Below are 57671 nucleotides of genomic sequence, written 5' to 3' on the forward strand. Positions count from 1 at the left end.
ACTCACAGAACTCACAGAAACCCGCCCGTTCCTGAAAGGAAGAACTGTTGCTGCCAACGAGGAGATGCCGGAAGAGGGTGACAATGAATTCAAAACAGCACTCGACGATCTGCGCAGTACAACTGTTGATTACATAAAACAGAACGAGGAAATACCGGACGAGTCACAGTTCGCACTCAACAACATACAGAACGACATAATAACCGTAGACTTCATCTGCGCAAACTTGCCGTTCACCATTCCCGACAAGTTCGCGATGCTTGCCACAAACTCCATTAAGGAGCGTGTGCTGCTCACACTGAAAACACTTCACAAGGAGCTGCAACTTCTTGAACTGAAGCAGAATATCCGCACCAAGACACGTGAGGATATCGACGAACAGCAGCGCGAGTACTTCCTGCAACAGCAGATAAAGAATATCAAGGAAGAACTCGGCAACGGCGACGGTTCACCTGAATATCATGAGTTGGAAAAAGCCGCAAAAACAAAAAAATGGCCGGAAGAAGTAGCAAAGGTATTCTATAAAGAACTGGACAAGCTCGAGATGTTCAATCCGCAGAGTCCGGAGTTCAGCGTACAGCTCAACTATCTGCAGACAATGATAAATCTGCCGTGGAACGAATATACAAAAGACAACCTTGACCTCAAAAGAGCGCAGAAAGTGCTCGACCACGACCATTACGGCATGGAGAAGGTGAAGGAACGCATACTCGAATACATGGCCGTTCTGAAACTCCGTGGCGACCTGAAATCGCCCATCATCTGCCTCTACGGTCCTCCAGGAGTCGGAAAGACAAGTCTTGGCAAGAGCATTGCGGCTGCCATGAAGCGCAAATATGTAAGAATGTCGCTCGGCGGACTCCACGACGAGTCTGAAATACGCGGCCACCGCCGCACATACGTCGGAGCCATGCCCGGACGCATCATCAAAAGCATACAGAAGGCAGGTTCGTCAAATCCGGTGTTCATTCTCGATGAGATAGACAAAGTTACGCAGAACACAGTCAACGGCGACCCGGCATCAGCTCTGCTCGAGGTACTCGACCCGGAACAGAACAACGCATTCCACGACAACTATCTTGACGTTGACTTCGATCTTTCGAAGGTGCTGTTCATCGCCACAGCCAACGATCTGAACACCATTCCGCGTCCATTGCTCGACCGAATGGAACTTATCGAGGTAAGCGGTTACATCACAGAAGAAAAGATTGAGATAGCCAAACGCCATCTCATTCCAACAGAGATAGACAACACTGGTCTGAACGAGGACGACCATAAGCCACAATTCAACAAGGCCGCAATAGAAAAAATCATTGAGCAGTACACACGTGAAAGTGGTGTGCGTCAGCTCGAGAAACAGATAAACAAAGCACTGCGCAAACTCGCACTCATAAAGGCACGCGACGGCGAACTGCCTTACGAGAAGATAACCCCAAGCCAGACAGAAGATCTGTTGGGCAAACCACCGTTCTATCGCGACATATATCAGGGCAATGAATACGCAGGCGTCGTCACAGGATTGGCATGGACAAGCGTAGGTGGAGAGATTCTCTTCATTGAGACTTCACTAAGCAAAGGCAAGGCAGGTAAACTGACGCTTACCGGAAACCTTGGTGACGTAATGAAAGAGTCGGCGGTCATCGCACTTGAATATGTCAAGGCACACATCGACAGCCTTGGCATTGACTACCGCATATTCGAACAGTGGAACATCCACATACACGTACCGGAGGGAGCCACACCTAAGGATGGTCCGTCGGCAGGTATAACCATCGCCACATCAATAGCTTCCGCACTCACACAGCGCAAGGTGCGCAAGAACACAGCGATGACCGGTGAGATAACTCTCCGCGGCAAAGTACTCCCCGTAGGCGGTATCAAAGAAAAGATTCTCGCAGCCAAGCGTGCAGGCATCACCGATATAATAATGTGTAAGGACAACAAAAAGGACATAGACGAAATTCCAGCCATCTATCTCAAAGGCGTGGAATTCCACTATGTTGAGAATGTCCAGGACGTGTGGGATTTTGCCCTCACCGACGAGATTGTGAGCCATCCGGTTGACTTCACCATAGAGGAGGAGAAGCACCTGAAAGACTGAACATTACAGAAAAAGAGGAAAAACGACAAAGAATGACATTCGAACTGCAACACACAGACAACGCGTCTGACGCACGCTGCGGCATCATAACAACCGATCACGGACAAATAATGACGCCCATCTTCATGCCGGTGGGAACATGCGGTACAGTGAAGGGTGTACACTTCTCCGAACTGCGCGAACAGGTGAAAGCACAGATAATTCTGGGCAACACCTACCATCTATATCTCCGTCCTGGACTTGAGACACTGCGCGCAGCCGGCGGACTACATAAGTTCAACACCTGGGACCGCCCCATACTTACCGATTCCGGCGGTTTTCAGGTATTCTCGCTCACAGGCATCAGAAAGCTGCGCGAGGAAGGTTGTGAGTTCCGCTCACACATCGACGGTTCCAAACACATATTCACTCCTGAGAATGTGATGGACACCGAGCGCATCATCGGCGCCGACATTATGATGGCATTCGACGAATGTCCGCCGGGCGAGAGCGACTACCAGTATGCAAAGAAAAGTCTCGCACTGACACAGCGCTGGCTCGACCGCTGTATCAAACGTTTCAATGAGACAGAACCGCTATACGGCCACAATCAGAGCCTCTTCCCCATCGTACAAGGCTGCAAATACAAGGATCTGCGCCGTGACGCCGCAAAATACGTGGCCGACAAGAATGCCGACGGCAACGCCATAGGCGGACTGGCTGTAGGCGAACCAACCGAAGTGATGTACGAGATGATAGAAGTGGTTAATGAGATACTGCCAAAGGACAAGCCGCGCTATCTCATGGGCGTAGGTACACCGCAGAACATACTCGAAGCCATCGAACGCGGCGTCGATATGTTCGACTGTGTCATGCCGACACGCAACGGCCGAAACGCAATGCTCTTCACCTACAACGGTACGATGAACATGCGCAACAAAAAGTGGGAGAACGACTTCTCACCCATCGATCCGGACGGATGCGACATAGACCGTATACACTCCAAAGCCTATCTGCACCATCTTTTCAAGGCACAGGAACTGCTTGCCATGCAGATAGCAAGCATCCATAATCTGGCTTTCTTCCTACGTCTCGTGACCGACGCACGCCAGCACATCATGCAGGGCGACTTCGTGGCATGGAAGCGCAGTGTCATCGATAACCTCGGCCGAAGAATCTAACACGACAGTATGGCAACAGGAATGAAAAGACAACACCGCAGGCTTCTGGTAAGGGCAAGACATACGGCAAGACATCTTGCGTGGCTTGCCGATGCAATGCGGCGTTTAAAACACTGGCTGAGATTTCTTGCCGTAATCAGTCCGTCGCGCTACATCAAACGCCTCGACTGGTACATTATCAAGAAATTCATCGGCACATACATCTATTCAATAGTTCTCATCATATCGATCTCTATCATTTTCGACATAAATGAGAACCTTGCCAAGTTCACGCAGTATCACGCTCCGCTCAAGGCAATAGTGTTCGACTACTACGCAAACTTCGTGCCCTATTTCGCCAACCTGTTCAGTCCGCTGTTCGTATTCATTGCCGTCATCTTCTTCACCACCAAGCTGGCCGGCAACTCCGAAATCATATCTATACTTGCATCGGGCGTGTCGTTCAAGCGACTCATGCGTCCCTACATGATTTCGTGCGTTCTCATATCCTCGCTATCCTTTTATCTCAGCGCCGAAGTCATACCCCACGGCACTGTGATACGCCAGAACTTCGAGACGATATACAAGAACAAGAAGAAGAACACATCGGCCGAAAACGTGATGCTGCAAGTGGGCAAAGGAGTCATTGTTTACATACAGCATTACGACAACAACATGAAGAAAGGCTACGGATTCTCTCTCGACAAATTTGAGAACAAGAAGCTCGTGAGCCATATGACGGCCATGGAAGTGCAGTACGACACAATCTCCGACTCCAAATACCACTGGACGGCCACCAACTGGAAGATAAGAGAGCTGCGCGGACTACGCGAGCACATCACCCAGGGCGCGAAAAAAGACACGCTGATACAGATGGAGCCGACCGACCTCGTATATTCAAAAGGCCAGCAGGAGACGTTCACCAGCTCTGAGCTGAAAGACTACATCTCCAAACAGATCGACCGCGGAAGCGGCAATGTGGTGCAGTATCAGGTGGAATACCACAAACGAATAGCATCGTCATTTGCGTCGTTCATCCTCACCACCATCGGCGTGTCATTGTCGTCGCGCAAACGAAAAGGCGGAATGGGACTTTATCTTGGCTTCGGACTGGCGCTTAGTTTCACTTACATCATGCTCCAGACCGTTTCGTCGACGTTCGCCATCAACGCCAACACTCCGCCCATACTGGCGGCGTGGATTCCTAACATCATCTTTGCCGTAGTGGCTTATTTCTGCTACCGCAAAGCTCCAAACTAAAACAACAGACATGTATTTCGACGAATTAGACTTAAACGACAACGTACTCGATGCGCTATATGACATGCACTTCGAGACGTGCACCCCGGTACAGGAACAGTGTATACCGGAGATACTCAAGGGCAACGACGTGCTTGGAGTGGCACAGACCGGCACGGGAAAGACTGCCGCATATCTGCTGCCAATACTCAGCAAGCTCGACGACGGAGGCTATCCCAAGGATACCATAAACTGTGTCATCATGAGCCCGACACGCGAGTTGGCACAGCAGATAGACCAGGCCATGCAGGGATTCGGCTACTATCTCAACGGCATCAGCAGCCTCGCCATATACGGCGGCAACGACGGCAACCGCTACGAACAGGAACTGAGAAGCCTCAGCATGGGCGCCGACGTCATCATAGCCACACCGGGACGCCTCCTCAGCCACCTCACCATGGGCAACGCCGACTTCAGCAAGGTGTCGTTCTTCGTGCTCGACGAGGCCGACAGAATGCTCGACATGGGTTTCTCGGAGGACATAAAGAAGATAGCCAAGCACCTGCCGCCAACATGCCAGACCATAATGTTCTCGGCCACAATGCCCGAAAAGATAGAGGAACTTGCAAAAACACTGCTCAAGAATCCTGTAGAGATAAAAATTGCAGTGAGTAAACCGGCCGAGAAGATAAAGCAAAGCGCATACGTATGCTATGAGGACCAGAAGATGGGTATTATCAAAGACATCTTCAAACAAGGCGACCTAAAGCGCGTCATAATATTCTCCGGCAAGAAACAGAAAGTGAAACTCATCAACCGCGCACTGCAAAAGATGAACATCAACTGCGGCGAGATGCACTCCGACCTGGAACAGGCACAGCGCGACGAAATAATGTATAAGTTCAAGAGCGGACAGACTGATGTTCTCGTAGCCACCGACATCGTGGCACGCGGCATAGACATCGACGACATAACAATGGTTATAAACTTCGACGTACCGCGCGACGCCGAGGACTATGTCCACCGCATAGGACGTACGGCGCGTGCCGACCGCGACGGTGTTGCCATCACCTTTATCAACGAAGCCGACATAGCCTACTTCAAACAGATAGAAAAACTGCTTGAAAAGGAAATTGAGAAAGTTGAGCTTCCGGCCGAACTCGGCAAGGGACCAGAATACAAACTGCCAGAAAAACGCAACGGCAGAGGACGAGGCAACCGTGACGGCAGACGCGACAACCGCGGCGGTGAAGGCAGAAAGAAACAGTCCGAAGGCGACAGCCAGGAGAAGAAGGAGAACCGCAACGGACGCGGCAACCGCAACAGACGTAACAACCGCAACGAGAACAACGAAGGAGCCAAACCGGAAACAAGTGCCGAAAATGCTGCAGAAAAGACACAATCGCGCAGCAGACGCAGAAAGCCAAGACGCACAAATGCCGACAAACAGAACGCCGGACAGCCCGCCGCACCACAGGAGACAACAGCCACAGTCTCTGCACCAACCGACAGCAGCGCCTCAACCGGCAACAAAGAGCAGCGCAGACGTCAGAAGCGTCGTCCGCAGAAGCCTCAGGCACGCCACACGCAGACCACCCGTCAGCAGAACGAAGGCAAGCGTCAGAACGCAGCTCCTGCACCCAAAAAGACAGAAAGCAAGCTGAAATCCATAATCAGCAAGCCGCTGAAATGGCTTGGACTGAAGAAATAAAAGCCTGACATACGACAAATAAATGCAATTCAAAACCCGCCACACACTCAAAGCCGCAAGCCGGCAGGCAGGTTCTGAATTGCATTTTTGTTTTCTCGCACACCTTATCCCTCAACCGTTATGCCACGCCACCGGCATAACCGAGACGCCACATCGCACAGACAGCACGAGTCCAAAACATACGTGCCAAATCTATTTCTGTTAACATTATTTACACTTTCGTATTCCCGATTTTAACACGTGATTTACTGACATTCTGTGAAAGCACACATCTCAAAAAGCACTTTATCAAAACGACGAAAACCGGGCTGCAATCATGCTTTTTCATAACCGTTCCACAATAATCACCGTTTCGGCACGTGAAATAGTCTATATCGCACTCCCAAACAGTCTGTTTCATCACCTGAAACAGACCGTTTTACAATACAATGAAGCCCATATTGCAGAGCAAAAAAACACCTTCCGTGCATCCAAAAACGTAAACCACTGATTGTCAGAAAGATACATAACCCTTCATTTTTCGCGTATTTGCAACCAAGAACACGTCCGCACGGCTACAGACGAATTATGACGCGTCTGCCGCTCGCTTTTTTAACAATTGAAATCTGTTCATGCACATATTCTTCCAAATACCGAATGACCGCAAACAACCATGCTCGATGACACATTGAAAGCATCGGCCACACATTCAACATCAATTATAACGTCCTTCGTTTGAATATCCGACATAAAAGCATTAACTTTGCATGCGCCCGCAGGAACGGGCAATCGAACGAAGCATAAATCATTTTACTAACTAAAAAATAACACACAAAAAGATGAAACGCATTGTCTTTCTGGATTATGTACGCGTGTTCGCATGTTTCCTTGTCATGCTCGTACACGCAAGTGAGAACTTTTATGGTGCTGTCGGATCCACCGACATGGTAGGTCCGCAGTCGTTCCTGGCCAATGAGGCCGACCGCCTTTGGGTGAGCGTCTACGACGGATTCTCACGCATGTCGGTGCCTCTGTTCATGATAGTATCAGCCTTCCTGCTCGCTCCGATGAAGGAAGGACAGACCACATGGCAGTTCTACCGCAAGCGCAGTCTGCGCATCCTGCCGCCGTTCTTCGTCTTCATGATTCTCTACAGCACGCTTCCGCTGCTCTGGGGACAGATTGACGAAGCCACATCCATCAAGGACCTGTCGCGCATACTGCTCAATTTCCCGACACTTGCAGGCCATCTGTGGTTCATGTATCCGCTTTTCAGCCTCTATCTGTTCATTCCGTTCATATCGCCGTGGCTCAGCAAAGCCACAGCCAAGGAAGAGCGTTTCTTCATCGTGCTTTTCCTCATCTCCACATGCATTCCGTTCCTCAACCGCTGGTGCGGCGAGGTATGGGGACAGTGTTTCTGGAACCAGTACCACATGCTCTGGTACTTCTCAGGCTATCTGGGCTATCTTGTTCTTGCACACTACATACGCGTCCACCTCACATGGAGCCGTAAGACACGCTTCGGCAGCGGCCTGGTGCTCATGATTATAGGTGCCGCCATAACCATATGGTCGTTCTACGTGCAGGCTGTTCCGGGCATCACCCACTCCACTCCTGTGCTTGAGATAGGTTGGGCATTCTGCACACTCAACTGCGTTATGCTCACCGCCGGTGCCTTCCTCATGTTCACATGCATCGAGACAAAGAAAGCACCGAAGATGATAACCGACCTTTCAAAACTGAGCTACGGCATGTATCTCATGCACATCTTCTGGCTGGGCATGTGGGCCGGAATATTCAAATCCACTCTCGCACTGCCCACAGTAGCCGCCATACCATGCATCGCCGTATGCACATTCATCAGCTGCTACATCACCACAAAACTCATATCGCTCATCCCGGGCAGCAAGTGGTTTATTGGATAGACACAAGTCAGACAAACTGGTATTAAGTTATCTTTTTGCCATTTTTTCTATAAAAAAGTGTCTTTTTGTTTGTTTTTCAAAATAAAACATGTATCTTTGCAACCGAAAAATTTGAAAGGAAGATAAAAGGAGCCCCTTTCATGGGGCTCCTCACACATCCGCCTTGGATGACAGGGCTATGGTTTTTCAGGTAACATAATAAATTTATAACTAACAGTAAAGAAATGAGAGCCACAGAAGTTGTAGAAAATCTGAAGAGAAGATTTCCGAATGAGCCTGAATACATACAGGCTGTAAGCCAGGTGTTAGGCACAATCGAAGAAGAGTATAACAAACATCCTGAGTTTGAGAAAGCAAACCTCATCGAACGTCTGTGCATCCCCGACCGACTTGTTGAATTCCGTGTGACATGGGTTGACGACAAAGGCAACGTACAGACAAACATGGGATACCGCGTTCAGCACAACAACGTCATCGGCCCGTACAAGGGAGGTCTGCGCTTCCACGCATCTGTCAACCTGAGCATTCTGAAATTCCTCGCATTCGAGCAGACATTCAAGAACTCGCTCACAACCCTGCCTATGGGTGGTGCAAAGGGTGGTTCTGACTTCTCGCCGCGCGGTAAGAGCAACGCTGAAGTAATGCGCTTCTGCCAGGCTTTCATGAACGAGCTTTACCGTCACATCGGTCCTGACGAGGACGTTCCGGCCGGCGACATCGGCGTGGGCGGCCGCGAAGTGGGCTACATGTTCGGACAATACAAGAAACTGACACATCAGTTCTGCGGCATTCTCACAGGAAAGGGCCTGGAGTTCGGCGGTTCGCTCATACGTCCTGAAGCTACCGGATACGGCAACGTATATTTCCTTGAGAACATGCTCAAGACCCGCAACATCGACCTCAAAGGCAAAACCGTGCTCGTGAGTGGTGCGGGAAATGTGGCACAATATACAGTTGAGAAACTCATACAGCTCGGAGCAAAACCTGTTACACTGTCCGACTCAGACGGTTACATCTACGATCCGGACGGCATCGACGAGGAGAAGCTGGCTTACGTGAAGGAGCTGAAGAACATAGAACGCGGACGTATAAGCGAGTATGCAGAGAAATACGGCGTGAAGTATGTGGCCGGCGCTAAGCCGTGGTTTGAGAAAGCCGACATCGCACTGCCTTCCGCAACACAGAACGAAATCAACGAAGAGGCTGCCAAGGCACTCGTGGCAAACGGTGTATTCGCCGTGAGCGAGGGTGCAAACATGCCATCCACTCCGGAAGCTATCAAGGTATTCCAGGACGCAAAGATACTCTACTCACCGGGAAAGGCTGCAAACGCCGGCGGTGTGGCTGTATCAGGACTGGAAATGACACAGAACTCCGAGCGTCTGCGCTGGAGCAGCGAAGAGGTGGACAAGAAACTGCACGAGATAATGAACGACATCCACGCAAACTGCGTGAAGTACGGCACAGAGCCCGACGGATACATCAACTATGTGAAGGGTGCCAACGTTGCAGGATTCCTGAAGGTAGCCAAAGCCATGATGGCACAGGGAATAGTCTGATTTTTGCATTAATTCATAAATTCGAAACAAGGAAATATAGTACAATCCGGCATGCCGGTTGTACTATATTTTTTTGTAATACAACGGATTGCCGGTATTCGCATCTTCCGTATTCACCGGCACGTATGTCGTACGTGTCTTTCTCATCTTCACCTGTTTTTATTGAAATATCGCAGTTATAAACCATTTGTTAGTTAACTAAAGTTAAAGACGGTTTATAATCGGAGGTCTTGCGCGTCTAATTTTTAGATGAGAATGTTATTAAATAAACAGAACTTCCACATTAATTAATTATAAACGCACACCTATGAACGATCATAACAACACCCTGCCGGTATTAATAATTATAGCATTGCTTTCCGTATGCATTACGGCAAACGGACGCAACGTGACAGTAAAAACTCCCGGCACGTTGAATACAACAATAAAAAGCAGTGAAAAATACAATATAAGCGAACTGAAAATAATTGGTACGATTAACTCCGAAGACATAATACTGCTGCGCGACATGGCAGGATGCGATGTTAATGAAAACCGGACAAAGGGCAGGCTGAGAAGCATCGATATGAGCGAAGTGACGTTTATAAAAGACAACACACGATTTATTGAAGGCAATAAAAACAGCACTATAACCGACACTTATACCCTGCCGGCATACATGTTCAGCAACTGCAACATCGAGGAAATAGTGCTACCGCAAAGCATCAGAGCCATCGGCTCCGGGGCATTCCGCAACACTGCTCTTAAATCAATCACACTGCCAGAAAACATTATCATACATAACTATGCCTTCCAGGGAAGCAAACAGCTGTCGGAAGTCCGCTTCCCGGTATTCACTAAGGAGATGTGGTCGGAATGTTTTGAAGGATGTACCAGCATGAAATCCATCACCATAAACAACATCGGACTGCTGGGTTCACGAGCATTCAAGAACATGGAAAACCTCACCGACATAACCATAAAAGGAGTTATAGGCCACGTTGACGGATGGATGTGCCGCGATCTGCCAAGTCTTAAGTCCATACGATTCGAAGGCTTCATCCTCAACACAGGCAGTTCCATCATTGCGGAGAACTGTCCACAGCTGAGTGAGATAGTATTCTCAGGCACATGCATGCCAATGGGATACGGAAGCGTAAAGGAATGTCCACTCATGAAGAAATGCACAGTGACAGGATATGTCATCAAATCCGGTGATAAGAACTTCATAGAATATGAAGAACCTGTGACTTTCAGCAAACAGATGGAAGATGCATGTCGCACATTTGAGGAACTCATAGCCAAAAAGGAATACTCTAACATCTTCGGTGTGAAGAACACAATATACGACATGGTTATCATTCTGACAGACATCGGAGAGAACCAGAAAGCCACACAATATGCCGAACTTGCTGCGAATTATAATTATAAAGAACCAGAAAAGGAACAGAAACAGCCCAGACTTGCCGGCAAGATTCTAGAAAGTGACATGGATTTTATAAAAATACTGAAAGACTCGAAACCTTACGATGCTCATGACACAAGCAACACAGAACGCTTCACTTATGCTTCCACTGCCGATCCGAAGGTAAAGGAAATAAAGGATTTCTTCAATCTTGAACACATTGCAGGCAACGGTGATGAGATTTCGAAGATGAAAAACATCATGAAATGGCTGCACGATCAGATAAGACATGACGGTTCCGGAGGTTTCCCACCTAACGCCAGCCGCAACGCCATAGACCTCTACAAAGCATGTAAAGCAAGGAAATGCGGACTCAACTCGCGCGGCCTTTCAATTGTTCTGACCGAACTCTATCTTGCCATGGGCTGGCCGGCACGCTTCATCACCTGTCAGTCGGTGGGCACCAACGACAACGAATGTCATGTTGTTGTAGTTGTGTGGAGTCGCGCACTTGGTAAATGGATTATGATGGATCCGACATACGACGCGTATGTATGCGATGAGAACGGTCTGATGCTGCATCCCGGAGAGATAAGACAACATATGATAGAAGGCAAAAAGCTCGTCCTTAGCGATAACGCCAACTGGAATCACAAACTCATATTCACAGAGAAGAACTATCTTTATGAATACATGGCAAAGAATCTTTACCTTCTGAGCGCCTACATCGACAGCTATCCGAACGTTGAATCGGAAGGCAAAAGCACATACTACACGCTGCAGCCGGAAGGCTTCAACGCAAAAATAGGCACTGCAACATGCGATGAAGAATGGTTCTGGCAGGAACCTTGAATCAGAGAATGCGTACAAACAATGAACAAAACATACGATAAATATAAATTGATAAGAACAATATCACATAAAAGCAACGCCATATATGAGTGATGAAAGTGATTATACAGTTTGCCCAACAGCTGAAAACATCATATCAGAATTGTATTCTGGATATATGGTGACAATAAAAATACGGTCTTACATTATGTGATATGCACAGAAATATTATACCGAAAACCTAAAAGAAAATGAAATACATATCTACAACAGCGTTATTCATGGCTTGCACGATGGCATTGTTGTCGCACACGGCAGCATCTTCTGACAAGCCGTTATTTACACCTATGGACGAAGAATGCATAACTGTTGTTTATGGAAACAATAAAACAGGAATTCCTGATGACGGATTATGCGAAAAGACCTCGTATGTCCAAACAACAGGTTTGCGCAATACAAAGCATGAGAACAACAACTCTTACATTGAAAAGAGAAAAACAGAATGTGCCGTAACTGCTGATAACAGTACAGATGCTCACCCCTATTACGACGGAGAAAAGGCAAATAATAACAACAACTTTAAAATAGGACAGATACTACCACACTTAAAATCGTATGAATCCAAGCTGACTCCCCAGAAAGGATTGTTCTTTAAAAACAAAAATCTTCCTATAGAAAAAATCTCTGTGTACGATTTAAGAGCAGATAACAGTTACGGAAAAATAACGGCATGCGTCGCACAGGGAATCCTCAATCAGAAGAAAGCCGGAGTCTATCTTGTATTTGAAGATCATCATCAGACACAGTTTGAGGACGTCTATGGACAGGAAGGAAAGAGCTGGCATCTATTAAAGGATGAATTCAGCAAGTCTGAATATTCCGGCTTAGGAACCTTAATAAAAGACAACAAGGACAAGTTCACGAAATTCGTATTATGGGATCCGCAGAAAGAATGGACCTGGTGTCTCGCCCAGATGATATGCGCCCAACAAAGAGCTCTACCGGTAACCGCAGAAATAAAGGATTTTCTGAACAACGAATTACATTTAAATCTGGCCTGCGAAGACATAACCGACAAATGGGAAAACAAACTGGAGGCATATCAATGGGCTATAACAATCTGGCAGAAGGTTGCCATAAGTATCTGAGTTTTTCGGCAGGATTGAGAAGCGATTACCTATCCGGTCCATGGAAAATATACGATTATGCGGCAGCTTCAAAGGGTTTTGTATTTTTCCTGAACAGTTCAATACCGGAAGAATCTGACATGATAAAAAGAATATGTGAGAAAATGGATTATCGGCCGGGCTCTTCTACAATGGGATATGGAACGGATAACGACGGAGACGGACTGAATAATGCTACCAATCCTTATAATGTAGGATTCATGGTAAGCGACTATTATGCCAACGGAAGCTTATGGTGCTCATTCCCGAACAAGTCATTCCAGCAGCGCAAAGGCAAGGCGATAGAAGCCCATCCCGGCAAAATTTATGTAAGTCTGATATGGAGTGACGGTGACAACATTCAATTTGAAGCAAACCAGATGTATAACATGTTTAAACATGCCAAGGGCCGGGGAATGGTTCCGGTAGGCTATACAATGGCATCATCCTTACAGGAACTGAACCCAAAACTGTTGGAATTCTTCTACAAGAATCTTACACCGAACGATGAATTGCTGGCCGGTCCCTCCGGTTTTCAGTTCATATATGGTGATAAATATAATGAAAACAACTTTAAGAAATGGCTTGAATTAAACAACAATTGGCTTACTACTGCCGGATTTCACACAGTCTGTCTATGGAATACAACCAATAAAGAGAGATTCGGAGAGTATATGAAAACCTGTGGACTGCAAGGTGTTTTCGACGGATTCAACAATAATAAGGAACGATACGAAAGAGGAAACAATGGAGAAGGCATTGTATGTGTATTACAGGGAGCACACTGTTGGAATGAAGGAGACGTCTTTAATGACCTGATAAAAATATCTCCTGACAACGAAAGACCCGTATTCCACAATGTCTATCTTATAGCAGCAAGCTATGGAGGCACCGAAGGTTACGAACGGCTTATCAGAGAACTGCAAAGACTGGAAAGCCATAAACCGGATACCTTTGAGTTTCTGCTTCCCATGGATTTATGTGCGACATTGAAAGACTACATAGAAAAACATAATCATAAATAACAAACTTAAATGCTTATGAACAGCAACCACAAAAGCATTCTTCTGCTTGTCATACTGTTGTTACAGGTTTCCGGCATTGCAGCAAGCAGAAAAGATGTAATAGTAAAGACACCGGGAACATTGAAAACACAGATATCAGACAGTGAGAAATACGAAATAACCGACCTGAAAATTGGTGGCAACCTGAACGCGGAAGACCTGATTATGCTGCGCGATATGGCGGGATGCGACAAGAATGAGAACTACACCAAAGGCCAACTGAAACATATCGACATGACTGATGTGACTATTGTGGCCGACAAGAAAACATACACAGAGAACGGGGATAGTTCTTATATATATGAAACAACATTTCCTGAATACATGTTCAGCAAATGCCGCATCGAGAAAATAAAACTCCCTAAAGGCATAAAAAGCATCGGGAAAATGGCTTTCATGCAATCCGCCCTAAAGGAAATAACCCTACCGGAGGACATCATACTGGAAGATGGGGCGTTTCAGTCTTGTCGCAATCTGTCGAAAATCACGTTTCCGTCCTACACAAAAGAAATAAATTATAAATGTTTTGTCGGTTGCAGCAAACTGAAGAAGATTGTAATAAACAACATCGGATATATTGCCTCACGTGCGTTCACGCAGATAGATAATGTCAAGGAGATAACCATACGCGGCGTTCTCGGCCACGCCGACGGATGGATGTGCTACGACATGCCGTCGTTGGAGACATTGAAGTTTGAAGACTTCATAATAAGCACGGGCGGACCAGACATTGCCGAGAACTGTCCGAACCTGAAAGAAATTGTCTTCTCGGGCGATTGTGTGTCAATGGGATTCGGTAAGGTGACCGGTTGTCCGCTGATAACGAAGTGCACAGTCAAGGGAAATATATTCAATTCTGACAACAAAGACTTCATTGAATATAAGGAACCGTTAAGCCATATTCCCGAATTAATGAAGACATGCGCCAAGCTCGACAGACTGACCAGCCTGCCGCAATATTCTGATATGTTCGGAACAAAATTTGCATTGTATAACCTCACGTGCATGTATTCACGTATAGGAGAGAAGGAGAAAGCCGTAAAGGCCCTTGAGAAAGCCATAAACAGCGGCTACAGCGACTATAAATGGATATTGCAGGACAATGACCTCGACAACATAAGAAACGAAGAAGGATTCAAGAAACTGATCGAGGAACTGCGCAAGACCAAAGATTATCTGTACGTATTGAAGCACTGCGGGCCATACGCAGCGCCCGATACGACAAACACGCAGAAGTTCACTTATGCCTCGCCCGATGATGAGGAGATGAAGAAAATAAGGAATTTCTTCAATCTTGATAAGATAGCCGGCAACGGAGACGAGATTTCACAGATAAAGAACATCATGTACTGGCTACACGACCAGATAGTGCACGACGGCTCGGGAGGATTTCCACAGAAAACCAAACGCAACGCCATCGACCTTTACAACGCCTGCAAGGCGCAGAACCGTGGACTGAACTGCCGCGGACTTGCCATTGTCCTGTCTGAGATGTATATGGCTATGGGATGGCCGGCACGCTTCCTCACCTGTGAGTCAAAGGACTACAGACACGACAACGACTGCCATGTGATAGTGATGGTATGGAGCCGAACACTCGGAAAATGGATATGGATGGATCCGACGTTTGCCGCATACGTCTGCGACGAGAACGGACTCCTGCTGCATCCCGGAGAGGTAAGACAGCGTCTGATAGAAGGAAAGACGCTCGTGCTGAACAAAGATGCGAACTGGAATCATAAAATCATGCAGACCAAAGAAGATTATCTCGACGAATACATGGCGAAAAACCTGTACTACTTGAGCACATATCTGAACAACGGTTATAACGTGGAAAACGGCAACAGCAGCAATTATTTTACGCTGAAACCCGTGGGCTCAGACGCACAGATTGGCAACGAAACTTACGACGAATCGTGGTTCTGGCAGAAGCCGTGAGCCGATGAACATACACAAAAGAAGCCGTTCTGCATACTGTTATGTCTTACATAGCTACATGCAGACGGCTTTTTCTTTTGTGACAACATCACTTTTATTCACATGAAACCGCTGCAAACATGTCATATATTTCATTTCTCCGCAGCATGAACTACAAATACCATATAATTCTGCAAGCACAAGGAGAGTGTGTAAAAAGCCGGTTTTGTGGCTCGATAGAAATTCCATTGGGATAAGTTTTATGCATAAAGTAATGTGGGATACCGCAAAACTTCCAGACAAAGAAGATGGTATAAACCGCGGCAGCGCATTTCATAACGTGATGATAAGTCCGTGTTGCCACAGCCTACGTGTCATAATCTCAAGACCAGCGCATACTTACCGTGTTCTTCTTCACGTCTCGTGTCGGTGTTTTTATAGAAAACTCAGACGACGGATCAGCGGATTTTCTTGACTTTTTTTTGACAAAAGAAAATCGCAAAAGAGATGTAAAATAATATTAAAATCAGCATTAGAAAGGCTTATTCCGACCGTACTGCCATTTGATATATCTTATCTGAGAGTACCGGATGGTGCACCTTACGTTCTGATCATGCCCGTTTCAGCCTCTGGTATCGCCCATTTTACCATGTGATATGGTGCATTTCAGCCCCTGAAATGGGCTATATCGCATGATAAAACAGCGCTTATTGCATGACGAAAAATTCGCTCTTAAACGTAAGTCTTTGATGTCCAGTACCTTGCGCATAGTCCTTATTTTTCGCGTATTTGCGCCCGAGGGAGAGTCCGCCTGCAAATACTCGCTTATTTTTTGGGGTAGATCAGAAAACTCAGACAAAAAAAACGTCGGATTTAAAGACAGTGGAATGGCTCGGATGATTTTACTTCCAACAGGATGAAACAACGCTGAATCGGAATTGGGACCGTATTTTTTATTATTGGAGCCAATTCCCACAGAATTTCTGCTTAGCCGGCTTAATGGCTATAACACCAAAAAGACATTATGTTATTATATAACAGTATAAGGCTCACACATATTTACGGGAATGCAGATATAAAAAGAAACTCCGAAAGCCTGAATGACTTTCGGAGTTTTCTATGTTTTACTTATTTGTTCAAGCGGTGCGTACGGGACTCGAACCCGTGACCCCATGCGTGACAGGCATGTATTCTAACCAACTGAACTAACGCACCAATAAGTAAGTGCTTTCAAATGATGCTGCGGTGCGTACGGGACTCGAACCCGTGACCCCATGCGTGACAGGCATGTATTCTAACCAACTGAACTAACGCACCAAGGCTGTCATTTGTTTTTTGCGAGTGCAAAATTACATATAAAATTTCAATTCACCAAATAATAATGAAACTTTTTACAAAAAACTTTGCATTACCAATGAATTTTTATAGTTTTTGCCGTCAAACAACCAGTCAGACAACTCGCATTGCACAGAAAATCCCATCTTTGTAAATAGCGCCACTGATGCAGCATTTTCTTTGTCCACCACCACATATATCTGGTGCAGATGCAGTATTTCAAGTGCATATTTCCTAATCTGCATTACAGTCGCCATGGCATATCCGCACCGGCGTTTTTCTTTTTTCACCACAATGCTAAGCTCTGCCCTTCTGTGCTGAGGATTGAAATTGACAAGATCCACCATACCGACAGTTTCGCCGTTTTCGTCGTCTATCATCAGTCTCACCTGCTTGTCAGTATATATGTCTCCTGAAACATTTGCCACATAATCATGCAGCACATATCTCGAATAAGGCACATTGGTGGTACCTACATTCCATATCTCCGCATCGTTTTCCATCAGATACAGAGTGTCGAGGTCCTCAGGCTCAATGGCTCTCAGCCTGACAGACGGCATTCCGCCATTCACGATGTTCATTTGAATATTTCTTCAGGAGTTATTATTATGCGGGTCCGGCTGTTGTATGTTCCTATATACACATTGTCGGCCACACCCTTTGCAAATATGTTCAGAATGTCATCATACGAATAAGCCTCAACGTCATATACTACATATACGATGTTGTTCTTCGGCAATTCCAGTCCGAGATGTCCCTCCGGATTGTCTTCCGCATTGCGCTCATAGAACACTGCCTCAAGACCTTTCCTGCGTGCGATATTTCGGCATTGTGCAATAGCCTTGCGCGAACCGACAAACACATACGACGGATCCTTCCTGTTGCTGACAACGAAAAAGCCGAGACTTTTCCTAAGACGGCGAATCTGCATGCGTCCAAGCTCCACCAGAGCCTTCGCGTATATGGCGAACTTCACCGGCAGACTCAGCAACAATCCCATATTGCCGTAATGCTTGCTCAGGAATATCAGCATCGCTCCATAGAACACATGTACATAACGGAAGGATGACTTCTGTGTGCTCTCTCCCTTGTAATGCAGTATGCGCGAAGGAACATACCAGTTTTCGAATCCTCCTTTTATAAGTCTGAACGACAAGTCTATGTCCTCACCGTACATGAAGAAGTCCTCATCGAGCAAACCCACCTTGTCTATGGCTGATCGTCTGAGCATACAGAAAGCGCCGCTCACAACTTCGATGCGCCCAGGCTGGTCCCACGGCAGATAGCTCATGTAATAATGGGCAAAGCGTTTGCTTTTCGGAAAACGCGCACAAAGACCCGACATCTTGTAGAAAGCCGTCATCGGTGTGGGTACACCGCGTCTTGACTCCATTGCGTCAGCACCATTGCACTGCGACATTCTCACACCAACTGCACCGGCCTGCGGATGTTCCTGCATGAAGTCAATAACGTCCGCAATGGTGTGTTCGCCAACTATAGTATCAGGATTGAGCAGCAGCACATATTCTCCGAAACTGCGTCTGATGGCCAGATTGTTGGCACGCGCAAAACCGAGATTTCGGTTGCTGCTTATCATCTTGATCTTCGGGAAACGGCATGACAGATAATCCACCGAACCGTCACGCGAATGATTGTCCACAACATAAATCTCGCATTCGATGCCTTTTGTCGCCCTTTGGAGTGAATGCAGGCACTGTTCGAGATAAAACTTTACGTTGTAATTGACTATTATTACAGACAGTTTCAATACATCAAACTATTTTATGCTTCCTCTTTTATCTCCGACAGGCAACGATCCATGGTCGGCATGACAAAAAACAGGCACAGGAAAAGAATTATGCCCATATATCCGAAAGCTACATTCATAAACACATAATAAAGCACTGTGTTGACAATCATCGGCACACACAGCATGAGAAGCCGCGTCATTCCCCATACCTTCAATGCCTCGGCCGATATCAGTCTGTCGCCGATGCGTTTGAAACGGAAGAGACGCATGGCCACCGGTATGATGCATATGGTGAGCAGTTCCATTACGAATGCCGCCACAAACTCCGTGCTTTTGTCTTCTGATGTCATTATGCCGCAAGGCAGCACATCACTCTCAAAGAGTGTCACTATGACAAGTCCCAGGGCAATTGCCGTGAGAAAAATGGTCATCAGAAGTCTTTGCGTATGTTTCATTTTTCGTTTACTACTGTGCGGTTGAGGATTGCCCTTCCGAGTGTCACCTCATCCGTATATTCAAGTTCATCACCCACGGAAATGCCGCGTGCAATAACACTAACTCTCACATTCTCGCCGGCAAGTTTGCGGGATATATAGAAGTTGGTGGTATCGCCCTCCATAGTTGAACTGAGGGCCAGAATAACTTCCTTCACTCCGCCTGCCTTCACGCGTTCCACAAGCGAATCTATCTCCAAATCAGCAGGTCCTATGCCGTCCATCGGCGATATTATACCACCGAGCACATGATAGAGGCCGCCATACTGCTGGGTATTCTCCACCGCCATCACGTCGCGTATGTTCTCCACCACACACACTGTGGACGAATCGCGACGCTTGTCCGAACATATCGGACACACGTCCTCATCGCTGATGTTGTGGCAAATACGGCAATATTTTATGTCATGTCTCAGCTCCGAAAGCGACGAGGCCAGTTTGTCAACATCCTCCTCGGTCTGTCTAAGCATATACAAGGCAAGCCGCAGGGCTGTCTTTCGTCCTACGCCCGGCAGCTTTGCCAGTTCTCCCACAGCCTTGTCAAGAAGCTGAGACGGGTAAGAGCTGTCCATTATCAGTCTGTGAAAAGATATACGCCCAAGCCTATCTTCAGACCGATTGTGGAGAAATCGCTGTGCTTTTTAAATGACTGGTCATAATAGATGGCAGGCTCAACTGTCACCGTACGGCTCAGGAAGAACGAATAACCCACTTCTACACCAGGCATAACATCATTGTAACCGTGTTCGCCATGTATGTACTTGCAGTTCACACCGAGATATATTCCGTTCTGTTCTATATAGTAACGGCCGCCCACACCAAGGCTGACGAGGTTCTCCTTCAGGTCTCCTCCCTTATGGTCATAAGCCACCTGTCCGAGCAACATCAGGTTGTCGTCAAACATATATCCTGCCTGTGCCTGCAATCCGAGGCTCAGATCGTCGATACCTGAATATTTGAGGTTGAGTCCGGTGAGCGAACCACCGAGATAAACTTTACCCTGCTCGAACTGAGCATTTGCCGTCACGGCCATGAAAAGAGCCGCAATCATCGCAATCACTTTCTTTCTCATAATAATAAAAATAACATTATTAATAAACATGAGGAATACCCACAAGGTGTAAGGCAAACCATACGCGACTTCCGACAGAAACACCCTTCTGCGGAAAGACGCCATTACGCTGCAAAAATACACAATATATTTGAGAAACCGAAAAATATCATTATCTTTGTTCGATATTTAAAACATCATGCACAGACGCCGCCACACGGGCATGCGACTGCTGCAACAACGCTTTATATGTTTAATATCCGCACCAGATGATCAGACGAATCACCTTTCTGTTGACAATACTTACGGCAGCTCTCACGCTCGCCGCACAACCAAAATACGAAGTAAGAGCCGTATGGCTCACAACAATCGGAGGCATAGACTGGCCTCACAGCTATGCCAGTTCCAACTATTCCATAGAACGGCAGAAGGACGAGTTGCGCACCATTCTCGACCGCCTGCAGCGTGCCAATATCAACACAGTACTGCTGCAGACACGCATCAGAGCCACAACCATTTATCCCTCAGAATACGAACCGTGGGACGGATGTCTGTCGGGCAAGCCAGGCAAAAGTCCCGGCTACGACGCGCTGAAGTTCGCCATAGACGAATGCCATCGCCGTGGCATGGAGCTCCACGCATGGGTTGTGGCCATTCCCGTAGGCAAATGGAATGCCACCGGATGCGCAAGGCTGCGCAAACGCCACCCCGGACTCGTAAAGAAGATAGGTGCCGAAGGCTATATGGATCCGGAAAAACCACAGACCGCCGAATATCTGGCTGACCTCTGCGCCGAAATAACAGGCAACTACGATGTGGACGGAATACACCTCGACTACATACGCTATCACGAAACATGGCCAATGAAAGTGTCGCGCAGACAGGGACGTGCCAACATCACAAACATTGTGAGAGCTATAAGCCACAGAGTGAAATCGATAAAACCGTGGGTAAAAATGAGCTGTTCACCGATTGGGAAATACAAGGATCTGAGCCGCTTCAGCAGCTATGGATGGAACGCCTACGAACGTGTATGCCAGGACGCACAGGCATGGCTGCGCGACGGACTTATGGATGCGCTCTTCCCCATGATGTATTTCCGCGGCAACCAGTTCTATCCTTTTGCCCTCGACTGGAGCGAACAGAGCTACGGACGCATCGTGGCACCCGGACTGGGCATCTACTTCATGTCACCCGGTGAGAAGGACTGGCCGCTCTCAGATATCACACGCGAGATGCTCACCCTGCGCCATTATGGTATGGGACATGCCTACTTCCGCAGCAAATTCTTCACTGACAACGTGAAAGGCATCTACGACTTCGCCAAAGAGACATTCAACCGCCACCCTGCCCTCATACCACCAATGACATGGGAGAGCACAACCATTCCTGCAACACCGTCTGCCCTAAGCCGCAAAAAGCACTCCGGAGACGTGGAGATACTGTCGTGGAGACCGGTGGACAAAGACACTACGAAGATAATGTACAACGTATATTGTTCGCGCGAATATCCGGTCAATACCGACGAAGCATGCAATCTGATGATGGCTAGACTGCAGAAGACAAGCATCATCATACCACGCGATCCTTCACGCTACTACGCGGTGACAGCACTCGACCGCTATGGCAACGAAAGTAAACCGCTGCAGGAGAAACACGTACAGAACACAGCGCCGGCAACGAAACTGCCCGACGGACTGCTAAAGTGTGACGGAAAGACTCTCCGTTTACCCGAAAAGAGTAATGTGCTCGACGCATCATTCATTACCATTGAGACACTCCAAGGCCACATCGTGGCCACACGTCCATACAAAGGCAGCACTACCGACGTGAGCCGTCTGCCAGAAGGAATGTACGTGCTACGCTCACTCGGCCGCAAAGGAGTGAGCCATCGACTGGGCCATTTCATCATCCGACGCCACATCACCACGCACTGAAGACCGGTTACGTGACTCTGTTTTTCTACGACGGGCGCCTTGCGTAAATATGCAGAGCGCCCGTCGCCGCTTGAATATTTATACATCCTCAACTCAACGGGAACCGTCTCTACCCATACAAAATGCTATACGACCACAAACAAGCGAGTTTTGAGAGATTGAACCAAACGGCTGTCTGTCAGACATTCGCAAAAAACAAGAACGTCACACATTCCTTACAAGAATACGGAAAATCCTGTCCTGAATTACGGAGAATACATATTCACATCTCCCATACCTCCATACGCGTCCGCCGTGTACGTCATATAACACATCCACTCTACCGTCATCGTAAACTGCCGCAGCCTCATAGAAACAAAAATCCCCGATGCCTGAGGCACCGGGGAATGTCATTATTCACATCAACAATCACTCACCCTTGGTGTTGTCGTTGAATGTTGCCACGCGGTTGAACTCTACCTGCTCGAACAGCTTGTCGGTAGCGCCCATACCCTTTGTGGTGAGGCGGTTTGCCGAGATCTTATACTTCTTAACGAGAGCGTTCTTCACAGCCTCTGCACGAGCTTCAGACAGCTTCTGATTGATCTCTGCAGAGCCTTCCGGTGAAGCGTAACCCTTGATTTCAACCTTTGCTTCCGGATGATTCTTCATGTAGGTTGCGATGAGCTCTATCGGTGCGTACTGTGCTGGATCAATGACGCTCTTGCCCTGACGGAAAAGCACTGTAGGCTGCAGATTGGTAGCCGTTACAGGTCTTACGTATACAGGCTGCTTGCTGTCCTTGCACTCCTGCAGAGCTTTCTCGAGGTCAGCAATTCTGCGATTCTTAGCATCCAGTTCTGCATTCTTAGCATCCAGCTCAGAATCCTTGCCGCTAAGCTCGCCACGCAGACTGTTCACCTGTGCATTGAGAGCGTCGATCTCAGACTGGTCGCGCAGCTCGGCAATCTTGAAGTTGTGAGTTCCGTTGGAATTCTTGAACTTATATACAATACCGGCATTGAGCTGTACTGCCGAACGATTGACATCATATTTCACGCCCTGATAGCCGTTACCGTTGAGCGCATAGATGATGGCCGGCTCGAGATAGAACTGCCACTGCTTGTCCGAACCGAAGTTGAAGGCAAGGTCAACACCCACTTTAGATGTGAGCATGTCGGTCTTGTATTCCTTCGTAGGTGTGCCGAACACGTGTCCCCAGCCAAGGCCGTAAACTGCCGAAACCTCAAAGAGGCGCGGTTCGCCCTTGTATCCACCGAACCAGTTTGTGAGGTTCACTGTTCCGAGGAGCGATGTGTTGAGCGCATTTACTACGGTTCCTGTTGTATAACCGTTGGTGTTCTTGAAGTAAGCATTGCTCTCGACAGCCATTCCGAATACCGGAGTGAAGTTGCGGCCGATGCGGATACCTGCATTAGGCTGGAGGTTCTTGAGCCATCCATGTCCCTTTGTTGCTGTTGCAACACCACCGTTAACGCCGATATAGAAGTTGTCGAATGTCTTGCTTTCTGTTACTGTCTGGGCAGAAACCGACATTGCCATTGCAATAATCGCTGCCAATAAACCAAATCTTTTCATCTCTGTAATAATTTAAATTAATATACAAATAAATACTATCTGTAAAAAGTCTTTACATCACAAAGAAACGAAAATAATGAATACACTCCAAATATAAATGCTATAAAAATACATTTTAATTCAAAAAATAATATAAATGGCAGAACGTACTACACACTGTATGTAAAGGGAGTAGAGAGAAATAGGCGCACATTGTGCAGAAAGCCGGGAAGGAAAAGAGAATAACACAAATGTCCCCGGCAATACTTATGACTGCCGGGGACATTTATCTTTATATCTAATATATCATCCGCCGTGTACGGAACGTACTGTCTGCCGCCACCGTACGGAGGAAATCAGCGGAGCACCACCTTCATGTCGTTCACAATATACATCCCCGGTGCGAGTCCGGAAACATTGGTGCGACCATTCACTCTGCCCGAAAACACGTTCTTGCCGTCAGCTGTGGCCACACGTACATCCACCGGTGATGCTGCAGCAAGGACTATAGTGCGGTCTGACGTACTGATGCTGAGTGCTCCGTTGTTGTCAGAACTCGCACCTCCGATGCCCAATGACGTATTGTCCACAAACACTGCGGCGTTCTTGCTTTGTGCCAGATTGAATATTTCACCGGCCTCCACATTGTTGAGCGGTGAGTAAATCTCAAGACTCGACTTAAGCATGCGTCCGCTTACAAGTGCTTCCACTTCCTCCGGATTGAACGCCGAACGCCAGAAGAACAGTTCGCTCAGCGTACGGCTTACGTCGCTTGAGGCGTCGCCAATGGTCATCTTGCCAGGAGTTAGACGTTCGGCAAGCTCGCCCGACTGACTGTCGTCCACATAGAGTATGATGCGCTTCTGAGCATAGTAATGGGATATCGTCACGGTGTGCCATGCGTCGTCGTCAACAGACACATCGCTTTCTATCTTATTGCCTTTATATGATGTATATCTCACGCGGCCGTCGTCCATGATGTCAATATATCCAATGATGCTTCCGGCTGTATTCTCCACGGTGAAGAGACGGCCGGCACTGCCACCCTTGAAACGGATGCTCACGGTGAAAGGATGCAGAATGTTCTCGCCACGGAACTCTATTACGTCGCCACCCGCAAGTGTTGTCTCACCGCTCATATCGCGCACCGGCTGTGGTTTTCCGTCCTTAAGAGCATCGAACAGCGATGGCTGCATGGCGTAGAAGAACTCGTTGTGGCCGTCGGTTGTAGGGTGACCGTTGTCAGCCATGTAGCCTGTGGCCCACTTGCCGGTACCGTCGTCAATGGCTCCGAGCGTATTGACAGAAGGAACATCCCACTCATGTATCATGAGATTCATGCGTTTTATGTACTTGTAGTCTTCCAGAGTATAGTCGCCACGCGTATAGTTGTTCATAACAACAGGTATCTTTCCGTCGCTGCGCACCTTATTTATTATAGTCTGCATGTTGTTGCTGAACTGCTGCATGAGCGCCTCTTTGTCTGTAGCTTCGTGTATGCCTTCATTTCCCATGGAGAGTCCGATGATGACATAACGGCCGAAGTCGTGGATAAGTTCGTCATAACGGTCGAGCAGGTTCTTCGTGGTGTTTCCGCCTATTGATATGCCGGAGATGTCGAAATCATTGTCGGTCAGTTTAGTCTGATAGCGTTTACGCATCAGGTTTCCGTACAGATAGGCGTAACCATGATTGCCGCTCGCTCCCTGTCCGTTGGCTACGGACGAACCGAAGACCGATATCTTGTACTCGTCGATCGGCGCATCGAGAGCGAACTCATAATTGTTCATGTCGAGCGATACGGTGTATGTGCCACGGTTTAGGCGTATGTTCTCCACGTTGTATCCCTCCGACGGCATAGCCACTTTGGTGCGGCTGCCCGAAAGACGCTTGACTGCCAGTTCATCACTGTTGTTGAATGCAAAATAGAAATACTTGTCGGAGAAAAGATAAACGTAGCCTTCATTCAGATCCACTTCCTGGCTCCATACGCCGTTGCCGGCATATTCTATAGTTGTGCCTGCTGGAACAATATTGCCTTTGACATAAAGTACGAGCGGCGTAACGCTGAACTCGTTCTTACGAGAGTCGTATCTCATGCGTACGACCTGTGTCTCTGTCACTTCCACAGGTGTTCCGTCTTCTGCCAGACTGCCTTCGGCACCACCTGCACCGAGCGTCACTCTCTCACCGTTCACATCGACAGCGCTTATGCTGTATGTGCCCGGCTGCAGACGCAGATATGCCTCGAATATTCCTGTGCGGCCGCTTCCCTGACGCAACTCACGCATGGCCACATCCTTGCCGTCTTCGGAAGCTGTTCCCGTAATGACCATCGACCTGTATTCACGCGGATCAGCCGGACGTTCTCCGCCCTCATATTCTTCTATCTTTATTATATTTACATGAGCCATACCTCTCTCCCGCTTGAACGTGAAGAGTATGTTTCCGTCCTTGTCGGGATAGATGTAATCGCTCACGGCCACATTTCTCACATTGCCCTGTATGGCCTTTCCGTTGGTGTCGAAGCCTCCGATGGTCCGTCCTGTTGTGGTGAGCCATGTGCTCCACGAGCTTTGTCCGTCTACAGTATAGATGCTGTTGCGGTCTGTCGTCTCGTCAACGATGCGGCTGCCGAATATATAGAACTTGTAGCAACGGCTCTTGTCTAGTCCGGAGAAGCGTATCTGACGCTGGTTGTCGTCGTTCACCCACACGTAGTCCTCGGTAGCTGTCTGTATGGCAAGGTCGCCGAGGTTTTCCTCCGTAGGATTGTTCACGCCTCCGGCATCCACTCCGTTTGTCTCCATCATCTGCAGAGTCTCGGCCGTTATGCCTGTTCCGGCATTGTCGGAGTTGACAAGACTGAGTTTCGTTCCCTTCGGTATCTGGTTGCTCGATGCCCTTCCCGAAGTGAGGTTATTCCAATAGTTGCCGTTCCGGTCGGCTCCCACGGTCTGGTGTCCGCGCGAGTTGTTCTCAGTCTCACCAAGGTCTATATACATGCTTTGCGCCAGACGGAGATTAGTGTTAGGACGTTCCAGCCCTTCTATTTCCTCTATCTTCATGGCGTTGACATGCACCATGCCGTTGATGTTTTTCTTTATGATGGTGAAGGTTATGTTTCCGTCCTTATCGGGGAACACCACTCCACTCTCCAATATCTTATTGTTGTTGCCGTTGTAACCGCCGTCACCTATGCCGTCGCCGGACATCTGGTGATATCCGCTCCAACTGTTCTCACCACGGAACAGATATTCCGCCGCGCGCACTTCGTCTGTATTGCGGCTTCCGAAAGCGTGGAAACGGTAGCCCTTGTTCTTGTCAAGACCGCGGAACGTTATGTAATTATAGTTCTGGAACGACTCGAGGAATATGTAATCCTCAGTCGCTGTAGCAACAGCAAGGTCGCCAAGCAGACCGGCCGACGGCGATATAAGACCGCCTCCGCCGTTCAGTCCGTTGGTCATAAAGCGCGTGTTTATGAAGACATTGTATCCGGTCGGCTCGTTATTCGAGTTGACAATGTCGAACGAAGTGTTGGGATAAAGATAATTGTTGCCCGAACTTTTCACATTAGTCCAGTAATGTCCGTTGGCGTCCGCGCCTATTGTCTGATGACCGCGCGAATCGTTATCCGGCTCTCCGAAATCAATGTACATCGTTTGGGTTGTTGTCTGCGCACAGACAGGATTAAGGTACGAGAGCATCATCAATGCCCCGAAAATAAGTTGTGTTTTACGCATGTATAGCAGGTTTTTTGGTTATTGTGATAGTATTAAGTTCCTACAAAGATATTATTTTTTTGTCATTATGACAACATAAAATTGTGATTATCGCCTTTATTTTCTGTTTATGCAGGGTATATATAGCACAATCACAGGCATATACAGCCGACACAACAGCTCATCGGATATTCAATGATGAGAGTTTTATGCATGAAGTAACAGAGTATTCTGTAAAATTTTGTGACATCACGTGGATGGTATGAACCGAAGCAGGCACGTTCCTCATGTGGTGATGAATCCGCGTTACCACAACCGACAAATCACCACCGGAATAGAGGCACGTGCTTTCCATGTATTTTCTAACGCCTAATATCAGTGTTTTTAAAGAAAACCCGGGCGACCGACTTACGAATTTTCTTGACTTTTTTTTGACAAAATAAAATCGCAAAAGAGATGTGGAGGAATGTTAAATCAGACACAATAAAGGCCATATCTGTCCGTACCTCATTGCCACATACACTGTAGTGCAATCCGGAATGGCTCATATGACGTTCTGATTATGCCCGTTTGAGCCTGCGGTTTCGCCCATTTCAGGGTGTGATATTATGCATTTCAGGCCCTGAAACGGGCAATATCACAGGCCGAAATGATGCTTATTGCAGTACAGAGAAATAGCGCGCAAATATAAGTTATTGATGTTCAGCAACTTGCACAATACTCTTATTTTTCGCGTATTTGCGTCCGAAGATGAGTCCGCCCGCAAATTCTCGCTTATTTTTTGGGGTAGAACTGAAAACTCAGACAGAAAAATCATCGGATACTGAAAATCTGTAAGTGGCCAATATTGCTTTCATTTCGACAGAAGAAAACGATACCGATTCGGGATTGAAACTGTGGTTTGTCTGTTGAGACCAATTCATACAGAATCTGTACTGAGCCCACGCCATCGCATGAGAGACGTCTGCCGCACCGCAGGAAACACCGTTCCGGATATAAATGAAAAAGTGTCAGAACATCCATCCGGTACAATACTAATACCGGATGCAGTTCTGACACTGTATTATAATGCCGCATTTGCCGGTGGTTCCGGCCTTATGCGTTAGAGAGGATACACGTTAAACCTTCTCGATCAACTTCATTCCTTCATCCACGGCCTGCATATTGAGCGGGATAAGATCATGATGACGTTCGGGCAAAGTCTTGTAAAGGGCTGAGTTCAGACCGTCGGTGCTCACAACAGGACAAACCTTGAGCAGACCGCCGAGGATAATCATGTTGAACACTTTGGCGTTTTTCATCTCGGCAGACTTCTCCATCGCGTCAATGTGATAGACCGTGATGTCCTTGCGGGTTGGCGGATTGATTATTCCGAAAGAGTCGTATATCAATATGCCACCGGGTTTTACCTTCGGTTCGAACTTGTCGAGAGAAGGCTGATTGAGCACGATTGCCACATCATAGTGGCTGAGAATAGGCGACGAAATGCGCTCGTCGCTCACAATGACAGTCACGTTGGCCGTTCCGCCACGCTGCTCAGGACCGTATGCCGGCATCCATGTGACTTCCTTGCCTTCCATCAGTCCCGAATAAGCCAGTATCTTGCCCATGGACAAAACACCCTGACCACCAAATCCTGATATTATTATTTCTGCTTTCATTCGTTTGTCGTGTCTTTTAAATCACCCTTTGGATATTGTTTGAACATATTCTCTTCCATCCACTGGTTGGCCTTTACAGGTGAGAGTTTCCAGCCGCTGTTGCATGTCGAAACAATCTCTACCAGCGACGAACCCTTGCCGGCCATGGATGCCTCGAAGGCCTTGCGGATGGCTTTCTTGGCCTGACGTATCGCACCGACTGTATGAACACTCTGGCGCGAAACGTAGCAAGTGCCACGAAGAGTAGCCGCAATCTCGGTTATGTTGAGCGGATAACCGTGCAGCTTCGGGTCACGTCCGTAAGGACAGGTGCTTGTCTTCTGACCGATGAGAGTGGTTGGTGCCATCTGTCCTCCGGTCATTCCGTATATGGCGTTGTTGATGAATATTATCGCGATATTCTCACCACGGTTGAGCGCATGTATGGTTTCACACGTTCCGATGCATGCAAGGTCGCCGTCACCCTGATAAGTAAAGACGAGCCGGTCGGGCCATAAGCGCTTGATGGCTGTGGCCAACGCCGGTGCACGACCGTGAGGCGCTTCCTGCCAGTCGATGTCAAGATAACGATAGGCAAACACAGCACAGCCCACCGGACATACTCCGACAGTCTTGTTCTCCATGCCCATCTCCTCGATAACCTCTGCCACCAGCTTGTGCACCACGCCGTGCGAACAACCCGCACAGTAGTGCATCTGGGTGTCATTCATCAGCTTTGGTTTACTGTAAACCAGATTCTCAGGTGATATTATATCATTCATAACAGTTTCTCCTTTATTGCGTTAACCATTTCTTCCGGCTCAGGCACGATGCCGCCAAGACGACCGTAGTGCTCAACCTTCACCGTTCCATTCAATGCCAGACGCACGTCCTCGACCATCTGTCCGGCGTTGATCTCAGCAACAAGCACACCTTTCTTACCGTTGACAACCGAACAAAGAGGTTTCTTCGGGAAAGGCCACAAGGTGATCGGACGGAACAGTCCGGCCTTGATGCCCTGCTGACGTGCCAGTTCGATGGCTTTCTCGGCTATGCGCGCCGCACTTCCGAACGCCACAATAATATAATCGGCATCGTCGGTCATCACTGTCTCATATCTGACTTCATTCTCCTCGATCTCACGATACTTCTCCTGAAGATGGAGGTTGCGCACTTCCATTATTTCAGGTTTCAGTTCGAGCGATGTGAGAATATTGGGCTGACGGTTCGCACCGCGACCTGTCGTAGCCCACGGACATTCTTTCAGAATCTGCTCTTCGGTGCGTCTGGGCTTCTGCGGAGGCAGAACCACCTTCTCCATCATCTGTCCGATGACACCGTCGGAGAGAATCATGGCCGGATTGCGGTACTTGAACGCCAGTTCGAAAGCCAGATCCACGAAGTCGGCCATCTCCTGTACAGAGTTCGGAGCGAGCACGATGACATAATAGTCGCCGTTACCGCCGCCGCGCGTAGCCTGGAAATAGTCGCTCTGTGACGGCTGGATGGTGCCCAGTCCGGGACCTCCGCGCTGCACATTGACAACAACTCCCGGTATCTCCGCGCCCGCCATATAGGATATACCTTCCTGCATGAGCGCCACGCCCGGACTTGACGATGTGGTCATAACGCGCTTGCCGGAGCCTGCTCCGCCGTAAACCATGTTTATGGCAGCCACTTCGCTTTCGGCCTGCACAACCACCATTCCGGTCGTTTCCCAGGGTTTCAGTTCCGACAACGTCTCTATTATCTCGCTCTGAGGAGTTATCGGATAGCCAAAGAAGCCGTCGGCGCCACATCTGATGGCGGCATTAGCGATGGCCTCATTGCCTTTCATGAGTGTTACTTCCTGTTGTGCCATAGTATTCATTCCTCCATTTTTTTCTTGTAAACCGTGATACAACCGTCGGGACAGACAATTCCACACGACGCACATCCGATGCAGTCTTCCGGATTAACCACCTCAACGAATGGATAACCATGCACGTTCACCTTTTTACGTGCCAAAGCAATAACATCCTTCGGGCAGGCTTCCACGCAAAGTGAGCATCCCTTGCACCGGTCGGTATTTACAACAATAGCACCTTTAAATTTTCCCATTGTCTATATTTTTTATTAGGCGGCATGACCATAAACGCCTTACGTTAGTCCCTGCAAGTCGCAAAGGGTATGCCTCCTGGTTTCCGTTCAAGGATTATAGATATCCTTACAATAGAAATTGAGGATATCGTCAATCATCTGTTTTGCCTCAACCGCAGGCGACTGCGGATCAAGTTCGATTGCCTCAAGATAATTGTCGATGGCATGTTTCCAGTCGCCGCGGCGCCGGTATTCATTACCGAGCCTGTAATATTCGTCAGCTGTCACTTATCTGTAATATTCTTTTTTGCCGGCAGCAAGCGTATTCTTCATGAGCGAACATATCGTCATCGGACCTACGCCTCCCGGAACCGGTGTGATGAATGAACATTTCTCAGCCACCTCATCGAACTTCACATCGCCGTTGAGTCTGAATCCGCTCTTGCGCGAAGCGTCCGGCACACGTGTAGTACCGACGTCGATGACAACCGCACCTTCCTTCACCATGTCGGCGGTGACGAAATTCGGCTGTCCGATAGCGGCGATTATGATGTCGGCCTCACGACATTCCTCCTTCAGAGTTTTCGAACGTGAGTGGCATACAGTCACTGTAGAGTCGCCATACTGCTTCTGCATCATGAGCTGGGCCATAGGTTTTCCCACGATGTTGCTGCGTCCGAGAATCACGCATTTCTTGCCCGATGTCTCGATATTATATCTCTGCAACAGCGTCAGTATGCCCAGCGGAGTGGCAGAAATGAAGCAAGGCAGTCCGATAGCCATGCGTCCTACGTTTATCGGATGGAATCCGTCGACATCCTTGCGATAGTCTATCGCCTCGATAATTTTCTGCTCGTCGATGTGCTTCGGAAGCGGAAGCTGCACGATGAATCCGTCAACATCCTCATCCTTGTTGAGTCTGTCGACACATGCGAGAAGCTCATCCTCAGTCACATTGTCCTCATAACGTATGAGAGTAGACTTGAATCCGCACTGCTCGCACGCTATAACCTTGTTCTTGACATAAGTCTCAGAGCCACCGTCATGTCCGACGAGCACTGCTGCCAGATGCGGTTGCTTTCCGCCTCCGGCTACTATATTTTTCACTTCTTCGGCTATTTCGGCTTTTATTGCCGCTGCCGTTGCTTTTCCGTCTATAAGTTGCATAATAAGTATTTAAAATTTAGGCATGCCCTTCATACGGCCCATCATTCCGGCCATCTTCGACATTGAGCTGCCTGTTACCATCTTCATCATCTTGCGAGTCTGGTCGAACTGCTTTATAAGTCGGTTCACATCCTGAATGCTCGTGCCGCTTCCTTTTGCTATACGCATACGTCTGCTCTGGTTGAGAATCTCAGGATTGGAACGCTCTTTCGGCGTCATACTGCGTATGATGGCCTCTATGCCCTTGAAAGCGTTATTGTCTATGTCGACATCTTTCAATGCCTTGCCCACTCCGGGGATCATTGCTGCGAGATCCTTGATGTTTCCCATCTTCTTGATCTGCTCAATCTGACCGAGGAAGTCATTGAAGTCGAACTTGTTCTTCTGTATCTTCTTCTGCAGTCTGCGAGCCTCTTCCTCATCAAACTGTTCCTGTGCACGCTCCACGAGGCTCACGATATCGCCCATACCAAGGATTCGGTCGGCCATACGCGAAGGATGGAACACATCCACGGCGTCCATCTTCTCGCCTGTACCCACGAACTTGATAGGCTTCGTCACAACCGAACGTATAGACAGCGCGGCACCGCCACGTGTGTCACCGTCGAGCTTTGTGAGTACCACTCCGTCGAAATCGAGACGGTCGTTGAATTCCTTAGCCGTGTTAACGGCGTCCTGACCGGTCATCGAGTCAACGACGAACAGTGTCTCGTCCGGGTTGAGTTTATCTTTCAGATTGGCAATCTCGTCCATCATGGCCTCGTCAACGGCCAGACGTCCTGCCGTATCGACGATCACCACGTCGTTGCCTTTGGCCTTCGCCTCGTTTATGGCATGCTGTGCGATCTCCACAACATTGGTGTTGCCCGGTTCTGAATATACAGGTACTCCCACCTGTTCGCCCACAACCTTGAGCTGTTCGATGGCTGCCGGACGGTAAACGTCGCACGCCACGAGCAGCGGTTTGCGGTGCTGCTTCTTGCTCAGCATGTTGGCAAGCTTTCCGCTGAAGGTGGTCTTACCTGAACCTTGCAGACCGCTCATAAGTATTATTGCTGGTTTGCCGGTGAGATGGAGTTCGGCAGCCTCGCCTCCCATGAGTTCGGCAAGTTCGTCGTGTACAATCTTCACCATGAGCTGACTCGGCTTCACAGCGGTCAGCACATTCATTCCCAGCGCTTTCTTTTTCACCTCATCGGTGAAGCTTTTAGCTACTTTGTAATTCACATCGGCATCGAGCAACGCCCTTCTTACGTCCTTAAGAGTCTCGGCTACGTTGATTTCGGTTATCTTACCTTCACCCTTGAGTATCTTGAAGCTGCGTTCAAGCCTGTCGCTTAGATTTTCAAACATATTTATTCTGGTGTTGTTATTTTTTCATTGTTATTTAAGATTTCTGTAACCACCAAGCTCCAAACAGCCCGAGAAATGTTACAGTTGACTACAAAATTAAGTAATTATAATGAGAAAAACCAACGAAACCGAGGTATTTAAAATATTTTAAAACACTGCTGCCGAAATTGCGCACACATATGCTTTCGGTGTGCATAAATGCGGTTCAACTCCCTGCATACATCGTTTTGACCAACTGTTCACATCAGCCGGCCGCATATCGCGATGTTCACGGCCCGATGCCGAACCTCACCACCAGAGGCAGATGGTCGCTGAAACCGTCGAGCCAGCGCGGACCGAGATAGTTGCGGCGCGGTTTAACACCTCCATATTTGTCGTCGTCCTCTATCAGAAACAGCGCATCCTCCACCCTGCAGTCCATAAAACGACGGGCAAGAGCGCGACTCGCCAGCACGTGATCCAGACTGCCCCAGCCTCCGTGATAGCGGTAAGTACCTTTGGCTCCGTTGCGCCCCACGGCACCCTCTGATACATCCTTAAAGCCCGCACCGCAGATTGTGGCGACGCAACCTTTGCCCGGATATTCATTGAAATCGCCTGCAACGATGATGAGCGCATCGGACGACAGTCGCCGGACAGAGTCGGCTACGGCTATCACAGAGCGTGCGACATGTTCGCGATAGCGGTCAGTAAGACGTTCGCCGGACCGTCGGCTCGGCATGTGAGTGACTATCACGTGAAGCGTATCACCGTCTGCCGTCAGCCCGCAGGCATACAGCAGGTCGCGCGTAGGGCGCATTCCTTCCAACGGAGACGGCCGCACGCTGCGATGATTTATCAATGCAAAGGAAAAAGGCGAATACATCAGAGCCACGTCGATGCCGCGTTCGTCAGGCGAATCGGTCATCACATACTCATAGCGGGCACTGCGCAAAAGCGAGCGACGGGTTAGATCGCGCATCACAGTGTCGTTCTCCACCTCGCACAATGCCACAATGTCTGGCAACTGCCATCCGTCCTCTCCTTCGCCACAGGCAATCACAGCCTGCCCGATGTGGTTGAGCTTGCGCCAGTAGCGTGTGCGTGTCCATCGGTAGGCACCTTCGGGCAGAAACTCGGTGTCGTTCTTCAGAGAGTCGTGGGTACAATCAAAGAGATTCTCACAATTGAGTTCCACAAACGTGAGAAAGGACGATAGAAACAGTAACAGAGACACATACATGATTGTTCAGATTATGTATTGGCAATGCCGATGGCAGCAGCAACGGTACCTTGTGCAGCAATATGGCCTCAACAACCGGCATGATAGATTTACAGACAAGCGTAAGGCGGAGACAGAAGACAACTGAAAGAGAACATACAGCCACATTCTGTAGCCACCACCGACGCATATTGTCCTCTACAAATATAGCGAAAAAAACTATGCCTTCGTACTGTTTGCCCATTGTTTTTCAACAAAACAGATTTATTGCGAAGCATAAGAAAGAAACGGCTACGCATCCGTATGCAAAGACAACCGCAAAGGCCGGCCTCAGACATGCGCCACTTCATGAAAAAGACACACCGGAGAGGAGGCGCAACAACAGCCTTATGCCATGCCACAGAAACAAAAAAGCGGCGCCCGCACATATTGTGCGGACGCCGTAGTTTGCGTTATGCGATGACCGGAAGGTCACTGGATTTCAATCTTGTGGCCCTGTTCTTTCTTATCACACTCTTCCTTCTTGGGAAGGCATACAGTCAGAACACCGTCGCTGACGTTTGCCGTTATGTGTTCTCTGTCGACATTGTCGGGCAGTGTGAACGACTGTTTGAATTGTGAATAAGAAAACTCGCGATGCAGGTATTTCCTGTTTTTAGAATCCGACTCGTTTTTCTCGGTCTTCCTCTCCATACCCACTACAAGCTCGTTGTCATCGTCAAGATGCACATCAAAGTCATTTTTGGTCATACCAGGTGCGGCAATCTCAATCTTGTAGTCCTTTTCCTCCTCGACTATATTGACCGACGGAGCCGTCGTACAGGCCTTTATCATCCTGCCGTTGTCAAAGAAATCATTGAACAAATCCGGAAACCAACTCTGATCTGAAAATCTTCTGATAGGCATCATAAATCAATCCTCCTGTTTTTATTTTATGTTACACTATGCTTTCCTGGTGTCCTCCGTTGTCTGGACTTCAGACGCTCACTTATGCATATGCAACAAACGTGCCCGCATGACGCTTTGTCAGCCCCGGTGGCGGAGTTTTTAACACTCGTGCAAACATCGTTAAACATTGCATAGTGTGATTTTAAACATACGTAAACTTTTTTCAACTTACGGCCCTGTTACGGCATGACAACAATGTGACACATTGACACACGGGAGGCGGTTTTGCAAGATAAAATGAATAAATATACAATACAAAAAGTAAAAAATTTTGACAATAAAAATTCGCAAAATAGAAAAGCAGACACAGGGAAAAAGAGACCGAAAAGCCCGAAACGCGAGAACGGAATTGGTGTAGAAAATCACAGCGTCTGCGATAAAGCCTGTTTCACGGTACGAAACGGACTTTATCAGGGCACGAAATGAAGCATTTGACACCCTAATATGGGCTTAATCAAGAGGCGAAACGAACTATATCGCAGGACGAAGAAAAGGCAACCGGCACGCAGTAATGCGCATATCTCTGTATATCAACCATTTACCAATCTTCTCAAAATTCGCGTATTTGCGACCGGTTACGCCTTCGGTTGAAAATATTCGAGCTATGAAGAGTTGACGGTCCCGGCGTGTTACATAAATATACAGAATTCTGCATATTTATGCAATAATGCCAATCGCCGGACAACAGACTCAACTACTGGTGGAGATACGTAGCACAATCAGGCTTCAGACCGTAACAATGCCTCCAGCTCAAGGCGTATTTTCTCCATCCCTTCTATCGCAGCCAAACAGCATTCCTTGAAATCCTGTTCGGAAAGAGAATCTACCTTTGCGGCCGACAATCTGTCGAGTTCGGCAACAACGTCGGCCTTAATCATAGTGAGCACGGGCAAAGCCTTGTGCGATACGCGTGCGGCAGCCTTGCGGTCGCAACCTTCGGCAGCTGCACGCAGGGCATCCTCATGGGTCGTCAGTTCACCATAGAAGCTTGTGAGAATCTCGCGTTCGGCCTCCTCATCGCCTGCGGCAAAAGCCGTGAGCGGTGCGAAGCGACCCTCGTCGGCCTTCGGTCCGGCTGTGGCGGCATCCACCTTGCGACCCGTAACCGACATGATGACACCTGCCAGAGTATCCATATCGAACGGCTTGAACAGGCATGCGTCGAATCCGGCCTCCTCGAGTTGCGGGCGCGCACCCTTGTCGTGAGCGGTCATAGCTACCACGGCCATGTGGGTGCGGTCTATGGAACGAATGAAGTCGGCACCGTTCATCTCGGGCATCTCGATGTCGGTTATCAGTATATCGAACGTAGACGACGCGAGCTGGCGGCGCACTTCCGCTATGCGGTGGCACACCGTAAGATGCCATCTACCGCCGGAAAGCCGCGAGAGCATCTCCGTGAGAAGCTGCAACTGCAGTTTGTCGTCGTCGATGATGATGATGTTAAGACTTTCGCACGGAGGCAGCACAGGCACTTCTTTAGCAAAAGGCTGTTCCGCAGGTTCGTCTGCTGTCTGCGAAACTTCCACCGGAAGTGTGACGAAGAACGTGGTGCCCTGCCCCTTCACAGACTTCAGCGACACATTACCACCAAGCAGACTGACGAGCTCACGAGTGATGGAAAGACCGAGTCCGACGCCCTCTATGCCCTGTGCACCGTCCAGACGTGTGAAGGCATCAAACACGCGGCGGCTCTCCTCCGGCGTCATGCCCTGTCCCGTGTCGGCCACCTTGAGCAGCAGACGGCCGTTGCTCACACCGGCCGTGACGCGCACCTCGCCGACGAATGTGTATTTCAGAGCGTTACTGAGCAGATTGTCCAGTATCTGACGTATGCGGAAAGCGTCGCCCAGACACACGCTGGAACCACAGTCGGACGTGACACAGACAAGCTTCAGTCCCTTCGAATCGGCCTGCGGTCGCATCTCATCCACACAATCGGCCACAAGCTGCGACGGGCGGAAACTTATGTTCTTCACTTCCACACGACCCTTCTCCAACTGATGGTAGTCGAGCAGAGCGCCCACAAGACGCAGCAGATGAGCAGCTGAGTTGCGTATATTCTTCAGATAGAGGGCCGGTTTGCCGCCATCAACATACTCGCCCAATAGCCCGATGAATCCGGAAATGGAGGCCGCGGGGGCCTTTATGTCGTGAGTGATGGTAAGCAACAGTCTCTCACGTTGCTGCAGGAGCTGCTCGCTGCGGTTCTTTGCCTTCTCCAGATTCTCACTATATTCCTTGTCGCGTTGCACGTCGCGACGTATGTTCACGAGCAAGACCACGGCCGAGAGAAGCACCACGGCCGAGAGAAGTATTATCTTGTTCATCACGGCACGGCGCTCGGCCACATCGCGTTCGAAGGATGCCTGAACAGACAAATAGGCGTCGGTGCGTATGTCTTTGAGCAACTGGTCTATGCGCTGGGCAAGCTGTACGCCCACAAGCTGCATGTCTTTCTCACTGCGGTCCATGTCGGCCATTCGTTCGAGCCGGTCTTCTGCCTCAGCCTTCTTTATCTCGGCAAGCACGCCGGCCACCGTATCGCCGATGTTGAGACTGCGCTTCACGCTGTCAGCCTTGAGAGTACCGCGGTTGGAACGCACGCTCACCGTGTCGTTGCGCGACTTGCGGAAAGCGTCGGCCAGACGACCGAAGAAGTTCTTTTTGGTCTTCACCACCTCATACACCGTCTCCCGTTTCTCTCGCAGCTCGGCCCCTTCGGGATGAATGACGAGCGAGTCGCGGCCGGTATGCAGATTGTGCAGCTTGCTGTTTAGATAGGTTCCGCCGCCACTGCGTGACATCACGCCCATCATGGTGCGTGTGTTTTCGCGTTTGCGTTCGAGCAGCAGAACAAGCTGTTCAATCTTCACACGCAGCAGAGAATCAGCGACCAGCGTACTGAGAGTGTCGGCAATGTTCTGCGTGACAGTCACCGAGCGGTCGAACGCAGGCCAACTACCTTCTATGCCGAAATAGACAGAATGCTCGTTGTTGTTCATTTCGAGAAAACTGTAGATAAGACTGTCGGCCACATTGCGTCTTTGCATGAACGTGCGCTCGGCCTCATTCATACTGATGAACGAACGTGTATTGCCATAGACCAGCCATGCGGACAGGCCCAGAATGAACACAACAAATATATACCCCAGGGCTACCTTGAGCGGAACGCTGATTCTTCTCATCTCGTATCGGCTTCTTGTTTACTGTTGCAAAAATAGCAATATAATGAATAACAGCAGCAAAATACGTTATTAAAAAAAGACAATGCCGGCAGAGGAAGGACAAACACGACTGGTAAAAAAGAAAAGTTCCGGCCGTCGACAATGTCAACAACCGGAACCGTCCTCTGCTAATGCTTTCTCAAAACCGTCATGTCAGAAAAATGTTTTTAAATAGTGCCTGATTTCATTCAGCTTACTGCAGAACGATGGTAGCTGGCGCTGTCTGTGCAGTGCTGTCGCTTACGACGCTGCTGTCGGCCGGCACAACCGGGGTTGCTACGCTGTCCGGTTCGTCCTGAAGAGAAACAGGAGCCGATACTGAAGATTCATAACCTGCAAATGCGTTGCTTACTGAAACTACCATTGTTGCTACAAGAGCTGCAAAAAATAACTTTTTCATAATCTTATTGTTTTTAATTTTGTGAATATTATTCTCGTTTATCCGCTAAGTAATAATGCAACGTGCGTGCCAAAACGTGCCAAATAATTGTATCACACTGATAATGAGGATAATACGTAAAATAACAACTAAAAACAATATTGGGGAAAGTGTGGAGATGGTGTGGAAAAATTCCACACCTTTTTGTGGAATCGTCTACAATTCGATGCCGTATTTCTGCATTTTGTTGTAAAGAGTCTTGCGATCTATGGCAAGCAGACGTGCCGTCTTGCTTTTATTGCCTCCCGTAGCACGCAAGGCAGCCTTGATGCGCTGTAGTTCGTCATTCTCATCGCGCAGAGCCATGTTCTCATGATTGACAGGACCAAGCGACTGCGACAGTTCGTCAACACCTATATATTGTCCGCGCGTGAGTAGCGTGGCGCGCTTCACCACATTGTTAAGCTCGCGCAGGTTGCCCGGCCAGTCGTATCGTGCCAGCATCTCGGAGGCTTTGTCGTCAAAGCCGAGCACATTGCGCCCCAGCTCCTCGTTGGCCTGCTTGACGAAAAGGTCTGCAAAGAGGAAAAGGTCATTGCCACGCTCCTTGAGCTCTGGCATGTGGATGGTGAACTCGCTTATACGGTGGTAGAGGTCTTCGCGGAATCCACCGTCAGTGACACGTTCTGCAAGATTTTCATTTGTGGCACAAATAAGGCGGATGTCAACTTCTATTTCCTTTGTCGAACCCAGTGGACGTATGCGCCGTTCCTGCAAGGCACGCAAAAGCTGCACCTGGACATCGTAAGCGAGATTGCCAACTTCGTCAAGGAACAATGTTCCTCCGTCGGCTTCTTCGAAAGCTCCCTTCTTGTCGGTCACGGCGCCTGTGTAGGCACCCTTCACATGTCCGAAGAACTCGGATGCCGCAACATCCTTAGGTATGGCTCCACAATCGATGGCAAGAAATCTCTTGCCGGCCCTACGACTCAACTCATGTATGCGACGGGCAGCGTATTCCTTGCCCGTGCCGCTCGCTCCGAGAATGAGAACGGACATTGGCGTCGGCGCCACGAGCGAGATATATTCATAAAGTTGTTTGGAAGCACGGTCGTTTCCTTCTATATGACGCGGCACCGACTGCGATGCGATCGGTGCAGGAGCGGCTTCTGACACTGGCCTGACTACAGGCTGACGTTTGGCAAGCGCGTCGTTGATTTTCTGAAGAAGGATGTCTGGCTGAAGCGGTTTTGCAATATAGTCGGCAGCCCCCGACTTCATGGCAAGCACAGCATTCTGTACTTCAGCATAACTCGTCATGACGATAAAAGGTATGTCTATGTCGCACTGACGCATCCACTCGAGCAGCACAAGGCCGTCGTGGTCGGGCAGACGCAGGTCGGACAGTATCAAGTCGTATGCGTTACCGGAATCCTGCATCTTTGACTTTGCAGCCGATACGGAACTCACCTTTTCCGAAACAAAACCTTTTCTGCGCAACCACGAATTGATCATCGTGGCAAATGTTATGTCGTCTTCTACAATAAGTATGCTTGCCATGAATTGTTTTTATTATTTTATCTTGTCAATGTCGGGCTTGACATTGTTGCGAATCTTGGTGAGATAGGCTTTCATTCCTTCAGAGTCCTTACTGTCAATGATATTGAGAAGCTCTTTAAGTTCGTCGCGTATTTGTGACACCTGATCGTGGGTGTAAGGATTGAACAGTATCTCCTGTAACAGATAGTCGTCCTCGCCGAGCACTCCACGTGCTATCGACATATGGCGTTTGAACGTTGTACCGGGCGCATCCTGATGCTTCATGACGGCTGCGAATACAAATGTGCTGACGAAAGGAATACTGAGCGAATAGGCCACAGTGCGGTCGTGTTCATCAAAAGTGTAATCGTAGATATTCAGTCCAAGCGAGGCGTAAAGCTTTCTGAAGAAAGATTGCCCCTCAGCACAGCCTTCGCTGATGATTATTGCGTTCTCGTGGCTGAGCTGGCTCAGGTTTGCGAACGTAGGACCGAACATGGGATGGGTTGACACATAAGGATGACCACACTGCTCATAGAATGCCTGCAACCCGGTCTTTACGGACGAAATGTCGCTCAGCATACACTGAGAAGGAAGATAAGGAATGATTTCCTCAAATGCGGGAATAGTGTATTTCACTGTCACAGCATTGATGACCAGTTCTGGAGAAAACTCCCGTATCTCTTCCGGACTGGTGAAACGCCGGCAATTATATGTGAAACGCATGCGGAGAGGATCTTTCTCGTAGACTGCCGTTTCATGACTGAAACTGAGCAGGTCGAGAAAAAAACTTCCCATCTTACCTGCTCCCATTACCAATATTCTCATCGTTGTTCAAAATTACTACATAAAAATCATACACAAGCATGATTTCTATTATTTTATGACAAAAATGTTTAAAGGGGTGTTTTATAAGAGATTCAGACCATCACTGATTGATTATCTCCATCTGTTGTCTTACTGACTCTTCGTGCACTTCCTCAAAGACAGAACGTATGAAGTCAGAACTCATACCACACAAGGCTCCCTGCGCGCCACGCTTATCGAGAATTTCATTGTAGCGCGATGTCTGAAGCACTGTCATGTTATGTTCTTTCTTGTACTGTCCAATCTCACGGCAGACTCTCATACGCTTTGCAAGGAGCTCAATAAGCTGATTGTCCAGTTCGTCAATCTGCTTGCGCAGCGTGTGTATACCTTCGGTCGTCACTTTCTCATCACGGATTACCAGAAGGCTCAGAATGTAATCGAGAACGTCTGGTGTAACCTGCTGCTTGGCATCACTCCATGCACAGTCGGGTGAGCAATGGCTCTCTACGATTAGTCCGTCGAAACCAAGGTCCATTGCCTGCTGGCAGAGAGGAGCAATCAGTTCGCGTGTTCCTCCGATATGACTTGGATCGCAGAGTATCGGCAGAGAGGGGAAACGACGGCGCAACTCGATAGGAATCTGCCACATGGGAAGGTTGCGGTAGATTTTCTTATCATAGCTTGAGAATCCGCGATGGATGGCCGCAAGACGTGTGATACCAGCCTGATTGATGCGTTCGAGCGCTCCAATCCACAGCTCGAGGTCGGGATTTACAGGATTTTTCACCAAAACCGGAACGTCAACACCCTTAAGACTGTCGGCCAGTGCCTGCATTGCGAACGGATTGGCAGAAGTTCGTGCACCCACCCAAAGGATGTCTATATCGTATTTCAAAGCCAGTTCGACGTGTTCGGGCGTTGCCACTTCTGTAGCAACAAGCATTCCTGTAGCCTTCTTGACATTCTGCAACCACGGCAATGCAGTCTCGCCCTGCCCTTCGAAACCACCCGGTTTGGTACGTGGTTTCCACACTCCGGCACGGAACATACGGCAGCCTTTGTCAGCCAGCTGGCGTGCGGTTGTCATCACTTGTTCTTCTGATTCGGCCGAGCATGGGCCTGCTATGACCAAGGGGCGTTCGTTGTTGTCACTCGGCAAGCGTAATGGTTCTAAATTCAATGCCATAGTAATTGTGTTTTAAGTTTCTGGTTAATAATTCATGCCGGCCGTTGTCACCGAATAGGATTTCCTATATTGATTATTCTGTCACGGATGCGGCACTTGTATATTTATAAATGTTATAGACTTATATTCTTGATCCGCTGCAACGCTTCTTTCATCTTCTCGTCCTTAGCACACAGACTTATACGTACATAACGCGAACCGTTGGAACCGAAAATGAAACCCGGCGTGATGAAAACACGTGCTTCATGCAATACGCGCTCGGTGAGTTGTTCTACATCGGAATACTTGTCGGGAATACGTCCCCAAAGGAACATTCCCACCTGCGATGCGTCATAAGTGCATCCAAGCTCGGTCATTATCTGTTCGGCTATAGCTCGACGGCGGCGGTAAGTTTCTATATTGGCCTCGCGGTGCCATTCCGGCGTATTGGTGGAATAAGCCTCTGCTGCAGCAAGCTGTATGCCACGGAATGTTCCGGAATCGATGTTGCTCTTTATTTTCAGTATCCACGATATGAATGTAGAGTTTGAAGCGCACATTCCCACACGCCATCCCGGCATGTTATGGCTCTTGGACATTGAGTTGAGTTCGATGCAACAATCTTTCGCACCAGGTATCTGAAGCAAAGACATCGGATTTTCATTGAGGATGAGCGAGTAAGGATTGTCATTCACAACCACGATATTGTTGGTACGGGCAAACTCTACCAAGCGCTCGTATGTCTCTCGTCGGGCATTTCCGCCGGTAGGCATGTTTGGATAGTTGGTCCACATCAGTTTCACGCCTGACAGATCCATGCGGTTCAGTTCGTCAAAATCAGGCTGCCATGCATTGTCCTCCTTCAGATTGTAATTCACAATCTCTGCACCGAGAATTCTGCTCAACGATGTATAGGTCGGATAACCAGGATTGGGAACAAGCACTTTCTCGCCCGGATTGACAAAGGCAAGAGTTATATGAAGAATGCCTTCCTTCGAACCGATAAGCGGCAATATCTCGTCTGACGGATTGAGTTCGACACCATACCATCGGTTATAGAACGAAGCCATGGCCTGACGCAGCTCCGGTGTTCCCATTGTAGGCTGATAGCCATGAGCGCCGGCATCACGTGCAACTGCGCAGAGTCTGTCTATTGTCTGGTCTGACGGCGGCATGTCAGGCGAACCGATTGCAAGCGAGATAATATCCTTTCCCTCTGCATTGAGCTTTGCCACCTCTTTCAGCTTACGACTGAAATAATATTCCTGTACGGCCGAGAGTCTGTCGGCCGGATTCACTGTTGTTGCCATATTAATTCTATTTTACTTCTATATATTCTCCCAATATCTTCAACGAACGTGTTAGAGGCATTATCGCATCAATGCTCTGACGATATCGGGTAAGGTTGTCGAACGATACATCCACATAGAAAAGATATTCCCATTCATGTCCTATGACAGGCAATGACTGTATCTTCGTGAGATTGATATTGTAAAAAGAAAGTATTGTAAGAACCTTTGAAAGACTTCCTTCCTCATGAGGCACAAGGAATACAAGACTCGCTTTGTCGGCTTTTTCCAAAGGTCTGAGGAAATCGGCTTTGTTCGGATTGGAGACCACAAGAAAGCGTGTGAAATTGTGTTTGTTGTCTTCTATCTGATCCTCAAGAACCTTCATACCATACATTTCTGCGGCCGATGCATTACAAATAGCAGCCCATCCACGACACTGATGCTTCATGATATATTCTGCCGAACCAGCAGTGTCCTCAGCCTCAACCATCTTCAGTCTTGGATGATTGGCCAGCCACTTGTTGCACTGCATCAATGCCACCGGATGAGAGTGCACCTCCGTTATTGTGTCCCAGTCGTCCTGCGGCAGACAACAAATGGAATGCTGTATATGGAGTTTATGCTCTCCCACCACCGTCGCACCTGAAGCCCGCAACAGTTCATAGTTGTGGAGCAGGCTGCCGGCAATCGTATTTTCTATTGCAAGCATTCCGATAACAGTAGGATCATGCTCCATTTCAGCAAACACCTGCTCGAATGTTGAACAGCATATAAGCTGTATCTGTTCGCCCTTGAAATACTGATGTGCCGCAATGTCATGGAATGATCCGTGCGCGCCTTGTATCGCTATTCTTTTCATCTTTGTTTTTGTATTAATAAAAAAAGCCCCGCTGTCACCTAAGTGAAGCGGGGCTGTATTCTCGTTTATGTCTTGTCTAGAAATTTACACGCATCTTCCCGCTTCACAATTCCTTGTAAAGTAAAAGTAAAAGCTAAAAAAAGATGCGTAAGACATGTTCATAACTTTCAATTGTTTTTGTTGTGTGCAAATATATAACAAAAAACTTTTAATTCCAAAATTTTTGCAATAAAATGTTCACTTATTAATCAAAATGCCGTCAAATTATTCAGTTATTGCTAAAAACTCCGTACGGATCATTGTTCTTATATATTTGTTTTACCTGCTGTTCCATGTTCTGTGCGTTCGCATCACCGTCTTTGTCCTGGTCTGGTTCGAGTTCATCCGCCATCTTCATGTCTTCTGCAGCTCCGTTCTCGTCACCCACTGCCATTCTGGCTTTACCTCTTTCACGGAAAGCTGACACACAGAAAGGATTAAGTTCTATCACCTTATTATATATGTCAATGGCCTGTTCATTGTTACCTTTAGCCACTTCTATTCTCGCCTTCAGCAACACTATGTCTTCATTACCGTCAACATGTTCCTGAAGATATGCCACGTCTTCATCGGCGCTTTCCACATCTCCCGTTTCAAACAATATCTCTCCTCTCAACAGATACGCGTCATAATAATCCTCCTTCAGTGATATTGCTTTTGTGAGCATGGCCACAGCGTTGTTGTCATCGCCCTGTCCGCGGCATGCACGAGCATAGAAGAAATATGTCAGAGGATTTTCATTATCTATCATCAGAGCCTTCTCGCATGCGTCAGCCATAACATTATAGTCCTCCATCATATAAGCCACCTCGGCCATACGCATAAGGATTCTCGGATTGTCAGGTTGAGCCTCAGACAGTTTCTGCAACTGTTCGTAAGCCTTTGGCAACTCATTGTTCTGAATCAACGCCTGCGACAGATAATCCCTGCACTCCAGATCGTCTTTCAAATCGAGCGCATGTGTGAAACACTGTACGGCATAAGCCGGCTGACGCATCTTCAGAGCCTTCACGCCGTCGTATTTAAGCACATCGAAGTTACGTGCCTGCTCTTCTTTTTTTCTTTCCTCACGGGTTTCTTCTTTTCCCCCGAACAAAGCTTTAAATATATTCATTATGGTATTTTTGTCTGCAAAGATAACTTAAAATCAAGATGCAAAAAAATTATCAATAGTTAAAGTTGAATGAAATATTCAAATCTTTCACGATTAATGATTATGTTTGCATAAGATATGTTTGGATTTATGACGAGATTCTTATCAGTTATCATATTAGTTTTTGTTTCTTCCATACTGAATGCACAGGAGATAAACAAAGAAACCGGCAACAGCAAAGAAAACACCATACTGTCTGATGCCGACTCCACACTAACGGTGCAATCAGAAAGCGAACAGCCGTATAATTTCGAATATTCCACACCATCCATGATGTCAGCGGCACCATTGACAGCACAGGACAGCCTGCATCTGCCGGTTCTAGATTCACAGGGCCGCGTGACACCATTCAATCTTTATCCGCTTTATTACGGAGGATGGAGCTCGTGGGAACTGCATCCCGGACTGAACATAAGTGCCGGAGCATCCGTATTCGCACAGTTCGGCAAGAACGCACGTCACGGCGCAGGATTCAGCCAAAACATCTCCGCCATGTACGCAATACCGGTGAACAACAAACTTTCGGTAGCCTTAGGAGGATATCTCAACAACATATATTGGGGCCACGACGCTTACCGTGACGCCGGACTTTCAGCCGTCATCGGCTACAAGTTTGACGAACATTGGGAAGCATACCTTTACGGCCACAAATCACTTGTGGACAACCACCGCATGCCTTATTGTCTATACGACATGAATTCTGTTGGTGATCGCATCGGTGCTGCCGTGAAATACAATTTCAATGAGAGCACGAGCATACAGATTTCGGTTGAAAGTGTATCGATGCCAAACCGCAAACCAAGATTTCTTGAACCTCCGGTCGCACCTGGTCCGCGCCCTTAACCTACATATTTCAGGCGCAGACTGTTCAGCACGACGCTCACACTTGAGAACGCCATCATGGCACTTGCCCATGTCGGGGTTATGGCGAAGTCGATGCCGAAAGCATGAGGCAGTCCTGCAGCAAGCGGAATACAGACAACATTGTATATAAAAGCCCAGAACAGATTCTGCCGTATCATACCGACAGTCTTTCTTGACAGTCTGAACGCACCGGCTATTTTTCTCAGGTCAGTGCCCATGAGTGTCACCTGTGCCACATCCATTGCAATATCCGTACCATGCCCCATGGCAATGCTCACGTCGGCAGCCGCAAGTGCCTGACTGTCGTTTATGCCGTCGCCCACCATGGCCACGTGCCGTCCTTCGCCCTGTAATTTTCTTACGATGTCCTCCTTGTCCTGCGGTGTCACCTTGCTCTGATAATGTCTGATTCCTGCCTTTTCCGCCCAATAAGCCACAGCTTCATCATTGTCGCCGCTCATCAGATACACCTCTATGCCATTGTCTGCAAGCATCGCCATAGCCTCTGCGGCATGAGGTTTGAGCTGTTCCCTCTCTTCGGGTTTCAGAGATGACGCCTTTGTGAAATCCACATCCTTGAAAGGTTCAGTCAGAGTTCCGGTCTTATCGATAACTACGGCATCCGTCATACGCATGTTTTCAAGTGCCGACGCATCCTTTATCAGTATGTTCTCCTGCGCCGCCTTTCCTATGCCCACCATCAATGCAGTAGGCGTGGCAAGTCCGAGGGCACACGGACAGGCTATGACCAGCACCGCCACAGCCGACAATATGGCGTCAGGCAGCGACTGTGTTCCACCGGCAATAATCCATACAGCAAAAGTGAGCAGCGATATACCGAACACACAGGGCACGAAAACCATGGCAATCTTGTCAACAACCCTCTGCACGGGAGCTTTTGATCCTTGTGCTTCCTGCACCATTCTTATTATGCCGGCAAGCACCGTCTTCTGCCCCACTTCTTCTGCCTTGAATCTGAATTCACCGCGTTTTGTCACCGTTCCGGCAAGCACCTTGTCGCCCGCTTTCTTCAATACAGGCATAGGTTCACCCGATATCATCGACTCATCCACATAAGCCTCGCCGCCGGTAAGACATCCGTCAACAGGTATTTTCTCTCCTGCCTTCACTTCAATCACGTCACCCTTCTCAAGCGTAGCCACCGGCACTTCGTTTATTTCGCCACCACTTACCACACGTGCCATCTTCGGTGCAAGTCCCATAAGCGAACGTATGGCCGACGATGTGCTGTTTTTGGCTTTTTCCTCAAGCATACGTCCTGTCAGCACAAAAGCTATTATCATCACCGTAGCATCATAATACGTGTGCCACTCCATACCGTACGCGCCCCATACGCTATCGCCCCAGAACGTATTGAACACGCTGAAGACGAACGACACAAACGTACTCATAGCCACGAGCGTGTCCATGTTGGCCATGCCGTGCCGCAGTTGCGAACATGCGCTTCGGTAGAACTGCGACCCACACAAAACCATTACGCACAACGCAACCGCAAGCATGATGACATTAGACACCATCCTGCCGCCTGTATGCACCCATCCCATGGAAAGACACATGGTCAACACGGAGAACACCCATGCCATCACTGTCTTCCTGCGCAACACGGCGTAAGCCTTGCGTTCTATCTCCTCCACATTGCGATACTCCTCCGTCACAAGGTCATAACCGATGCTTCTCAACGCCTCCTGCATCTTGCCGGGCGTGATTACATCCGGATCATATTCCACCAGTACCGTACGTCCAGGCAGCGAAACGGAAGCCTCCGCCACACCATCGAGCGAATTAATCTTTTTCTCAACATTCGCCGCACATCCGGCACACATCATTCCTATTACAGGTATTGTTCTTTTTTCCATTGCTTCATTTTCCTTTTTCCGTAATGATTCCATACGGTCATGTTATCGTTTCGTATAAATAAACTGTCCCGCAAAATTACAAAAAAAACATCACACAGGAATTTCTTTAACATTGCATGGAGTAAATAGAAATTATGTGCGGACAGGTTTGAATAAAGAAGCAGTGGATTCAATCCCGAAACAGCACTGTTTTTTCTGCTGAAATGAAAACAATATGGGCCACTTACAGATTTTCAGTATCGCGTGACTTTTCCATCTGAGTTTTCTGTTCTACCCCAAAAATTAAGCGAGAATTTGCGCACAGACTCACCTTCGGACGCAAATACGCGAAAAATAAGGACGTTACGCAAATTATTGAACACCAACAACTTATATTCAGGTACCATTTTTTCGTCCTGCAATAAGCACCATTTCGGCATGTGATATTGCCCGTTTCAGAGCATGAAATGCGTAATATCACACCCTGAAATGGGCGGAACCACAGGCTAAAACCGGCATAATCGGAATGTCATATGAGTCATTCCGGATTACACTACAGGGTATGTGGCAATGAGGTACAGGCAGATATGGCCTTTATTGTGTCAGATTTAACATTCCCCCACATCTCTTTTGCGATTTTATTTTGTCAAAAAAAAGTCAAGAAAATCCGTAAGTCAGTCGTCTGAGTTTTCTTAAAAAACACTGAGAATAGGCGTGATGAAAGACACGGGAAATATGCGCCAGACTTGTGGCGATGATTTATCGGTTGTGGCAACATGAATCTGTCATCATGTAAGGAAAATGCTGTCACGGTTTATACCGTCCTTCGTCGCCGGGGCGTTTACCGCTATTCTATGATATTTCACGGACAAAACCTGTTTCCACTCTATTTCTGCAGAACCGTGCATCGGCTTCCGAATCATAACGCCTCGGACACAAAACTGGGTATATATTCCTTTTCCGGCAATATATACCCAGCCATGCTGTTCAGATATTATTTCAATTGTACCAAATGGATGAATCCACTGCAACGTAATAATAACGATCGTCAGTCTCATTATAGACATTGTCTAACTCATAAGACTCTTCGTCATAAGATCTCTTAACCGGCTTCATAGTTCCTCCTCTCTAACAGACCGCCTCAGTCCGCTTTTAAATGTATTATTATTAAAGGATGTGAGACACCATCCCTTTTGATTGAATCATAATTGTTGCAGAACTCTTATGCCACACATTGAAAACTCTTGTTTTCGCAATAAAATTATAAATTATATTCGACAAAACAAAACAATTTATCTACTTTTTATCATTATTTAGCAATAATATTTTTGTTTGTCTGAATGTCTGTATATTTATACGTTTTCTCCCATTTCCCTGAAAGCGCCGAGCACAATAGGAATGGCTATGCAGAAGCTCAGCACGTCGCTGCACGACTGACAGATAACTATTCCGGTGAGACCGAAAAAGTATGGAAGAATAATAATGAGCGGAATGAAGAACAATCCCTGTCTTGCAGCCGAAAGAATGTTTGCACGCAAGGGCTTGCGCGTGGTCTGAAGCATCATGTTTCCGACCATAGTGAAAGCGTTGAACGGATAGCTTGCCAGCTGCCAGCACAATGCCGCGGTGCCAATCCTTATCACATCCGGGTCGTCACGGAATATGCCGATAGCGTCGTTACAGAAAAATATACCTGCGAAAGAAAACACAAGAAGGAACACTGTGCCCACTTTCACGGTAAAGGAAAAACCTTCGCGCAGACGCGAATAAAGCCCCGCACCATAGCAGAATCCGCAGAAAGGCTGGAATCCCTGCCCCAAACCGAGGACTGCCGACATGATGAACATTGTGATGCGGCTTACGATAGACATGGCCGCAATGGCTGCATCGCCATATTCACTCGCCGCAACATTCAGCATCATCACGGCAATGCACGCAAGTCCCTGCCTCGAAAGTGAAGGCGAGCCACCGTAGACAATCTCCTTTAAAAAGGTGAGACGCGGCGAGAAACGTCTTATACTCAGACGTATGTTCTCCCCTCTGCGGCTCATGGCAAACAGCACACAGAAGCCGACAATCTGACCGGTGACAGTAGCTGCGGCCGCTCCGGCCACACCCATATCGAAAACAAAGATGAATATCGGATCAAGAACAACATTCAACACCGCTCCGCTTATGATGCCATACATAGCATACGACGCATTGCCTTGCAGGCGCATCTGGTTGTTGATGGTGAGCGAAGCCGTCATGAAAGGCGCTCCCAGCAGTATGATTGACATGTAACGCTCGGTATAAGGCAATATTGTCGGTGTGCTGCCAAGCCATACTGCAAGTGGTTTTATCATGAGAAGCCCTGCTATCATAGCAAGGCTTCCCATCACAAGAGAATATACAAAACCGGTTGAAGCCATCGTCTCGGCATTGCCGTGACGCTTGGCTCCAAGCTCGCGTGATATGTAGTTGCCGCTTCCGTGTCCGAAAAAGAACCCGAAAGCCTGTATGAAGAACATCACCGGAAACACTATTCCCACGGCTGCTGTCGACTGAGTATCGAGCTGTCCTACGAAGAAGGTGTCGGCGATATTGTACAAACTCGTCACGAGCATTGTGATTATCGTCGGCACGGCCATGGTCAGAATCACTCTGTGGGCAGGTGCCTGCGTGAGAAATGTGTAATTATCGGTATGTCTGTGCGTCATCAGTCTTTAAGTGAATAAGTCACCGTCGTCACAACACGCACCTTCTTCACGTATGGTGTGTTTGAGTCGCGGTCGTCTATCGAGAACTGCCCCTGGTCGGCAGTCAGTATCTTGTCCAACCGGCTGTGGCTGTTGTCGGCAAACTGTTTTGCTGTCTTCTCGGCATTGGCTATGGCCTCCTGCATCATCGCAGGCTTCATTGCCGTGAACGATACATACTCATATTTCACCGGATTCTCATAACCTCCGTCAACTATGGCGACTCCCTCTCTCAGCAGTTCGCCCTGACGTGCTATGATACTCCTTACAAGTTTTACATTACGCGAAGTAACAGTGATTATCGAAGTTATGTTGTATCTGTACTGACTCTGGTTGTTCAGATATCTCTCTGCATTCAGATCGATCACCACCGGAGCGTTCACGTTTATCTCGCTTTCCTTTATACCGTTCTCCACAAGAAATCTCTTGATCTTGCCTTGCGTCTGTTCTATCTTATCATACAGGTCAGGCAGATTGTTGCCCAGTTCTTTCGAAAGGATAGGCCAGGTCACCTTGTCGGCATCGACCTCCTTTTCAGCAAGTCCTTTCACAGTGACTTTTCTGTCCTTATCGACAAAATCGTCAATCCCCCACTTGATGCACAAGCCCAGCACCACGATGCTCAGGGCCAGAAGCGCAGCTTCGGCTATGCGCCCGTTCGTGTTCCATTTCATAACAGCAATCCTTTCTTTAATTTGGTTATTTAATGTTGTTATCTTGCAATAAGACAGGATACGGTCCGGCAATATCAGACTATGAAGAAACGGTATTCGGCGTTATGCTCCGGCTCTTATCTTCAGCTGTCTTTTCTGCTTATGGTGTATCCGTTGGCCTGATGTGTCGCAAGCACCAGCACTTCGGCTATCTGGACATGCTGCGGCGCGTTGGCTGCATAAACAGCAACGTCGGCTATGTCGTCGCCAGTAAGCGGTTTTATGCCTTTGTACACATTGTCGGCTCTTTCCTTGTCACCATGGAAGCGTGTCACACTGAAGTTTGTCTCCACCAGTCCGGGCTTTATGTTTGTCACACGCACACATGTGTCCACAAGGTCTATGCGCAGACCGTCGGTCAGAGTCTTCACGGCTGCTTTTGTGGCACAATAGACATTGCCTCCGGCATAAGCCTGATCGCCGGCCACACTGCCTATATTTATCACGTGGCCGCAGTTGCGCTCCACCATACCCGGCACCACAAGGCGAGTCATTGTGAGCAATCCCTTAATGTTGGTATCAATCATCGTCCACCAGTCTTCGGTGTCGCCCTCATATTCCTTTTCCAGTCCGAGAGCCAGTCCGGCATTGTTCACGAGCACATCCACCTCGCTCCATTTTCCCTGCAACGAGCCTACAGCCGCAGCGGCAGCCTCAGCATCACGCACGTCGAAAGTCAGAGTGAGAACATCTGTCTCACCTTCAAGAGTGCTTTTCAGACTATCAAGTTTCTCCGTATTGCGTCCTGTAAGTATCAAGTCGTAGCCGGATGCTGCAAAACGACGCGCACAAGCCTCTCCTATTCCGCTTGTGGCGCCTGTTATCATTGCTATTTTTCTTTTCATATAACGTTTCCCCTTTCCATCAATATCCGCACGATACGTTCGGCTGAACGGCCATCCCAACGCTCAGGCACACTGCTCTTCTTCCATTCTCCGGCCGTCATGCGTTCGAGTTCCTCGCCGAGTGCTCCGGCATCCTCGCCCACAAGGACGTTGGAGCCGATGGTTACGGTCTCTATATGTTCGGTATAATTGTTAAGCGTGATGCACGGCACACCGTTGAATGTAGCCTCTTCAGCCACATTGCCAGAATCGGTAACCACTCCGAGAGCGTTGGCCGTGAGATATCCGAAGTCGAGATACGACAGCGAGTCCACCACATGCATACGTCCGGCCTCCGCTGGATGATTCTTCAGAATGTCGCCAACTACAGCTGCAGCAGCTTTTCTCAGTGGAGCCACCACAGGCACATCACCAGCTTTCTCAAGCATCATACAGACCATTGCCTCCAAATTATCACGATTGGCCAGCAGCGCCTTGCGGTTGAGAGTGAACACAATATAGCCACGCTCTTTCAGTCCGAGGCTGTCAAACAGAGCCGGACGCGACAGACGTGGATGATTGAACCGCAACGTGTCCATCAGAATATTGCCAACCATGTATATCTTAGACTGCTCCGCACCCTCACGCGTCGCAGCGCTGGTACCTTTGTATCCGGCTGTAAAGAGCAGGTCGGACAGTCCGTCAATAACAAGACGATTGATTTCTTTCGGCATGTTGATGTCGAACGAGCGTGTGCCGGCCACAAGATGAGCAAGCGTAAGTCCCTGCTTCTTCGCCACGATGGCGGCTGCCATTGTCGAGGCAAGATCGTCCACAACAATGACGGCATCGGTCTTGTGCTGACGCAGATACAGCTCGAAACTCGACATCACCTGTCCCGTAAGTTCATTAAGATTCTCACAGTCCACACCAAGATACACCTCAGGCTGAGGCATCTGTAAATCGTCGAAAAGCGACGCTTCCAGTGTAGGGTCGTCCTTACGGCCCGTGTATACAAGATGATGACTAATGTCCTTGCCGCCGTCGCGCGCACTGTCAATGGCTCTTACGATTGGAGCAAGCTTTATGAAATTGGGTCTTGCGCCCGCTACGATACATATTTCCATTATCCTTTTACCTTATTGTTAATTATCATGCAATGTGGCGTGACGCCCGTCTCTGCGTTGCGTCTCGCCACATCTTGTCAGACATTTAGTCTGCATTTTTGAACAATTCCTTTATTCCTCCTATGCTGCCCATGAGGTTTGTGGCCTCGTACGGCAGATATACGGTCTTTGTCTTGTCGCCCTGTGCCAGTTCCTCAAGCATCTGTATATACTTCTGGGCGAGCAGATAATTGGCCGGGTTAGTACTCTTGCCAACGGCCTCGGTTATCTTCTCTATGGCGATGGCCTCAGCCTCAGCCTTGCGTATGCGTGCCTGAGCCTCACCTTCGGCACGCAGAATCTCCTGCTGCTTGGCTGCCTCGGCACGGTTGATCATACTGGTCTTCTCACCTTCTGACTGAAGTATTGCCGACTGTTTCTGTCCTTCCGACTGCAGAATGGTCGCACGTTTGTTTCGCTCGGCCTGCATCTGCTTCTCCATGGCCTGCAGTACGCTTGCCGGAGGAGTGATGTCCTGCAATTCAACACGGTTCACCTTGATTCCCCACTTGTTGGTTGCATCGTCGAGCACAGCGCGCAACTTGGTATTGATGGTGTCGCGTGAGGTAAGCGTCTGGTCGAGCTCCATCTCACCTATGATGTTACGCAATGTTGTCTGCGTGAGTTTCTCGATGGCGTTGGGCAGGTTGTTTATCTCGTATGCAGCCTTAAACGGATCCATGATCTGGAAATACAGAAGTGCGTTGATCTGCATCTGGATGTTGTCCTTCGTGATGACGTTCTGCTTGTCGAAATCGTACACCTGTTCGCGCAGGTCTATCACGCTTGTGTAGACATAGCGTCCGCGCACAACAGCAATCACGGTTTTCGCCTTGTCGATGAACGGAATGATGATGTTCACACCCGGTTGCAGCGTAGCATGATAGCGTCCGAGCCGTTCAATAATTCTCGTCTCACTCTGCGGGATTATAACAACCGCCATCTTAACAAACAATATCGCAAGCACTACCACCGCGATAAGAAACCATGTTGTAGCTGTAAACATATTCTGTTTTTCTTTTGGTTAATATTCTAAAACAATCACCACACCGCGTATACTAACCGCACCGGCATGTACGAAACGGCGGAACTCTATATCCTTCTCACCTTGATGATGATGCTCTCGCGGTCTGTCACTCTCACCTTCTCGCCCACAGCGATGTCGTCTTCGTCGTCGGTCTCGGCCTTCCAGTCGTCACCGTCTATCTTCACGCGACCATATCCATCGGCCTTTATCGTCTCGCTCACCTCACCGATGCGTCCTATCAGGGCGTCGGCATTGCTCACACGATTGTCTGCATTGCGCCTTATGAGTTTTACAAGCCTCGGCCTGAGAAGTCTCAACGAGAGCATGGAGAACACGGCAAACACCAACACCTGAAGCCAGAACGGTGCGTCAATGAGAGATACTCCCATGCCACACAGAGCACCGACAGCGAAACATGTTATGAAGAAATCGCCGGATGTCATCTCCAGTACGAGGCATACAACAGCCACAATGGTCCAGAACAACCACAGGTTTTCAGCTATAAATGACATATACGTAATACTCTTTTGTTTTGGTTATAATTATTTCTCAAAGTTAGTATTTTATTTTTATGCGCAGAAATATTTAACATACATAAACATAGCAACGGTATATAAACAAACGCGGAAAGCACGACATCCTGCCGTAACCGCATGTGAAGACCATCGGACAATGCACTATGAATAACGGGAAAAGAACTTCGGAACGTATATTTATACAATTCCGACAGTAAAATATCTTGTCAGAATAATTCTGCAAAATAGAAAAAAGAAAACAAGGAAAATCGGACAGACCGCTGCATCAGAGTCTTTTTCACAACGTACGGAAATTACCAGAGACATACTTTATACTCATCCGGATTTCAGAAAAGCCCGTTTCGAGCCATGAAAAAGCTTTTTTCACTGCACGAAACGGCCCATAATACACTACGAAAAAGCCTTTTCTGCACTGCAAAACAGACTGTTCCGCAGTGCAAAAAGATACATACAGCATCGCAGAGAAAGACAAACCGTAATCTGTCAACAATATAACAAAACGCTCTAAGAATCGAGTATTTGCGACCGGCAATACTTTTCTGCGCAAATACGCTACTCTCACGAGAGTACGATATATGAAAATTCAGAATATCACGACAGAAAATGCATAATTATACATAACGCATATCATCCCATGATACGATAGCGTACAGCACAATATATGCCGGTATAACCTGTCAAAACACTATGTTTATACAAACTTACAGCAGTATCATGCGCCATACAAAGAATAAAAAAGGTCCGAATGCCACCACGGCATCCGAACCTCAAAAAAACTACTTTAAAACTATATTCTTACTTCACGATTACCTTTCTACCATTGCTTATGTATATGCCCGAAGTCATATTCGACTTGTCAACACGAACACCACCAAGAGTATAAACATTGTCGTTGCCGGACTTGTTGTCGGCAGTCACGTCGCCAATCCCGGTCGTAGGGCTTTCGTCCTGCATGAGTTTGTAAAGACCGGTGGAGTGCATCCACAGTTTGCGGTTGCCATCCACATCCACTGTCTCGCCCTTGCTGAACCATGTCGGACCGCCAGGTTCGAAGTCGTCTTCAAGCACAACCTTTGGAGTTCCGTCCTCGGCATACTGCGTCACTACTACATTGTCGAAATAAGCCTCATCCTTCTGCGGACCGCTGGCGTCTATTCTGAAACCTATGTCGCCCATCACGAGATTGTCGGAGAAATCCACAAACGTATCCACAAGAACACCGTCGATGT

Annotated in this window: 44 protein-coding genes and 2 tRNA genes (2 of these 46 cut by a window edge); 12 read left to right on the forward strand and 34 right to left on the reverse strand. The window is 48.2% G+C overall.

What is annotated here, in order from left to right:
- The 10 genes from lon to WKT13_RS08340 form a co-directional block, all read left to right on the forward strand.
- Positions 1 to 2101, forward strand: the 3' portion of a protein-coding gene (gene lon / locus WKT13_RS08295) for an endopeptidase La (protein ID WP_340323534.1). The gene continues 365 nt to the left of window position 1, outside the view; 2101 of the gene's 2466 nt are visible here — the last part of the coding sequence; the start codon falls outside the window, past its left edge; it ends in the stop codon at positions 2099 to 2101.
- A 32-nt stretch (positions 2102 to 2133) separates the two neighbouring features.
- The gene (gene tgt, locus WKT13_RS08300; protein ID WP_340323535.1) at positions 2134 to 3261 is read left to right on the forward strand and encodes a tRNA guanosine(34) transglycosylase Tgt; all 1128 of its coding nucleotides are present in this window, start codon (positions 2134 to 2136) and stop codon (positions 3259 to 3261) included.
- 96 nt (positions 3262 to 3357) lie between these two features.
- Positions 3358 to 4500 carry an LptF/LptG family permease gene (locus WKT13_RS08305; protein ID WP_298618063.1) on the forward strand — a complete coding sequence of 381 codons (1143 nt, stop codon included), beginning with the start codon at positions 3358 to 3360 and terminating at the stop codon, positions 4498 to 4500.
- Between the two features lie 10 nt (positions 4501 to 4510).
- Entirely contained in the window at positions 4511 to 6190 is a 1680-nt protein-coding gene (locus tag WKT13_RS08310; RefSeq protein ID WP_340323536.1) for a DEAD/DEAH box helicase, read from the forward strand.
- Positions 6191 to 7008: 818 nt separating this feature from the next.
- Entirely contained in the window at positions 7009 to 8097 is a 1089-nt protein-coding gene (locus WKT13_RS08315; RefSeq protein WP_340323537.1) for an acyltransferase, read from the forward strand.
- Between the two features lie 224 nt (positions 8098 to 8321).
- Positions 8322 to 9656 carry an NADP-specific glutamate dehydrogenase gene (locus WKT13_RS08320; RefSeq protein ID WP_298617984.1) on the forward strand — a complete coding sequence of 445 codons (1335 nt, stop codon included), beginning with the start codon at positions 8322 to 8324 and terminating at the stop codon, positions 9654 to 9656.
- 307 nt (positions 9657 to 9963) lie between these two features.
- Positions 9964 to 11892, forward strand: coding sequence for a leucine-rich repeat protein (locus tag WKT13_RS08325; RefSeq protein WP_340323538.1), 1929 nt, complete (start codon positions 9964 to 9966; stop codon positions 11890 to 11892).
- A 230-nt stretch (positions 11893 to 12122) separates the two neighbouring features.
- A complete protein-coding gene (locus tag WKT13_RS08330) occupies positions 12123 to 13019 on the forward strand; it encodes a hypothetical protein (protein WP_340323539.1) in 897 nt (298 codons plus the stop codon).
- A complete protein-coding gene (locus WKT13_RS08335) occupies positions 12950 to 14062 on the forward strand; it encodes a hypothetical protein (RefSeq protein ID WP_340323540.1) in 1113 nt (370 codons plus the stop codon). The genes WKT13_RS08330 and WKT13_RS08335 overlap by 70 nt, the downstream gene beginning before the upstream one ends.
- 15 nt (positions 14063 to 14077) lie before the next feature.
- Entirely contained in the window at positions 14078 to 16039 is a 1962-nt protein-coding gene (locus WKT13_RS08340; RefSeq protein WP_340323541.1) for a leucine-rich repeat protein, read from the forward strand.
- 1120 nt (positions 16040 to 17159) lie between these two features.
- Here the strand turns inward: WKT13_RS08340 and WKT13_RS08345 are convergent.
- From WKT13_RS08345 to WKT13_RS08375, 7 genes are all read right to left on the reverse strand, one after another.
- A tRNA-Asp gene (locus WKT13_RS08345) sits at positions 17160 to 17233 on the reverse strand.
- Positions 17234 to 17261: 28 nt separating this feature from the next.
- A tRNA-Asp gene (locus WKT13_RS08350) sits at positions 17262 to 17335 on the reverse strand.
- 74 nt (positions 17336 to 17409) lie between these two features.
- Positions 17410 to 17934 (reverse strand): GNAT family N-acetyltransferase, encoded by a 525-nt coding sequence (locus tag WKT13_RS08355; RefSeq protein ID WP_298618431.1) that lies wholly within the window; start codon positions 17932 to 17934, stop codon positions 17410 to 17412.
- Positions 17931 to 19121 (reverse strand): glycosyltransferase family 2 protein, encoded by a 1191-nt coding sequence (locus WKT13_RS08360; protein ID WP_298618432.1) that lies wholly within the window; start codon positions 19119 to 19121, stop codon positions 17931 to 17933. The genes WKT13_RS08355 and WKT13_RS08360 overlap by 4 nt, the downstream gene beginning before the upstream one ends.
- Positions 19122 to 19135: 14 nt before the next feature.
- The gene (locus WKT13_RS08365; protein WP_340323542.1) at positions 19136 to 19558 is read right to left on the reverse strand and encodes a hypothetical protein; all 423 of its coding nucleotides are present in this window, start codon (positions 19556 to 19558) and stop codon (positions 19136 to 19138) included.
- Complete coding sequence (gene recR, locus WKT13_RS08370; protein WP_298618434.1) at positions 19555 to 20169, reverse strand: recombination mediator RecR; 615 nt, start codon at positions 20167 to 20169, stop codon at positions 19555 to 19557. The genes WKT13_RS08365 and recR overlap by 4 nt, the downstream gene beginning before the upstream one ends.
- 2 nt (positions 20170 to 20171) lie before the next feature.
- Positions 20172 to 20669 (reverse strand): outer membrane beta-barrel protein, encoded by a 498-nt coding sequence (locus WKT13_RS08375; RefSeq protein WP_340323543.1) that lies wholly within the window; start codon positions 20667 to 20669, stop codon positions 20172 to 20174.
- Between the two features lie 248 nt (positions 20670 to 20917).
- Here WKT13_RS08375 and WKT13_RS08380 point away from each other — a divergent pair, with 248 nt between their 5' ends.
- Positions 20918 to 22585, forward strand: a complete 1668-nt coding sequence (locus WKT13_RS08380; RefSeq protein WP_340323544.1) for a glycoside hydrolase family 10 protein — start codon at positions 20918 to 20920, stop codon at positions 22583 to 22585.
- A 408-nt stretch (positions 22586 to 22993) separates the two neighbouring features.
- Here WKT13_RS08380 and WKT13_RS08385 read toward each other — a convergent pair whose 3' ends face one another.
- From WKT13_RS08385 to WKT13_RS08475, 19 genes are all read right to left on the reverse strand, one after another.
- Positions 22994 to 24163, reverse strand: coding sequence for an OmpA family protein (locus WKT13_RS08385; protein WP_340323545.1), 1170 nt, complete (start codon positions 24161 to 24163; stop codon positions 22994 to 22996).
- A gap of 335 nt (positions 24164 to 24498) precedes the next feature.
- Entirely contained in the window at positions 24499 to 27888 is a 3390-nt protein-coding gene (locus WKT13_RS08390) for a GDSL-type esterase/lipase family protein (protein WP_340323546.1), read from the reverse strand.
- Positions 27889 to 28985: 1097 nt separating this feature from the next.
- A complete protein-coding gene (locus tag WKT13_RS08395) occupies positions 28986 to 29528 on the reverse strand; it encodes a 2-oxoacid:acceptor oxidoreductase family protein (RefSeq protein ID WP_298618439.1) in 543 nt (180 codons plus the stop codon).
- Positions 29525 to 30289, reverse strand: a complete 765-nt coding sequence (locus WKT13_RS08400; RefSeq protein WP_340323547.1) for a thiamine pyrophosphate-dependent enzyme — start codon at positions 30287 to 30289, stop codon at positions 29525 to 29527. The genes WKT13_RS08395 and WKT13_RS08400 overlap by 4 nt, the downstream gene beginning before the upstream one ends.
- Complete coding sequence (locus WKT13_RS08405; RefSeq protein WP_340323612.1) at positions 30286 to 31368, reverse strand: 3-methyl-2-oxobutanoate dehydrogenase subunit VorB; 1083 nt, start codon at positions 31366 to 31368, stop codon at positions 30286 to 30288. The genes WKT13_RS08400 and WKT13_RS08405 overlap by 4 nt, the downstream gene beginning before the upstream one ends.
- A 5-nt stretch (positions 31369 to 31373) precedes the next feature.
- Complete coding sequence (locus WKT13_RS08410; protein WP_340323548.1) at positions 31374 to 31607, reverse strand: 4Fe-4S binding protein; 234 nt, start codon at positions 31605 to 31607, stop codon at positions 31374 to 31376.
- An 87-nt stretch (positions 31608 to 31694) separates the two neighbouring features.
- The gene (locus tag WKT13_RS08415) at positions 31695 to 31874 is read right to left on the reverse strand and encodes a tetratricopeptide repeat protein (RefSeq protein WP_298618441.1); all 180 of its coding nucleotides are present in this window, start codon (positions 31872 to 31874) and stop codon (positions 31695 to 31697) included.
- Positions 31875 to 32753 (reverse strand): bifunctional methylenetetrahydrofolate dehydrogenase/methenyltetrahydrofolate cyclohydrolase FolD, encoded by an 879-nt coding sequence (gene folD / locus WKT13_RS08420; RefSeq protein WP_340323549.1) that lies wholly within the window; start codon positions 32751 to 32753, stop codon positions 31875 to 31877. It abuts the gene before it with no gap.
- 9 nt (positions 32754 to 32762) lie between these two features.
- Positions 32763 to 34106 (reverse strand): signal recognition particle protein, encoded by a 1344-nt coding sequence (gene ffh / locus WKT13_RS08425; protein WP_298618443.1) that lies wholly within the window; start codon positions 34104 to 34106, stop codon positions 32763 to 32765.
- A 268-nt stretch (positions 34107 to 34374) separates the two neighbouring features.
- Positions 34375 to 35328 (reverse strand): endonuclease/exonuclease/phosphatase family protein, encoded by a 954-nt coding sequence (locus tag WKT13_RS08430; RefSeq protein WP_340323550.1) that lies wholly within the window; start codon positions 35326 to 35328, stop codon positions 34375 to 34377.
- 450 nt (positions 35329 to 35778) lie between these two features.
- Positions 35779 to 36216 (reverse strand): Hsp20/alpha crystallin family protein, encoded by a 438-nt coding sequence (locus WKT13_RS08435; protein ID WP_340323551.1) that lies wholly within the window; start codon positions 36214 to 36216, stop codon positions 35779 to 35781.
- Positions 36217 to 36974: 758 nt separating this feature from the next.
- Positions 36975 to 39443 (reverse strand): hybrid sensor histidine kinase/response regulator, encoded by a 2469-nt coding sequence (locus WKT13_RS08440; RefSeq protein ID WP_340323552.1) that lies wholly within the window; start codon positions 39441 to 39443, stop codon positions 36975 to 36977.
- 232 nt (positions 39444 to 39675) lie between these two features.
- The gene (locus tag WKT13_RS08445; RefSeq protein ID WP_298618447.1) at positions 39676 to 39882 is read right to left on the reverse strand and encodes a hypothetical protein; all 207 of its coding nucleotides are present in this window, start codon (positions 39880 to 39882) and stop codon (positions 39676 to 39678) included.
- A gap of 195 nt (positions 39883 to 40077) precedes the next feature.
- The gene (locus WKT13_RS08450; RefSeq protein ID WP_298618448.1) at positions 40078 to 41421 is read right to left on the reverse strand and encodes a sigma-54-dependent transcriptional regulator; all 1344 of its coding nucleotides are present in this window, start codon (positions 41419 to 41421) and stop codon (positions 40078 to 40080) included.
- Between the two features lie 12 nt (positions 41422 to 41433).
- Positions 41434 to 42228 carry a prephenate dehydrogenase/arogenate dehydrogenase family protein gene (locus tag WKT13_RS08455; protein ID WP_340323553.1) on the reverse strand — a complete coding sequence of 265 codons (795 nt, stop codon included), beginning with the start codon at positions 42226 to 42228 and terminating at the stop codon, positions 41434 to 41436.
- 100 nt (positions 42229 to 42328) lie between these two features.
- Positions 42329 to 43396: a bifunctional 3-deoxy-7-phosphoheptulonate synthase/chorismate mutase type II gene (locus WKT13_RS08460; protein ID WP_340323554.1), complete on the reverse strand. Its 1068-nt coding sequence runs from the start codon at positions 43394 to 43396 to the stop codon at positions 42329 to 42331.
- Between the two features lie 113 nt (positions 43397 to 43509).
- Positions 43510 to 44685: a pyridoxal phosphate-dependent aminotransferase gene (locus WKT13_RS08465; protein WP_340323555.1), complete on the reverse strand. Its 1176-nt coding sequence runs from the start codon at positions 44683 to 44685 to the stop codon at positions 43510 to 43512.
- A 7-nt stretch (positions 44686 to 44692) separates the two neighbouring features.
- Positions 44693 to 45526, reverse strand: a complete 834-nt coding sequence (locus WKT13_RS08470; RefSeq protein WP_340323556.1) for a prephenate dehydratase — start codon at positions 45524 to 45526, stop codon at positions 44693 to 44695.
- 268 nt (positions 45527 to 45794) lie between these two features.
- Complete coding sequence (locus WKT13_RS08475; RefSeq protein WP_298618453.1) at positions 45795 to 46679, reverse strand: tetratricopeptide repeat protein; 885 nt, start codon at positions 46677 to 46679, stop codon at positions 45795 to 45797.
- A gap of 129 nt (positions 46680 to 46808) precedes the next feature.
- Between WKT13_RS08475 and WKT13_RS08480 the strand changes: the two genes are divergently transcribed.
- On the forward strand, positions 46809 to 47561 hold the full coding sequence (locus WKT13_RS08480; protein WP_298618454.1) for a hypothetical protein: 753 nt from the start codon (positions 46809 to 46811) through the stop codon (positions 47559 to 47561).
- Here WKT13_RS08480 and WKT13_RS08485 read toward each other — a convergent pair.
- From WKT13_RS08485 to WKT13_RS08520, 8 genes are all read right to left on the reverse strand, one after another.
- Positions 47558 to 49459 (reverse strand): heavy metal translocating P-type ATPase, encoded by a 1902-nt coding sequence (locus WKT13_RS08485; protein WP_340323557.1) that lies wholly within the window; start codon positions 49457 to 49459, stop codon positions 47558 to 47560. The two genes, WKT13_RS08480 and WKT13_RS08485, sit on opposite strands and share 4 nt — an antisense overlap.
- A gap of 1331 nt (positions 49460 to 50790) precedes the next feature.
- Complete coding sequence (locus tag WKT13_RS08490; protein WP_340323558.1) at positions 50791 to 52137, reverse strand: MATE family efflux transporter; 1347 nt, start codon at positions 52135 to 52137, stop codon at positions 50791 to 50793.
- Positions 52137 to 52850 carry an SIMPL domain-containing protein gene (locus WKT13_RS08495; RefSeq protein ID WP_298618458.1) on the reverse strand — a complete coding sequence of 238 codons (714 nt, stop codon included), beginning with the start codon at positions 52848 to 52850 and terminating at the stop codon, positions 52137 to 52139. The genes WKT13_RS08490 and WKT13_RS08495 overlap by 1 nt, the downstream gene beginning before the upstream one ends.
- A gap of 122 nt (positions 52851 to 52972) precedes the next feature.
- Positions 52973 to 53734 (reverse strand): SDR family NAD(P)-dependent oxidoreductase, encoded by a 762-nt coding sequence (locus tag WKT13_RS08500; RefSeq protein ID WP_298618459.1) that lies wholly within the window; start codon positions 53732 to 53734, stop codon positions 52973 to 52975.
- Complete coding sequence (locus WKT13_RS08505; protein WP_340323559.1) at positions 53731 to 54840, reverse strand: UDP-N-acetyl glucosamine 2-epimerase; 1110 nt, start codon at positions 54838 to 54840, stop codon at positions 53731 to 53733. The genes WKT13_RS08500 and WKT13_RS08505 overlap by 4 nt, the downstream gene beginning before the upstream one ends.
- A gap of 85 nt (positions 54841 to 54925) precedes the next feature.
- Positions 54926 to 55885, reverse strand: a complete 960-nt coding sequence (locus WKT13_RS08510; RefSeq protein ID WP_298618461.1) for an SPFH domain-containing protein — start codon at positions 55883 to 55885, stop codon at positions 54926 to 54928.
- A gap of 86 nt (positions 55886 to 55971) precedes the next feature.
- Positions 55972 to 56418 (reverse strand): NfeD family protein, encoded by a 447-nt coding sequence (locus WKT13_RS08515; protein ID WP_298618462.1) that lies wholly within the window; start codon positions 56416 to 56418, stop codon positions 55972 to 55974.
- An 819-nt stretch (positions 56419 to 57237) separates the two neighbouring features.
- Positions 57238 to 57671, reverse strand: the 3' end of a protein-coding gene (locus WKT13_RS08520) for a glycosyl hydrolase (RefSeq protein WP_340323560.1). The gene runs 3001 nt beyond the window's last position; the window shows 434 of its 3435 coding nt (coding positions 3002-3435); its start codon lies beyond the right edge, outside the window — the gene reads right to left on this strand; the stop codon is at positions 57238 to 57240.

This window comes from Prevotella sp. HCN-7019 (genome assembly GCF_037890215.1).
Lineage (GTDB): Bacteria > Bacteroidota > Bacteroidia > Bacteroidales > Bacteroidaceae > Prevotella.

Excerpts from the sequence above, each read along its gene's own strand:
- WKT13_RS08395 (WP_298618439.1), bottom strand. The coding sequence starts at position 29,528 with ATGAAAGCAGAAATAATAATATCAGGATTTGGTGGTCAGGGTGTTTTG.
- WKT13_RS08385 (WP_340323545.1), bottom strand. The coding sequence starts at position 24,163 with ATGAAAAGATTTGGTTTATTGGCAGCGATTATTGCAATGGCAATGTCG.
- WKT13_RS08430 (WP_340323550.1), bottom strand. The coding sequence starts at position 35,328 with ATGTATGTGTCTCTGTTACTGTTTCTATCGTCCTTTCTCACGTTTGTG.
- WKT13_RS08375 (WP_340323543.1), bottom strand. The coding sequence starts at position 20,669 with ATGAGAAAGAAAGTGATTGCGATGATTGCGGCTCTTTTCATGGCCGTG.
- WKT13_RS08330 (WP_340323539.1), top strand. The coding sequence starts at position 12,123 with ATGAAATACATATCTACAACAGCGTTATTCATGGCTTGCACGATGGCA.
- WKT13_RS08510 (WP_298618461.1), bottom strand. The coding sequence starts at position 55,885 with ATGTTTACAGCTACAACATGGTTTCTTATCGCGGTGGTAGTGCTTGCG.
- folD (WP_340323549.1), bottom strand. The coding sequence starts at position 32,753 with ATGCAACTTATAGACGGAAAAGCAACGGCAGCGGCAATAAAAGCCGAA.
- WKT13_RS08335 (WP_340323540.1), top strand. The coding sequence starts at position 12,950 with ATGGGAAAACAAACTGGAGGCATATCAATGGGCTATAACAATCTGGCA.
- WKT13_RS08515 (WP_298618462.1), bottom strand. The coding sequence starts at position 56,418 with ATGTCATTTATAGCTGAAAACCTGTGGTTGTTCTGGACCATTGTGGCT.
- WKT13_RS08480 (WP_298618454.1), top strand. The coding sequence starts at position 46,809 with ATGACGAGATTCTTATCAGTTATCATATTAGTTTTTGTTTCTTCCATA.
- WKT13_RS08340 (WP_340323541.1), top strand. The coding sequence starts at position 14,078 with ATGAACAGCAACCACAAAAGCATTCTTCTGCTTGTCATACTGTTGTTA.
- WKT13_RS08365 (WP_340323542.1), bottom strand. The coding sequence starts at position 19,558 with ATGAAACATACGCAAAGACTTCTGATGACCATTTTTCTCACGGCAATT.
- WKT13_RS08310 (WP_340323536.1), top strand. The coding sequence starts at position 4,511 with ATGTATTTCGACGAATTAGACTTAAACGACAACGTACTCGATGCGCTA.
- ffh (WP_298618443.1), bottom strand. The coding sequence starts at position 34,106 with ATGTTTGAAAATCTAAGCGACAGGCTTGAACGCAGCTTCAAGATACTC.
- WKT13_RS08485 (WP_340323557.1), bottom strand. The coding sequence starts at position 49,459 with ATGGAAAAAAGAACAATACCTGTAATAGGAATGATGTGTGCCGGATGT.
- WKT13_RS08435 (WP_340323551.1), bottom strand. The coding sequence starts at position 36,216 with ATGATGCCTATCAGAAGATTTTCAGATCAGAGTTGGTTTCCGGATTTG.
- WKT13_RS08405 (WP_340323612.1), bottom strand. The coding sequence starts at position 31,368 with ATGGCACAACAGGAAGTAACACTCATGAAAGGCAATGAGGCCATCGCT.
- WKT13_RS08490 (WP_340323558.1), bottom strand. The coding sequence starts at position 52,137 with ATGACGCACAGACATACCGATAATTACACATTTCTCACGCAGGCACCT.
- WKT13_RS08475 (WP_298618453.1), bottom strand. The coding sequence starts at position 46,679 with ATGAATATATTTAAAGCTTTGTTCGGGGGAAAAGAAGAAACCCGTGAG.
- WKT13_RS08380 (WP_340323544.1), top strand. The coding sequence starts at position 20,918 with ATGATCAGACGAATCACCTTTCTGTTGACAATACTTACGGCAGCTCTC.
- WKT13_RS08410 (WP_340323548.1), bottom strand. The coding sequence starts at position 31,607 with ATGGGAAAATTTAAAGGTGCTATTGTTGTAAATACCGACCGGTGCAAG.
- WKT13_RS08450 (WP_298618448.1), bottom strand. The coding sequence starts at position 41,421 with ATGGCAAGCATACTTATTGTAGAAGACGACATAACATTTGCCACGATG.
- WKT13_RS08500 (WP_298618459.1), bottom strand. The coding sequence starts at position 53,734 with ATGAAAAGAAAAATAGCAATGATAACAGGCGCCACAAGCGGAATAGGA.
- WKT13_RS08470 (WP_340323556.1), bottom strand. The coding sequence starts at position 45,526 with ATGAAAAGAATAGCGATACAAGGCGCGCACGGATCATTCCATGACATT.
- WKT13_RS08440 (WP_340323552.1), bottom strand. The coding sequence starts at position 39,443 with ATGAGAAGAATCAGCGTTCCGCTCAAGGTAGCCCTGGGGTATATATTT.
- WKT13_RS08355 (WP_298618431.1), bottom strand. The coding sequence starts at position 17,934 with ATGAACATCGTGAATGGCGGAATGCCGTCTGTCAGGCTGAGAGCCATT.
- WKT13_RS08305 (WP_298618063.1), top strand. The coding sequence starts at position 3,358 with ATGCGGCGTTTAAAACACTGGCTGAGATTTCTTGCCGTAATCAGTCCG.
- WKT13_RS08315 (WP_340323537.1), top strand. The coding sequence starts at position 7,009 with ATGAAACGCATTGTCTTTCTGGATTATGTACGCGTGTTCGCATGTTTC.
- WKT13_RS08320 (WP_298617984.1), top strand. The coding sequence starts at position 8,322 with ATGAGAGCCACAGAAGTTGTAGAAAATCTGAAGAGAAGATTTCCGAAT.
- WKT13_RS08455 (WP_340323553.1), bottom strand. The coding sequence starts at position 42,228 with ATGAGAATATTGGTAATGGGAGCAGGTAAGATGGGAAGTTTTTTTCTC.
- tgt (WP_340323535.1), top strand. The coding sequence starts at position 2,134 with ATGACATTCGAACTGCAACACACAGACAACGCGTCTGACGCACGCTGC.
- WKT13_RS08325 (WP_340323538.1), top strand. The coding sequence starts at position 9,964 with ATGAACGATCATAACAACACCCTGCCGGTATTAATAATTATAGCATTG.
- WKT13_RS08400 (WP_340323547.1), bottom strand. The coding sequence starts at position 30,289 with ATGAATGATATAATATCACCTGAGAATCTGGTTTACAGTAAACCAAAG.
- WKT13_RS08505 (WP_340323559.1), bottom strand. The coding sequence starts at position 54,840 with ATGGAAATATGTATCGTAGCGGGCGCAAGACCCAATTTCATAAAGCTT.
- WKT13_RS08390 (WP_340323546.1), bottom strand. The coding sequence starts at position 27,888 with ATGCGTAAAACACAACTTATTTTCGGGGCATTGATGATGCTCTCGTAC.
- recR (WP_298618434.1), bottom strand. The coding sequence starts at position 20,169 with ATGGACAGCTCTTACCCGTCTCAGCTTCTTGACAAGGCTGTGGGAGAA.
- WKT13_RS08495 (WP_298618458.1), bottom strand. The coding sequence starts at position 52,850 with ATGAAATGGAACACGAACGGGCGCATAGCCGAAGCTGCGCTTCTGGCC.
- WKT13_RS08460 (WP_340323554.1), bottom strand. The coding sequence starts at position 43,396 with ATGGCATTGAATTTAGAACCATTACGCTTGCCGAGTGACAACAACGAA.
- WKT13_RS08445 (WP_298618447.1), bottom strand. The coding sequence starts at position 39,882 with ATGAAAAAGTTATTTTTTGCAGCTCTTGTAGCAACAATGGTAGTTTCA.
- WKT13_RS08465 (WP_340323555.1), bottom strand. The coding sequence starts at position 44,685 with ATGGCAACAACAGTGAATCCGGCCGACAGACTCTCGGCCGTACAGGAA.